The 54,516-nt window shown below is 64.4% G+C and carries 55 protein-coding genes and 4 pseudogenes (2 of these 59 running past the window's edge); 28 read left to right on the top strand and 31 right to left on the bottom strand.

Translation table 11 applies throughout. The features are described from left to right. On the bottom strand, nt 1-104 hold the start of the coding sequence (locus AB7G19_RS02675) for a hypothetical protein (RefSeq protein ID WP_354095961.1). 196 nt of this gene lie to the left of the window's left edge; the window shows 104 of its 300 coding nt (coding positions 1-104); it begins with the start codon at nt 102-104; its stop codon lies off the left edge, out of view. A 176-nt stretch (nt 105-280) separates the two neighbouring features. Between AB7G19_RS02675 and AB7G19_RS02670 the strand changes: the two genes are divergently transcribed. Continuing rightward, nucleotides 281-550, top strand: coding sequence for a hypothetical protein (locus tag AB7G19_RS02670; RefSeq protein WP_283017917.1), 270 nt, complete (start codon nt 281-283; stop codon nt 548-550). Nucleotides 551-768: 218 nt separating this feature from the next. Here the strand turns inward: AB7G19_RS02670 and AB7G19_RS02665 are convergent, their stop codons facing one another. Continuing rightward, nucleotides 769-1,284 carry a Spy/CpxP family protein refolding chaperone gene (locus tag AB7G19_RS02665; RefSeq protein WP_354095960.1) on the bottom strand — a complete coding sequence of 172 codons (516 nt, stop codon included), beginning with the start codon at nt 1,282-1,284 and terminating at the stop codon, nt 769-771. 342 nt (nt 1,285-1,626) lie between these two features. On the opposite strand from AB7G19_RS02665, the pseudogene AB7G19_RS02660 reads away from it, so the two are divergent. After that, nucleotides 1,627-1,968 (top strand): annotated as a pseudogene (locus tag AB7G19_RS02660) (EAL domain-containing protein); the annotation flags it as partial. Nucleotides 1,969-2,003: 35 nt separating this feature from the next. Here AB7G19_RS02660 and AB7G19_RS02655 read toward each other — a convergent pair. Next, nucleotides 2,004-2,327, bottom strand: a complete 324-nt coding sequence (locus AB7G19_RS02655; protein ID WP_049807642.1) for a hypothetical protein — start codon at nt 2,325-2,327, stop codon at nt 2,004-2,006. Nucleotides 2,328-2,697: 370 nt separating this feature from the next. Here AB7G19_RS02655 and AB7G19_RS02650 point away from each other — a divergent pair, with 370 nt between their 5' ends. The 3 genes from AB7G19_RS02650 (at nt 2,698) to AB7G19_RS02640 (ending at nt 3,647) form a co-directional block, all read left to right on the top strand. Beyond that, nucleotides 2,698-2,964, top strand: a complete 267-nt coding sequence (locus AB7G19_RS02650; protein ID WP_063986001.1) for a hypothetical protein — start codon at nt 2,698-2,700, stop codon at nt 2,962-2,964. Next, a complete protein-coding gene (locus tag AB7G19_RS02645; RefSeq protein WP_028149307.1) occupies nt 2,957-3,253 on the top strand; it encodes a hypothetical protein in 297 nt (98 codons plus the stop codon). The genes AB7G19_RS02650 and AB7G19_RS02645 overlap by 8 nt, the downstream gene beginning before the upstream one ends. A gap of 115 nt (nt 3,254-3,368) precedes the next feature. After that, nucleotides 3,369-3,647, top strand: coding sequence for a DUF1488 domain-containing protein (locus AB7G19_RS02640; protein ID WP_028149308.1), 279 nt, complete (start codon nt 3,369-3,371; stop codon nt 3,645-3,647). On the opposite strand, the gene rpsU is transcribed toward AB7G19_RS02640, so the two are convergent. After that, the gene (rpsU, locus tag AB7G19_RS02635) at nt 3,637-3,918 is read right to left on the bottom strand and encodes a 30S ribosomal protein S21 (RefSeq protein WP_063980487.1); all 282 of its coding nucleotides are present in this window, start codon (nt 3,916-3,918) and stop codon (nt 3,637-3,639) included. The two genes, AB7G19_RS02640 and rpsU, sit on opposite strands and share 11 nt — an antisense overlap. A gap of 186 nt (nt 3,919-4,104) precedes the next feature. Further along, on the bottom strand, nt 4,105-4,431 hold the full coding sequence (locus tag AB7G19_RS02630; protein ID WP_187387869.1) for a hypothetical protein: 327 nt from the start codon (nt 4,429-4,431) through the stop codon (nt 4,105-4,107). Here AB7G19_RS02630 and AB7G19_RS02625 point away from each other — a divergent pair. Then, the gene (locus AB7G19_RS02625) at nt 4,391-4,687 is read left to right on the top strand and encodes a transcriptional regulator (RefSeq protein ID WP_084794926.1); all 297 of its coding nucleotides are present in this window, start codon (nt 4,391-4,393) and stop codon (nt 4,685-4,687) included. The genes AB7G19_RS02630 and AB7G19_RS02625 overlap by 41 nt on opposite strands. Nucleotides 4,688-4,717: 30 nt before the next feature. Here the strand turns inward: AB7G19_RS02625 and AB7G19_RS02620 are convergent, their stop codons facing one another. Then, nucleotides 4,718-4,840 (bottom strand): hypothetical protein, encoded by a 123-nt coding sequence (locus tag AB7G19_RS02620; RefSeq protein WP_256376446.1) that lies wholly within the window; start codon nt 4,838-4,840, stop codon nt 4,718-4,720. A gap of 62 nt (nt 4,841-4,902) precedes the next feature. Between AB7G19_RS02620 and AB7G19_RS02615 the strand changes: the two genes are divergently transcribed. The 4 genes from AB7G19_RS02615 (at nt 4,903) to AB7G19_RS02600 (ending at nt 7,858) form a co-directional block, all read left to right on the top strand. Then, entirely contained in the window at nt 4,903-5,163 is a 261-nt protein-coding gene (locus AB7G19_RS02615; protein ID WP_187387868.1) for a hypothetical protein, read from the top strand. 83 nt (nt 5,164-5,246) lie between these two features. Further along, complete coding sequence (locus AB7G19_RS02610) at nt 5,247-5,384, top strand: hypothetical protein (protein ID WP_175627410.1); 138 nt, start codon at nt 5,247-5,249, stop codon at nt 5,382-5,384. Between the two features lie 123 nt (nt 5,385-5,507). Then, entirely contained in the window at nt 5,508-6,623 is a 1,116-nt protein-coding gene (locus AB7G19_RS02605; protein ID WP_063980485.1) for a lactonase family protein, read from the top strand. A 347-nt stretch (nt 6,624-6,970) separates the two neighbouring features. Beyond that, the gene (locus AB7G19_RS02600) at nt 6,971-7,858 is read left to right on the top strand and encodes an efflux RND transporter periplasmic adaptor subunit (protein ID WP_063980484.1); all 888 of its coding nucleotides are present in this window, start codon (nt 6,971-6,973) and stop codon (nt 7,856-7,858) included. Between the two features lie 260 nt (nt 7,859-8,118). Here AB7G19_RS02600 and AB7G19_RS02595 read toward each other — a convergent pair whose 3' ends face one another. Further along, entirely contained in the window at nt 8,119-8,970 is an 852-nt protein-coding gene (locus tag AB7G19_RS02595; protein WP_063980483.1) for a caspase family protein, read from the bottom strand. A 421-nt stretch (nt 8,971-9,391) separates the two neighbouring features. Between AB7G19_RS02595 and AB7G19_RS02590 the strand changes: the two genes are divergently transcribed. From AB7G19_RS02590 to AB7G19_RS02575, 4 genes are all read left to right on the top strand, one after another. After that, nucleotides 9,392-11,122 (top strand): hypothetical protein, encoded by a 1,731-nt coding sequence (locus tag AB7G19_RS02590; protein WP_063980482.1) that lies wholly within the window; start codon nt 9,392-9,394, stop codon nt 11,120-11,122. 218 nt (nt 11,123-11,340) lie between these two features. Then, the gene (locus AB7G19_RS02585) at nt 11,341-12,066 is read left to right on the top strand and encodes a thermonuclease family protein (protein WP_063980481.1); all 726 of its coding nucleotides are present in this window, start codon (nt 11,341-11,343) and stop codon (nt 12,064-12,066) included. A gap of 164 nt (nt 12,067-12,230) precedes the next feature. Continuing rightward, nucleotides 12,231-13,418, top strand: a complete 1,188-nt coding sequence (locus AB7G19_RS02580) for a pyridoxal-phosphate-dependent aminotransferase family protein (RefSeq protein ID WP_063980480.1) — start codon at nt 12,231-12,233, stop codon at nt 13,416-13,418. 260 nt (nt 13,419-13,678) lie between these two features. Continuing rightward, the gene (locus AB7G19_RS02575) at nt 13,679-14,638 is read left to right on the top strand and encodes an IS5 family transposase (protein WP_166348444.1); all 960 of its coding nucleotides are present in this window, start codon (nt 13,679-13,681) and stop codon (nt 14,636-14,638) included. 126 nt (nt 14,639-14,764) lie between these two features. On the opposite strand, the gene AB7G19_RS02570 is transcribed toward AB7G19_RS02575, so the two are convergent. From AB7G19_RS02570 to AB7G19_RS02560, 3 genes and pseudogenes are all read right to left on the bottom strand, one after another. Then, nucleotides 14,765-15,865, bottom strand: a complete 1,101-nt coding sequence (locus AB7G19_RS02570; RefSeq protein WP_283017915.1) for a hypothetical protein — start codon at nt 15,863-15,865, stop codon at nt 14,765-14,767. Then, nucleotides 15,865-16,122, bottom strand: a complete 258-nt coding sequence (locus tag AB7G19_RS02565; RefSeq protein ID WP_354132412.1) for a hypothetical protein — start codon at nt 16,120-16,122, stop codon at nt 15,865-15,867. The genes AB7G19_RS02570 and AB7G19_RS02565 overlap by 1 nt, the downstream gene beginning before the upstream one ends. A 173-nt stretch (nt 16,123-16,295) precedes the next feature. Then, nucleotides 16,296-17,075 (bottom strand): annotated as a pseudogene (locus AB7G19_RS02560) (MBOAT family O-acyltransferase); the annotation flags it as partial. A 456-nt stretch (nt 17,076-17,531) separates the two neighbouring features. On the opposite strand from AB7G19_RS02560, the gene AB7G19_RS02555 reads away from it, so the two are divergent. Further along, entirely contained in the window at nt 17,532-19,631 is a 2,100-nt protein-coding gene (locus AB7G19_RS02555; protein ID WP_441267687.1) for a S9 family peptidase, read from the top strand. 252 nt (nt 19,632-19,883) lie between these two features. On the opposite strand, the gene AB7G19_RS02550 is transcribed toward AB7G19_RS02555, so the two are convergent. The 6 genes from AB7G19_RS02550 to AB7G19_RS02525 form a co-directional block, all read right to left on the bottom strand. Beyond that, complete coding sequence (locus AB7G19_RS02550; RefSeq protein WP_063980475.1) at nt 19,884-20,975, bottom strand: SMP-30/gluconolactonase/LRE family protein; 1,092 nt, start codon at nt 20,973-20,975, stop codon at nt 19,884-19,886. A 74-nt stretch (nt 20,976-21,049) separates the two neighbouring features. After that, nucleotides 21,050-21,769, bottom strand: coding sequence for a ribonuclease activity regulator RraA (locus tag AB7G19_RS02545; RefSeq protein WP_063980474.1), 720 nt, complete (start codon nt 21,767-21,769; stop codon nt 21,050-21,052). A gap of 117 nt (nt 21,770-21,886) precedes the next feature. Then, nucleotides 21,887-23,626 (bottom strand): L-arabinonate dehydratase, encoded by a 1,740-nt coding sequence (araD, locus tag AB7G19_RS02540; RefSeq protein ID WP_063980473.1) that lies wholly within the window; start codon nt 23,624-23,626, stop codon nt 21,887-21,889. After that, nucleotides 23,623-24,486: an ABC transporter permease gene (locus AB7G19_RS02535; RefSeq protein ID WP_063980472.1), complete on the bottom strand. Its 864-nt coding sequence runs from the start codon at nt 24,484-24,486 to the stop codon at nt 23,623-23,625. Before AB7G19_RS02535 ends, araD begins: the two co-directional genes overlap by 4 nt. Nucleotides 24,487-24,497: 11 nt before the next feature. Continuing rightward, entirely contained in the window at nt 24,498-25,259 is a 762-nt protein-coding gene (locus tag AB7G19_RS02530; RefSeq protein ID WP_063980471.1) for an ABC transporter ATP-binding protein, read from the bottom strand. Further along, the gene (locus tag AB7G19_RS02525; protein ID WP_063980470.1) at nt 25,259-26,278 is read right to left on the bottom strand and encodes an ABC transporter substrate-binding protein; all 1,020 of its coding nucleotides are present in this window, start codon (nt 26,276-26,278) and stop codon (nt 25,259-25,261) included. The genes AB7G19_RS02530 and AB7G19_RS02525 overlap by 1 nt, the downstream gene beginning before the upstream one ends. 94 nt (nt 26,279-26,372) lie before the next feature. Here AB7G19_RS02525 and AB7G19_RS02520 point away from each other — a divergent pair, with 94 nt between their 5' ends. The 3 genes from AB7G19_RS02520 (at nt 26,373) to AB7G19_RS02510 (ending at nt 31,270) form a co-directional block, all read left to right on the top strand. Beyond that, a complete protein-coding gene (locus AB7G19_RS02520) occupies nt 26,373-27,083 on the top strand; it encodes a GntR family transcriptional regulator (RefSeq protein ID WP_063980469.1) in 711 nt (236 codons plus the stop codon). A gap of 205 nt (nt 27,084-27,288) precedes the next feature. Next, nucleotides 27,289-27,702: a response regulator gene (locus tag AB7G19_RS02515; RefSeq protein ID WP_063980468.1), complete on the top strand. Its 414-nt coding sequence runs from the start codon at nt 27,289-27,291 to the stop codon at nt 27,700-27,702. 67 nt (nt 27,703-27,769) lie between these two features. Further along, a complete protein-coding gene (locus tag AB7G19_RS02510; protein WP_063980467.1) occupies nt 27,770-31,270 on the top strand; it encodes a PAS domain S-box protein in 3,501 nt (1,166 codons plus the stop codon). Between the two features lie 155 nt (nt 31,271-31,425). Here AB7G19_RS02510 and AB7G19_RS02505 read toward each other — a convergent pair whose 3' ends face one another. Then, complete coding sequence (locus AB7G19_RS02505; protein WP_063980466.1) at nt 31,426-32,061, bottom strand: response regulator transcription factor; 636 nt, start codon at nt 32,059-32,061, stop codon at nt 31,426-31,428. 149 nt (nt 32,062-32,210) lie between these two features. Between AB7G19_RS02505 and AB7G19_RS02500 the strand changes: the two genes are divergently transcribed. After that, nucleotides 32,211-32,501: a hypothetical protein gene (locus tag AB7G19_RS02500; RefSeq protein ID WP_063980465.1), complete on the top strand. Its 291-nt coding sequence runs from the start codon at nt 32,211-32,213 to the stop codon at nt 32,499-32,501. A gap of 54 nt (nt 32,502-32,555) precedes the next feature. On the opposite strand, the gene AB7G19_RS02495 is transcribed toward AB7G19_RS02500, so the two are convergent. The 7 genes and pseudogenes from AB7G19_RS02495 to AB7G19_RS02465 form a co-directional block, all read right to left on the bottom strand. Continuing rightward, nucleotides 32,556-33,059: a response regulator gene (locus AB7G19_RS02495; protein WP_063980464.1), complete on the bottom strand. Its 504-nt coding sequence runs from the start codon at nt 33,057-33,059 to the stop codon at nt 32,556-32,558. Between the two features lie 155 nt (nt 33,060-33,214). Beyond that, complete coding sequence (locus AB7G19_RS02490) at nt 33,215-33,532, bottom strand: hypothetical protein (RefSeq protein ID WP_014490546.1); 318 nt, start codon at nt 33,530-33,532, stop codon at nt 33,215-33,217. Nucleotides 33,533-33,534: 2 nt separating this feature from the next. Next, a complete protein-coding gene (locus AB7G19_RS02485) occupies nt 33,535-34,416 on the bottom strand; it encodes a CheR family methyltransferase (RefSeq protein ID WP_071908599.1) in 882 nt (293 codons plus the stop codon). 59 nt (nt 34,417-34,475) lie between these two features. Then, nucleotides 34,476-34,862: a response regulator gene (locus tag AB7G19_RS02480; protein WP_018321619.1), complete on the bottom strand. Its 387-nt coding sequence runs from the start codon at nt 34,860-34,862 to the stop codon at nt 34,476-34,478. A 29-nt stretch (nt 34,863-34,891) separates the two neighbouring features. Then, entirely contained in the window at nt 34,892-35,368 is a 477-nt protein-coding gene (locus AB7G19_RS02475; protein WP_231143772.1) for a chemotaxis protein CheW, read from the bottom strand. Nucleotides 35,369-35,395: 27 nt separating this feature from the next. Then, the gene (locus AB7G19_RS02470) at nt 35,396-38,182 is read right to left on the bottom strand and encodes a hybrid sensor histidine kinase/response regulator (RefSeq protein ID WP_231143771.1); all 2,787 of its coding nucleotides are present in this window, start codon (nt 38,180-38,182) and stop codon (nt 35,396-35,398) included. 408 nt (nt 38,183-38,590) lie between these two features. After that, nucleotides 38,591-39,059, bottom strand: a pseudogene (locus AB7G19_RS02465) (response regulator). A gap of 434 nt (nt 39,060-39,493) precedes the next feature. Between AB7G19_RS02465 and AB7G19_RS02460 the strand changes: the two are divergent. The 4 genes from AB7G19_RS02460 (at nt 39,494) to AB7G19_RS02445 (ending at nt 42,043) form a co-directional block, all read left to right on the top strand. Next, entirely contained in the window at nt 39,494-40,204 is a 711-nt protein-coding gene (locus AB7G19_RS02460) for a Crp/Fnr family transcriptional regulator (RefSeq protein WP_063980461.1), read from the top strand. 191 nt (nt 40,205-40,395) lie between these two features. Further along, a complete protein-coding gene (locus AB7G19_RS02455) occupies nt 40,396-41,094 on the top strand; it encodes a Crp/Fnr family transcriptional regulator (protein ID WP_038943206.1) in 699 nt (232 codons plus the stop codon). A 152-nt stretch (nt 41,095-41,246) separates the two neighbouring features. Beyond that, nucleotides 41,247-41,624 (top strand): Hpt domain-containing protein, encoded by a 378-nt coding sequence (locus AB7G19_RS02450; RefSeq protein WP_063980460.1) that lies wholly within the window; start codon nt 41,247-41,249, stop codon nt 41,622-41,624. 170 nt (nt 41,625-41,794) lie between these two features. Beyond that, complete coding sequence (locus tag AB7G19_RS02445) at nt 41,795-42,043, top strand: hypothetical protein (RefSeq protein WP_063980459.1); 249 nt, start codon at nt 41,795-41,797, stop codon at nt 42,041-42,043. Between the two features lie 63 nt (nt 42,044-42,106). On the opposite strand, the gene AB7G19_RS02440 is transcribed toward AB7G19_RS02445, so the two are convergent. Further along, nucleotides 42,107-42,730, bottom strand: coding sequence for a helix-turn-helix domain-containing protein (locus tag AB7G19_RS02440; protein WP_063980458.1), 624 nt, complete (start codon nt 42,728-42,730; stop codon nt 42,107-42,109). A 339-nt stretch (nt 42,731-43,069) separates the two neighbouring features. Between AB7G19_RS02440 and AB7G19_RS02435 the strand changes: the two genes are divergently transcribed. Together AB7G19_RS02435 and AB7G19_RS02430 are read left to right on the top strand one after the other, a co-directional pair. Beyond that, nucleotides 43,070-44,233 (top strand): hypothetical protein, encoded by a 1,164-nt coding sequence (locus tag AB7G19_RS02435; protein WP_063980457.1) that lies wholly within the window; start codon nt 43,070-43,072, stop codon nt 44,231-44,233. Between the two features lie 821 nt (nt 44,234-45,054). Then, nucleotides 45,055-46,269 carry an EAL domain-containing response regulator gene (locus AB7G19_RS02430; protein WP_063980456.1) on the top strand — a complete coding sequence of 405 codons (1,215 nt, stop codon included), beginning with the start codon at nt 45,055-45,057 and terminating at the stop codon, nt 46,267-46,269. Between the two features lie 682 nt (nt 46,270-46,951). Here the strand turns inward: AB7G19_RS02430 and AB7G19_RS02425 are convergent. Further along, a complete protein-coding gene (locus AB7G19_RS02425; protein WP_063980455.1) occupies nt 46,952-47,812 on the bottom strand; it encodes a DMT family transporter in 861 nt (286 codons plus the stop codon). 161 nt (nt 47,813-47,973) lie between these two features. On the opposite strand from AB7G19_RS02425, the gene AB7G19_RS02420 reads away from it, so the two are divergent. After that, nucleotides 47,974-49,332, top strand: coding sequence for an aminotransferase-like domain-containing protein (locus tag AB7G19_RS02420; RefSeq protein WP_063986000.1), 1,359 nt, complete (start codon nt 47,974-47,976; stop codon nt 49,330-49,332). A 7-nt stretch (nt 49,333-49,339) separates the two neighbouring features. Here AB7G19_RS02420 and AB7G19_RS02415 read toward each other — a convergent pair whose 3' ends face one another. Both AB7G19_RS02415 and AB7G19_RS02410 read right to left on the bottom strand, forming a co-directional pair. After that, nucleotides 49,340-49,954 (bottom strand): GDYXXLXY domain-containing protein, encoded by a 615-nt coding sequence (locus tag AB7G19_RS02415; RefSeq protein ID WP_063980454.1) that lies wholly within the window; start codon nt 49,952-49,954, stop codon nt 49,340-49,342. After that, nucleotides 49,951-51,222, bottom strand: coding sequence for a DUF2157 domain-containing protein (locus AB7G19_RS02410; protein ID WP_063980453.1), 1,272 nt, complete (start codon nt 51,220-51,222; stop codon nt 49,951-49,953). The genes AB7G19_RS02415 and AB7G19_RS02410 overlap by 4 nt, the downstream gene beginning before the upstream one ends. Nucleotides 51,223-51,405: 183 nt before the next feature. Here AB7G19_RS02410 and AB7G19_RS02405 point away from each other — a divergent pair, with 183 nt between their 5' ends. Together AB7G19_RS02405 and AB7G19_RS02400 are read left to right on the top strand one after the other, a co-directional pair. Further along, nucleotides 51,406-51,603, top strand: a complete 198-nt coding sequence (locus AB7G19_RS02405) for a hypothetical protein (RefSeq protein WP_063980452.1) — start codon at nt 51,406-51,408, stop codon at nt 51,601-51,603. A 412-nt stretch (nt 51,604-52,015) separates the two neighbouring features. Continuing rightward, nucleotides 52,016-52,411 carry a VOC family protein gene (locus AB7G19_RS02400; protein WP_063980451.1) on the top strand — a complete coding sequence of 132 codons (396 nt, stop codon included), beginning with the start codon at nt 52,016-52,018 and terminating at the stop codon, nt 52,409-52,411. 17 nt (nt 52,412-52,428) lie between these two features. Here the strand turns inward: AB7G19_RS02400 and AB7G19_RS02395 are convergent. From AB7G19_RS02395 to AB7G19_RS02385, 3 genes and pseudogenes are all read right to left on the bottom strand, one after another. Further along, nucleotides 52,429-52,563: pseudogene (locus tag AB7G19_RS02395) on the bottom strand (IS5/IS1182 family transposase); the annotation flags it as partial. Between the two features lie 163 nt (nt 52,564-52,726). After that, entirely contained in the window at nt 52,727-53,683 is a 957-nt protein-coding gene (gene pip, locus AB7G19_RS02390; protein ID WP_063980450.1) for a prolyl aminopeptidase, read from the bottom strand. Nucleotides 53,684-53,805: 122 nt separating this feature from the next. Next, nucleotides 53,806-54,516: the 3' portion of a Bug family tripartite tricarboxylate transporter substrate binding protein gene (locus tag AB7G19_RS02385; RefSeq protein WP_063985999.1), read on the bottom strand. It continues 270 nt past the right edge of the window; the window shows 711 of its 981 coding nt (coding positions 271-981); the start codon falls outside the window, past its right edge; it ends in the stop codon at nt 53,806-53,808.

Below are 54,516 nucleotides of genomic sequence, written 5' to 3'. Positions count from 1 at the left end.
ATGGCAGGCGCTCTCAAATCTCGGGCGGCATGCGCCGTTTCTCCGCCTTCTGTCGAGAACGCACCCGCCTCGGAGAAGGCTTCGCTGCGTCGATAGCGCAGCATAGCTCCGAGAGCACGAAGGCTCGGGATTGTATCGTGCACTATGCAGCTTTTGCCAAAGTTCCGAATAGCAACCTCGTCCAAGATAGCTCCTCGCCATTGACGTGGATCAAGCGACGCGTTCGCCATCGGGGAAGTATCGACAGGCAAGGTACACACTGACCACAAGGAGGCTCATGATGAAGCGGATTGGCGGAATGCAGCTCGCATTCGTAGCAATCGGGCTGGCGTGTGGATTTGGCACGATTAATTGGTCGGAGAGCGACGGCCTGTCGCTTGTACAAGGCGCAGAAGCCAGGGTCGGACGACCGGCGACGCCGATGAGCGTCGCAGGCGTTGCGCGCAGACAGACGCGACGGGCAGTCGTAGGGGGGGCTGCGGTCGGCGCGGCGGCCGCCGGTACAGCCTGTGTGCGCGTACTGGTGAATGGTTCCTACGTGTGTCGTTGAGTCTGGACCTCAGCTTCGATGTCGCGGTCCCCAACAGGTGGCTGGTTGCGGCCCTAGTCACCTTGTGATCTTGGGAAACGGAATCGCAGCGGCGGTCGTTGGTCGCGCATGCTGCCTGGGGATGTCGGCCCTACCAAAGGGGACATCGCCCAGGCTTAAAGTTAGTTTGCCGCGCAGGTTCAGACCATCACGCGGCCGGTATGAATCAACACCCTGCTTCAGTCCTCGTCCTCGGCCTGCGCACGACGTCGTTCCACGACATCACTCATATCGTGAAGGACAAGGACCGCGAGGGCTCCCATGCGCTGCCTCTGTTCGGGACTGAGGGTCTTGTAGAGTGGCTGCCACGCCTCGGCGAGTTTATCCAAATCGGCTGATCGTTGAGCCAATGCCTCCGAGCGTCGTTGCAAGAAGGCGATGGGGTCACGATTGCGCATGGTTTCGACGGCATTTTGGTCGGCCCGTCTACCCACTGTTTCCGAGATTTTTGCAACACGGGCCTTCCGATCTTCCGCCCTGGCACGAATGGCGCTCTCGACAGGCGGCCAGAGTTTTTCCTGGTCAGGTGTAAGCTGCAACGCGGCCTTGGTCAGATCGATCCGCATGTCCATCAGTGTACTCCGGTCCACTGTGTTCAGCCGTTCTGGCGTCGCAGGGGACGGAGATTGCGCGTTGGCAATCGACGGTGCGGCAAGAAGGAGCGCAGCTGTTCCGATCACTACTGCTTTCATCATCGGGAACCTCCAAGGTGAGCGGCCCCCAGGCACCGCGCAGACAATGGTCGGCAGCGCGATGCCGCATTGATTCAAATCAAGGGAATTGGAGAAAGAATTGTGGCGCGCGGGCCGAGCGAGACCTGCGACATGTCCGTTCTTGCGCCGCCATTCTGACGAGCGGACGTCAACCCTTGATCGCAGCACAGCGCGACGCGGCGTTCGTCAGACCAGCAACAAATAGACCGCCCCGGGCGGCTTCCCCGGGGCCAGGTTGCTGGGGACCGAGATTGAACTAATAGCGCGCCGTGATCGGCGTCGTGTAGCAGCCGAAGCCGTAGTTGAAGCGCAGGGTGATCATGTCGATTCCGCGAGCTCGGCGTGCGCATCGCGCTCGACGATTTCGGCACCGGCTATTCGTCGCTGAGCTATCTGCACCGCTTCCCGTTCGACAAGATCAAGATCGACCGCAGCTTCATCAGCGACATCGGCCGGTCCGAGGATTCCTCTCCGATCGTGCAGGCGGTGGTGCACATGGCGGCCGCCCGCCACATGGCGACGACGGCCGAAGGCGTCGAGACCGAAGCCCAGCGCGAGGTGCTGCGGCAGCTCGGATGCAGCCAGATGCAGGGCTGGCTGTTCAGCCCCGCCGTGCCGGCGGCGAAGCTGAGGCAGCTGTTGTCGGCGCAGGCGGTGGCGGCTTAGCGCGGCCAGTCACCCCATCCCTCGCCGACGCCTCGCTACTTCTTCTTCGCCGGTCCGAAATCCGGTTGCCAGGCGGCTTCCTTGCGGCTCGGCGCCGCCGCGATCACCTTGGATTTTTCCTTCTTCGGCTTCTTGGTTTCGCGATTACCGCGTTGCTGACCCTTTGCCATGTCGCTCTCCGTTGGTTCGAGCTCGTCGAGCTCATCCGATTGCAGCAGCCGTCCACGAGGGGTGCAGACCCTGACGTCCATGTAGCCTTCGCGCAGCAGTTTTCGAGCGAGGCGCAGCGCGAACGTCGCCTTGCCGCGACCGAGATTGGAGCTGCCGTATTCGTTGGTCCCGCTGACCAGATACGGCACAATTGTTGCCCTAGCCATTGAAGATGGCGGCCGCGCCGACGAGAAGCAGAAGAAACCGCGGAACCATCACCGGCGGCACGATCCGATCCGCGAAGCGAACGCACGCCATCGAACGCTCCTGCGAAGCCTTCGGCGGGAGCACACGTGCCCCTCAGTCACCGGTCGAAGCCGTTGAGACGTGCGGTGATGGCAGCGACCCTACGCCCGCACCGAGCCAATAGCGAGGGTTAAAATGCTGCGGAAACAATGGCTGCTGTGACATCGTCGCTTGCCGGCCCGGCGACGATAGTACTGGCTATTGCCGCGGCGAGCGCGCATGGTCGTGACGGCCGGCACCGGTTGGGGCTTCACTTGCGAAAGGCAGGCGTGCATGACCATCCGCTCGCGGCGTGAAACCGTCACCTTCAGGCATCCGTTCCGCATCCGCGGCGTCGAGCGCATGTTGCCGGCCGGCGCCTATGAGGTCGTCACTGACGAGGAGGCGATCGAGGGCCTGACCTTCGCGGCCTATCGCCGCGTTGCCACGATGATCACCGTGCCCGCCGAAGGCCCCCGCGGAACCTTGGAGATGCTGTCGATCGGCTCGGTTGATCTTGCGAACGCGCAGGCCGCAGACGCGAGCGTGGCGAATGACTGACCGCACCGTCGATCTCGACAAGCACCGGGGCATGGCCGCGCAGAAGGCGACCGACCTGCGCCGCGCGCTGGCGGAGGTCGAGGCAAATGTCAGGGAACTGCGCGAGCGCGAGGCCGATCTCGAGAACCGTATGATGACGGTGCCCGCCACGTCCTGGCCGGAAGCGGCGGTGAAGGCGCGCCATCTGCTCAACCTCTATGCTGCGAGCCTGCCCGCCGAGGACACACGCCACCGCGCGCTGGTGGCGGCGCTGTTGGACGATTTCGTCCGGCTGTCGGGTGATGACTGAGACAAACGACGGCCGCCTGCAGTCTCGACGTGCGCCACGTTCCGGCCAGCCGGGAATCGGCGGCGATGATTTGAGGGGCATCGTGCCAAGCAGCAATCAGGTGACGGAGTAAGCCATGACATTGACCAGCGGCCGCTTTATCGGCCACGAATACGATCGGATGATCGTCCGGTTCTCGATGCATGACGGTGCCAGGGAGATTCCTTGCGCAATCTCGACCTCGGCGATGGACTACCTCGAGCCCAGCCCGCAGGTCAGGCCCGAGCAACGTGAGGCCCAGTTCACTCGCCTGCGGGATCGCATCGAAGCACGCGCGGCGAGCAAATATCGCGCGACGGAGTTCGAAGGCACGCCGCCCGGCATCGTGCTGCGAGGCATCGACTTCAGGCTATAGGGACCCGAGCCTTGACATCCGGCAGGGGCGGCTTGCGCTCAAAAGGCTTCTTCTTCGGCGGCGCGGGCAGCAATCCTTCGCGGATTGCCTGCTTCCGCGCGAGCTTGCGGGCGCGTCGAACGGCCTCGGACTTCTCGCGAGTCTTTCTCTCCGAGGGCTTTTCGTAGGAACGCCGCTGTTTCATTTCGCGGAAGACGCCCTCGCGTTGCATCTTCTTCTTGAGAACACGGAGTGCCTGCTCGATATTGTTGTCTCTGACGAGTACCTGCAATCGATCCTCCTCCTCGCTTGGGGCTGCAAATGCGACACGCCCTGCATGGCAGCCAATTGCGCAGGAGCTTCATTGCGAATTTTGAGGATAGCGCTGCGACATTCGTCGCCAGCTTCGGACAAGTCGATGCGCTTGTCACAGCGATGCAACTTCGCGCTGGCACGTGACCACTCCAGTGCAGCCCTGTCAATCGATAAAGCCTTGGCTGCACGTCGGCCGGATCGCGTGAAGCCTCTCGATCGAGGCGCCGGAGCTGCCTGGCTGAGCCAAATCGGCCTTGCCGTCCTTGCAGAAAATCGAACGAGACATATATCGGGGGCGTTCGATCAGCCGCTGTGCCTCGTTGAATGCGCCCGCGGGCACCTTTTCCAAAGACATCGACCGAGTTGAAAGCGTTCGCGCGATTGTCGCGCGCCAGCCCGTTCGATCCCCGGATCGAGCGGGTTTTGCCGGTTGCACAACGGAGTGAAGCATGAGCGCCAGGAAATCCGCCGAGCTGTCACCCGAAAGCATCGCGCGCTCCAATCGCAGGCGCCTCGCCGCCGAAGAGGGAGCACTTGCACTGGCAGACGTCGAAAGGCAGTCCATCGAGATTCGCAAGAACATGGCGCGGCTTCGAGAGGCGCGCGAAGCCAAGCAAGCGGCTGACGCAGCCCTTCAAGCGGCGTTGCCGGCACCCGCGGTCAAGAAGCGCTCGAGCAGAGCGGCGCGAAAGCCGTCTTCAACGCCGCCGACGGAGCAGCCATCGCTACCCGCGAACGGTTCATAGCCCCGGAGATCGGGCCTCAGGCGCGCGGGCTCACTTCGCCTGCTTTGCCGCCCGGATCTCGGCGAACTCGGCGTCGGGATGGGTGACGATGGTGGTGAACATGATGCCGCTGATGATGAGCGACCAAGCGGTGTTCCAATAGATCCAAAACACGTGCCAGCCTCCGGTTCGACCTCGTCCGCTTGCGGGATCAGCATAACGGCAAGGCGAGGCTGATGTTCCCGGCGCGAAATACAGCGCTATTTTTGTTTGGTCGGCGGCAGCGTGCGATCGGTTTGGCCGGTGTGGCGCTTTGCCACGACGTCCTCATCGTGCGGACCCTCGCGCGGGCGCGGCGGCGGCTTGGGCTGGCCTTTCTGGCCGCCATGCTTGCCGCCCATGTCGGGCTTGCCTTCGAGGTCATTTTCACGCGGCATATGGGTCAATGCACTCCCGCGGCATTGGTTCGCAATGCCGATGCGATGTTGTGCCTGTGAACGAGTTCATAGGATCGTCGCCGTTTGCAGTGCACGATCATGTGCGGGCCCCGGGGTTTCAAACAACGGATGGACTTGGCTTGATGCGGAAACGATTGGTCGCCTGGACCATTTTGACCTGCGCGCTGCTGGCGGTGGCCGTGTGGGGCCTGCTCGGGGCACCCAACACTGCGTCCGGCCCGCATCTGCCCTCCCGCAGCCAGACGGCCGCAGTGCGGTAGCCACCGCGCGACCGATACAATTTCGGCATCGATCGATCTTCAACCGGAACTTGGTAAGGCGGCACGGCTCCCGCTATCCTCCGGACAAAACGACAAGGCCGTAACGCTGTAAGGAGGAGCCCCATGCCGAGACCGACACGCCGCATCGCGCCACGCGCTGCGATCGCCACCACCCTCGCCTTCCTCACCCTCGTTTCTGGAGTCCGCCCCGGCATGGCCGAGACCTTCGCCTATGTCGGCAACGCCGACAGCAACGACATCAGCGTGTTCAAGCTGGCCGAGAGCGGCGAGATGACACCGGTGCAGACCGCCGCCTTCACCGGCGTCGACAAGCCCGGCTCGTCGACACCGCTCGCGATCACACCCGACCACCGCGTGCTGATTGCCGGCGTGCGCTCGCAACCATTCCTCGCGGTGAGCTTTGCGATCGATCCCAAGACGGGCCAGCTCAGCCCTCTCGGCAATGGTCCGCTTGCCGACAGCATGGCGAACATCGCCGTCGACAGCACTGGCAAATTCCTGTTCAGCGCCTCCTATGGCGGCAACAGGGTCGCGCTGAATCCGCTCAGCCCGAACGGCGTCGCCGGCGAGCCGAAGCAGGTGATTCCGACCGGGCTGAATGCGCACGCCTTCCTGCCCTCGCCCGACAACCGCTTCGTGTTCGCGACCAATCTCGGTTCGGATCAGGTGCTGACCTTCGCGTTCGATGCAGTCGCGGGCACGCTGGCGCCGAGCGATCCGCCGGTGACCAAGGTGCCGGAGAAATCGGGACCGCGGCACTTCGTGTTTCATCCCAACGGCAAGTTCGTCTATCTCGTCCATGAGCTGAACGGCGACGTCGCGGCGTTCAGCTATGAGGCCAAGAGCGGCGCATGGGACGAGATCCAGCGCACCACCGCGCTGCCGGAAGGCTTTACTGGCAAGCCCTGGGCCGCGGACATCCACATCACCCCGGACGGCCGCTTCCTCTACGCCTCCGAGCGCACCACCAACACGCTCGCCGGCTACAAGGTCGACGCAACAAGCGGCAAGCTGACCACGATCGGCAGCGTGCCGACGGAGAAGCAGCCGCGCGGCTTCCACATCGATCCGTCGGGGCGTTACCTCGCCGCAGTCGGCGAGCTCTCCGACAGCATGACGGTCTATGCGATCGACCAGAGCAGCGGCGCGCTCGCCAAGCTGAAATCCTATCCCACCGGCAAGAAGCCGAACTGGGTGGAGTTCTTGACGCTGCAGTGAGGCTACTTTCCTACCCTCCCCTGGAGGGGTCCGAGACGAGCGTAGCTCGCTCGTGGGTCGCTAGGCATTGAGCGAAGCGAAATGCGTAGCGGGGTGGGGTGACGGCCTCTCCGCCTCGCACACTGCCCGAGTGGAGAGATCACCCCACCCCGCTCGCGCTGCGCGCGATCGACCCTCCCCCTCCAGGGGAGGGTAAGAGACGGCGAACCTCTTCGTCCTTGCCACGACTAATCCAACAAGCGGCATCGCGCCGCCTGCGCTGCGGCATTCTCATCCGGCCGGCCCATGGTCCGCCGCGGTTGCTTCTGCTAACGATGAGGCCGTCAAGGCCCCAACCGGAATGACCGATGCGTTCATTGCCTGCGCGTTCCTTTCCTAAAAAACTCGTTGCTCTCGCCGGACTGGTTCTGCTGTCCGCCCAGCCCGCGCGCGCCGCCGATGACGACGCGCCCAAGGGGCCCGCGGTCACAGTGCTGAAGGTCGCAAAATCCTGCTTCTCCGACATCGTCGAGGCCACCGGCACGATCATCGCGCGCGAGGAGACCTCCGTGCGGCCGGAACGTCCCGGCCTGAAGGTCACGGACGTGCTGGCGGAAGCCGGCGACACCACCACGGCCGGCCAGGTGCTGGCGCGGCTGGCGCTGCCCGAAGGCGGCACGCTTCAGGTCACCGCCCCCGTGGCGGGCGTGATCGCGACGTCGACCGCGCAGATCGGCAACCTCGCCTCGGCCAAGGGCGAGGCGCTGTTCACGATCGTGGCGCGCAGCGAATATGATCTGGTCGGCCTGGTCGCGACCACCGATATTCGGAAGCTCGCGGTCGGCCAGCAGGCGACGGTGCGCATTGCCGGCGCGGGCGATCTCGACGGCAAGGTGCGCCGCATCGGACCGACCGTCGAGCCGAACATCCAGCAGGGAATGGTCTATATCGGCATCTCCTCGCAGAAGCGGCTGCTGCTGAACGCGAGCGGGCGCGCGCTGATCAAGACCGGGCAGAGCTGCAACGTCGCGGTGCCGCTGACCTCGGTGCAGTATTCCACCGCCGGCACCGTGGTGCAGGTGATCCGCCGCAACCGCGTCGAGACCAAGCGGGTTGAGATCGGGCTGATGTCGGGCGGCAATATCGAGGTTCGCGACGGCCTCAACGAAGGCGATATCGTCGTCGCCCGCGCCGGCGCGATCCTGCGCGAAGGCGATCCGGTGCGCCCGGTGATGGCCACGGAAGCCGCGAAGTAGGGCTCGCCTCAACCGTCATTGCGAGCGAAGCGAAGCAATCCAGAATCTTTCCGCGGAGAGACCCTGGATTGCTTCGCTTCGCTCGCAATGACGATGTGGGGGCAGTGGTGCGTTACACACGCAGACCGTAGGGTGGGCAAAGCGACTTGTCCGCCGTAGCTCGGCGAGCGAAGGCGGAAGCGTGCCCACGTCTTCTATTGAAATCTCGAAAAGATGGTGGGCACGGCGCTTTGCGCTTTTGCCCACCCTACAATTTGCGGCTAGCCGCCGGCTGCTTCGCCGAAATGGACGTCCTCGAGCAGCGAGGAGGAGATGGTCGGGACCTGGTCGCCTTCGGAGGCGCGGGAGATGGCGACGCGGGTCTTGTTGAAGACGCTTTCGGCGCTGCCCTGCGCATTGAGGTTGGTGAGGAACTCGCCGACCAGCACGCTGTACTCGCCCTTGCCGTCGTCGACGACCTTGCCGGGCGAAGCCGAGGAAAGGATCAACGCGTTGTCCGTCGCGCTGATCGGTGCAAGACCATGGCTGTAGGAGCGGAAGCGGCGCTCGTAGGGGTTACGGCGGGAGGCGTCGACGACGACGAGCTTGGCCTTGGCGCCCTGCTCCTTCATCATGTCGAGCACGCCGTCGATGGACACGCCCTGGCGGCGGACGTCGCTTTCCTTCCAGATCACCGCATCGACCGGCAGCATGTAGCTCTCGCGGCCGGCCTGCACGCCGTAGCCGCCGAAGAACAGCATGACGACGGTGTCGCGCTTGATCCGGGACTTCAGGCGGTTGACGGCGCGGACCATGTCGTCCTTGGTCGCGTCTTCCACCATATCGACGTCAAAGCCGTTCTTACGGAGCGACGAGGACAGCGCGCGGGCGTCGTTGATCGACTGCGTCAGCGGCGCGCTGGCGTCGGGATAATGTCCATTGCCGATGACGAGGGCGAGGCGGGACGACTGGCCGATCGAGCCGGTGACCTCGTCGGTCGCCACGGCCTTGGCGGCATCGATCGCGCGCATGTTGAGGGCAGCATGGGCGCCGATCACGAGCGACACCGTGCCGATGAGGGCTGCGGCCACCGCGATCGTGCGTCTGGAAAGCTCGAGCTGCCTTACATTCATCTCGGTTCGTTCCTGTGCCAAAGACCAGCCAAGCGCGCGCACAATGTTTGAGTAGCGCGATGGTGGCTTCAGGTTTGAGGGATTGGCCGGGGATGTGCCCCCGAACTGCGCGCAATTTGCGGCGCCGCACCAAACAAAGCCTTAACCGGATATCTCCTCCCCGGCAATAGATCGCCCAAAATTTGAGCTAAGTGACTGAAGATATTGGTTAATCCTCCGAGCAGAATTTGCACGTCTTTTCGTCGCGAGCCCCTTGTAACGGCCTTAATCATGCAGCTCCCGTGCCGGATTTTTCCGTGACCGCCATCACATTTGAATTTCCCGCGAATCCGGGTAGCTTTTTCAAAGACTTGCAGGGGGTGGCGCGCAGATGGGAGCGTGCCGGCCGGCCCCTGGCCAAGACCCCGCGACCAGGTATTTCATGAGCTTTCATTATTTTGCCGGCGCTGCCTGCCGGGCGCTGACGGCGCGAAAAGACGGCCCGTCGCTTTATGACGTCTGCGATCCCGTATTGTCGGGCCCAGCCAGCGGCGATCCGCATCTGGCCAAGTTCTACAAGACCGCGCTCGGCAATCCCGCATTGCGGATCCTGCTCGGTCGCGCCGGGCTGCCCGAGTTGCGCGACGAGGCGAAGCTGACCCGGCTTCGCACGGCACTGGTGCGGGCACGCGACGACGCCGAGCCCGACTGGGCGGCGATCGGCCAGCCCGTCGCCGATCTCGTCGACAGCATCGCGCTCGACCATCCAAAGCCGCCGCCGGCGATATTCACGGGCCTAGCGCCGCAACAAGCGCAGATCGACGGCGTGATCCGCGACTGCGCGCAGCATCTGCTCGGCTCGTACCGCAAGAACGGCTTCCTGCCGACCTATGCCGCCTTCAACCTGATCGGCGACCCCGATGTCCGCGGGCGCGAGCTGACCATGGCGCTGACGGGGCTGAACGCGCGCGGCTACAAGAACTCCTCGCTGCTGTTCAACCTCGCCCGCGTCTTCATCGCGCGTTCACAGGCAGCAGCTGTCGTCAATCCGCCCTGGAGCGGCATTGCCGAGCCGATGTGGGAGCCGGTGCAGATCCGACACCGCTCGGCCTATTACGACGCGTTCTTCATCGAGGCGCTGCTGAGCTATGTCGAGACCGGGCTCGCTTCGCCGGCCGACAAGATTGCAGCCGAGCGTGCGATCGCCGACATGGTCGATTTCTGCGTCAACATCAGCCGCGAAGAGGTCGAGGGTATCGACGGCACACGCTTCAACGTCATCACCGCGCTCGCGCCGGCGCCGCATCCGCGCTTCTCCCGCTTCTTCGCCCAGATCAAGCAGGACCTCGGCTTCGGCGTCTACGTGCCGGATTGCGACACCACGGCGTGCTCGATCTCGGCAGCGACGCAAGCCGGCTGCACCGATCCGATCATCGACCAGCCGCTGCTGGACTTCTATTCGGGCTATCAGGTGCTCGCCGGCGTCAACGAACCGCGCGTGACCGTGCCGCTCAACGACAACATCGACTACGAGGGCGGCGTCGCGACCTGGATCGATAACCTCAAAGGCGAGCGGCCCTACGGCAACGATCTCGATCCGACGCTCAATCTCGACATTCTCGAGGTCAGCTTTCGCAACCTCGCGCGCTGGAAGATTTTGGAGACGCCGGCGCGGCTGGCGACCGTGCATCGCATCATCGGCTTCCAGAAGCGGCTCGCCGCCAACGGCGCCTTCGCCAATCCGCGCTCGCACATCTATTATCTGCCCGAGCTCTACAGCGCCTATTTCGGCCGCTGCTATGCGGCCTTCCTCGCACTGCCGCTGGCAGCACAGGCCGCGATCGACCCCGACGGCGATTTCGATTTCATCCGCCATCGCGTGCTCTCCTACGTCAAGGGCGAGCTGATGGCCGCGGAGATGAACGTGTTCGACGCGGCGCTGGCGCTGATCGCGCTCGGCCATCTCGGCGCCGACCCGCGCGCCTTCGCGCCGGCGCTGAACGTGATCGTCGCGAGCCTCGGCGAAGGCGGTCGCCGCGGCCCGTTCCGCGCCTATGAATGGAACAAGATGAAGACGCCGACGCGGATTCTGGTCGGTGGTCCCGAGGTGACGTCGGCCTTCGTGCTGATGGGGCTGGCCGTGGCGAAGCGGGCGATGGCGGGGCGGGGGTAGGTCTCGTAGGGTGGGCAAAGGCGCGCTCTTCGCGCGCCGTGCCCACCATCCGCCACCGCGCTGGACATGGTGGGCACGCTTCGTTTTGCCCACCCTACGAGACCGTCGTGCAATGACGGGAAGTTGAAAGCTCAATCGTTGGGCAGGCGCTGGCCGGGCGGCCAAAAGCCGACCACAATTGCGACGTCTATCGAGATTTTCCTCACACGCGGACCGGCATGTTGCGAAAATTCCTGATTGCGCTGTCTTTGCTCGCCATCCCCTCGCTGGCCCAGGCCGCCGACATCACCGGCACCGCAAAGGTCCGCTCCGGCGATTCCGTCCTGATCGGGAACACGCGGGTCCGGCTTGGCGGCATCGACGCGCCCGCGGTCGACCAGCTCTGCCTCAATACAAAAACCGAACGCTGGACCTGCGGCATCGCGGCGCGCGACGAGCTCGCCAAATACACCGAAGGCAAGAGCTGGGTCTGCCACGCCCGCGCGATCGACCGGCGCGGCCGCACCGTGGCGCGCTGCGAGGTCGGCGGCGAGGACATCCAGAAATGGCTGGTGCGCAGCGGCTGGGCACTCGCCTACACCCGCGTCTCTCACGACTACGAACCCGATGAGGCCGCCGCGCGCGAGGCCAAAGCCGGCATGTGGCAGGGCGCCTTCATCGCGCCGTGGGACTGGCGCGTCCGCAACAAGAAAACCACGATCCTGGGCGCCACCAAGCCGCCCGAGGGCGCGCATGCGGTGCTGCTCGCCTCGGCCTCCGGGCCGGTCGCGCCCTCGCCGGACTGCACCATCAAGGGCAACGTCAACACCGCCGGCGAGTGCATCTATCACCAGCCGACCAGCCGCTGGTACACCCAGATCAAGATGAAGATCAGCAAGGGCACCCGCTGGTTCTGCTCGGTGGAAGAGGCCGAAGCCGCCGGCTGCCGCGAGACCAAGAGATGAGTGCATGGTCCTGAAAAGTGTGAGGCGGTTTTCCGACAAGACCATGCTCGAAACAAAAACCACCCCAGACCTGCGTTTTGCGTGCTTTTCTTGGGCTTCCACGGCGCGTAGAACGTGAGTCAGCGACCCACCAGCCTGTTCTCAAGCAACAAGGACCAACAGCAATGACCGTTCGCGCGGGCCGGGAATTTCTGGCCATCCCCGGGCCCACCACGATGCCCGACGAGGTGCTGCAGGCGATGCATCGTCCGGCGATCGACATCTACTCCAAAGAGATGCACGAGCTGACCGATACACTTCTCGCAGACATCTCGAAGCTGTTCGCGACCAAGGGCAAGTCCTACATCTACATCGCCAACGGCCATGGCGCCTGGGAAGCCGCGCTGAGCAACGTGCTGTCGCGCGGCGACAAGGTGCTGGTGCTGGAGAGCGGGCGCTTCGCGATCGGCTGGGGCAACGCCGCCGCCCTGATGGGCGCCGAGGTCGAGGTGCTCAAGGGCGACTGGCGCCGCGCGGTGCGGCCGCACGAGGTCGAAGAGCGCCTGCGCCGCGACAAGGAGCACACCATCAAGGCCGTCGTCGTCGTCCAGGTCGACACGGCATCGGGCGTGCAGAACGACATCGAGGCGATCGGCAAGGCGATCAAGGCCAGCGGCCATCCCGCGCTGTACATGGTGGACACTGTCGCCTCGCTCGGCTGCATGCCGTTCGAAATGGACAAATGGGGCATCGACGTCGCGATGTCCGGCTCGCAGAAGGGCCTGATGACGCCGCCCGGCCTCGGCTTCGTCGCGGCGAACGCGCGCGCACTCGAGGTGCAGAAGAAGGCCAACATGTCGACGCCCTATTGGAGCTGGAGCGAGCGCGAGGGCAGCGAGAATTATCGCAAATATGCCGGCACCGCGCCGGTGCATCTGTTGTTCGCGCTGCGCAAGGCGATCGACCTGCTGCACGAGGAAGGGCTCGAAAACGCGTTCCGCCGCCACAGCCTGCTCGGCGAAGCCGCGCGCCGCGCCGTCTCCGCCTGGTCGGAAGGCCAGGTGCTCGGCTTCAACGTCGCGGAGGCGAGCGAGCGCTCCAACACCGTGACCACGGTGACCATGAGCAATGGCCACGATCCGGCGCTGCTGCAGCGCTATTGCAAAGACAAGTGCGGCGTCGTGCTCGGCACCGGCATCGGCGATCTCTCCGGACAAGCCTTCCGCATCGCCCATATGGGCCACGTTAATGCGCCGATGCTGCTCGGCACGTTGGGGGTGGTCGAGATCGGGCTGAATGCGCTGAAGATCCCGCACGGCAAGGGCGGGCTGGAAGCCGCGGTCGCGTATCTCGGCGAGCAGGTGGCGGTCTAGACGCGCTTTCTTCCTTCTCCCCTTGTGGGAGAAGGTGGCGTAGGCGGCCTTCGGCCGCCGTTCTTAGGAACGCCGAAGCGAAGCTTCGGCTATGGCGCCGGATGAGGGGTTGTCTCGGCGAACTCAATTGCGAGATGGACTCGCGGATAGATACCCCTCACCCGTCTCGCCGCTACGCGGCGAGCCACCCTCTCCCACAGGGGGCCTGTTGCGTAATTCGTCAATTGTGATTCCCTAGGGCAAAGCCTTGGAGGGTAGCGATGGCGGTCAAGCGGACGGGACAGCCGAGCTTTGTGGAAGCGCTGATGCCGAAGGGGGCCGGCGCCAATGCGGCGCTGGATCGGCTGGCTGGCCTGGTCAAGTGGTACCGGTTCGAGAAGCTGATCGGCCATTTGCGGGATGAAGGGAGCCCCGGTCGACCAGGCTATCCGGTGCTGGTGCTGTTTCGTGCTGTGCTGTTGCAGTCGCTGTATGGTCTTTCGGAGCGCGAACTCGAGGAAGCGCTGGGCGACCGGTTGTCGTTCAAGCGCTTCGTCGGTTTGAGCCTTGAGGATGCGACGCCCGACCATACGGTCCTGAACCGCTTTCGGAACCAGCTTGTCGAACAAGGCCTGCTGGAGAAGCTGTTTGGTGAGCTGGATCGTCAGCTTGAGAATGCCGGCGTCATCCTCAAGCGCGGCACGATGCTGGATGCGACCTTGATCCAGGCGGTGTCGGCTCCTCCGAAGGAGGATCGCCCCTCAAACGATCCCGACGCCCGCTTCACCAAGCGGCAAGGCAAGAGCGGCACGACGTTCGGTTACAAGGCCCATGTCGGTGTCGACGAAGGATCCGGCTTGATCCGCACGGTACTGACCACACCGGCCAACATCAACGACACGACACCGGCGGACGCTTTGATCCGCGGCGATGAAGCTGCGGTGTGGGCCGATGCGGCTTACGACACCCATGCCCGACGGGCCCGGCTGAAGGCGGAGGGCAAGAAACCCCGCATTGCTCGTCGGCCCAACCGGCATCACCCGGAGTTGCCGCCGAGGCTCAAACGCTACAACCTCCTCATCGCGCGCCGCCGAGCCCAGGTCGAGACCACCTTCGCTACTCTCAAACGCCGCATGCGGCTGACCTGCATCCGCTACGTCGGTCTGATCAAGGCGACCGGGCAAGTTCTGCTCGCCTCAATCGCCTTCAACATGAGGCGGTGGGCCACGATCGCCGCGTGAGCTGCCCGCTGAGGGCAACAACTACAGATCTTCGCAGGCATTGCCAGGACCAAGGCCTTCTCTCCTGACGTCTTCAGCCTCAAAAGCCGATAACGCAACAGGCCCACAGGGGGAGAGGGGGAAAGGTCAGCGCTCCACGCGATAGGCCTCGACCTGAGCTTTCAGCGCATCCAGCGACGCGAGCGGCGCCTCAGGATCGACGCGATACTCTCCACGCGCCAGCCAATTCAGCACCTTCGCATCGACCGCCGGCGAATGGTGGATGACGTCGCTGTAGTTATCGAGATCGTGCGTCACCGCCCTGATCGCGCGGAAATCGTACAGACGCACATTCGGAAGCTGCGTCAGCCGCTCGGCGATGCGCGCGGTGAGGTCGGTGACGATCTTCAGCGTCGCAGGCGAGGCATCACGCATCGCCACGAACTGCAGGATCGAATAGGGCGGCAAGTAGATGTCGAAGGTCACGTCCGGATGACGCGTGATCAAGCCGACGGCGTCGCGTTCGAAATGCCGGAGCATGGCGTCGTAGCCATAGCCTTCGCCAAGGAAGCGGCTGCGCACGGGGCTCGTGATGTAAGCGAACGAGGCAAGCGTCTTCTTCGCATTGTAGTCACGCGCGACGTCGAAATCGCGCGGCAGCGCGTAGATGTCGTCGACGTCGGACAGCGCGAACTTGACGGGGAGAAACGGCGCCGCCTGGGTCAGCTTCTGCTGCAGCGGCGGGATCGACCGCAGCAGCACGAACAAGGATTCCTTCGCCATCGCGGCGCTGAACAGATAGGACGCGATGCCCTTCGTTGTCTGGCGATAGAGATCGACGGACAGAAAGGGATCGGCCTCGATATCCGCCGCATCGACAAAGATGAAATCGTCCATCGCCCAGATCACGCGCCGGGCGCCGCGCTCGATCGCCCGCTCCAGCACAAAGCCCTGCTGGCGCGAATTGGACCCGGTCATCGCCAGCTTGAGCGAGTGGACGCCGAGCGCGCGATCGATGTCGCTCTGGCGGAAACGGATCGCGAGCGAGGTGCCCATGAAGGCGGTGTCGAACGACTGGCTGCGGATCAGCCCGGCATTCTGCACGCGCGTGTCGTCGGAATAGAAGGCCAGTCGCGACGGGCGAAACAGTTGCAAGGGATCGACGAGATAGGTGAGTACCGCCGCGCCCAGCACGCAGGCGATGCTGGCGAGCAGAAGACGTCTCAGATGTATGAAATTGCCTCGCATCAGAACCGGAAATAGATGAATTCGCTGTGGCTCTGGATGCCGAGAATCCCGAGAGCGAGCACCAGCGCCGCGCCGTAAAGGAACAGCGGTCGCATCCGTCCTGCCGGCAGGGCCTCGCCGACCCTGCGATTGTCGTGATCGTATCCCATGATCGCTTGCGTGTTCGGCGACATCCACACCAGCGCGGCGTAGATCGACACCAGAACCAATGCGGCGATCTCCTCGCGGCCGAGGACGATATTCGACGGATCGGCCATCGCGTGGAGGACACGCAGCGCCCAAGTAACGCTCTCGGCGCGAAAAAAACCCAAGCCACGACGACGGCGAGGAACGTCAGCACGGCTCCGACGATGCGGACCGGACGCACGAGCAACGTCGGGACGTTGGGCACCAGCGCGTTGAAGGCATGATTGACGCAGAGATAAGCGCCATGCAGCGCGCCCCAGGCGACAAAAGTCCAGGCCGCGCCGTGCCAGAGCCCGCCGAGCAGCATCGTGATCATCAGATTGACGTAGCGCAGCACGCGGCCGCGGCGATTGCCGCCGAGCGAGATGTAGAGATAGTCGCGCAGGAACTGCGACAAGGTCATGTGCCAGCGGCGCCAGAACTCGACGATGCTGGTGGCCTTGTAGGGTGAGTTGAAATTCACGGGCAGGAAGATGCCGAACATCAGCGATATCCCGATCGCCATGTCGGAATAGCCGGAGAAGTCGAAATAGAGCTGGAACGTGTAGGCGAGCGCACCACACCAGGCCTGATCAAAGCTCGGCGAGCGCGCCTCGAAGGCGAGCGCCACCAGGGGCTGGATGCCATCGGCAAGGCAGGTCTTCTTGAACAGGCCGATCGCGAAGATGACGATTCCGCACAGGATCAGGTGTGCGTCCGGATACTTGGTCTCCTTCCGCTCGAATTGCGGGATCATGTCCTTGTGGTGGAGGATCGGCCCCGCGATCAGGTGCGGAAAGTAGGTCACGAACAGCGCGTAGTGCGGCAAGGCGTAACGCGCGACCTGGCCACGATACGCATCCACCAGGAACGCGATCTGGGTGAAGGTGTAGAAGGAGATGCCGACCGGCAGCAGGATGTGGACCGCAACATGCGTACCGGCCAGCGCATTGATGTTCTCGGCGACGAAGCCGGCATATTTGAAGATGCCGAGCACCAGGAGGTCGCCGACGACGCCGAGCGCGAGCGCCGCCTTTCGTTGCATTGGGGCGAGCTTCGCCGCGATCAGGAGATAGCCGACGCCGTAGTTGAAGGCGATCGAGACCAGCAGCAGGCCCACGAACTGCCAGCTGCCGAAGGCGTAGAAGGCGAGCGAGGCCAGCGCCAGCCAGATCACCGGCGCCAGATTGCTGCGCCGCCCGAGCCAGAAATAGCCGGCCAGCACGGCCGGCAGGAACAGCAGGATGAACGGGTAGGAATTGAACAGCATCAGGCTGGACCGGCGGCGGGGGGTATCGCCCCTAAAGCATACAAGGGGGCGATCAACAACCCGGCGACTTGGCGCAGTCCTTGGCGCAGCGGCGCTGGCAATTCGCGGAATCGGGACGATATAAGGTGGAATACGGCGAGCGATGCGGCGCGCCTTTCTTCTCCCTCTCCCCGTTCTTACGGGGAGAGGTAAAGAGGGAACGCAGCGCGAGTACGAGATGATGAGGACCGAGTGACACAAGCCAAGACACCTTCCCAGCCCCCCGTCGCCCCGCGCCGGCCGCATTCCTTCACGCGGCACGGGATCACCGTGGCCGACGACTATGCCTGGCTGAAGGACGAGAAATGGCAGGAGGTGCTGCGCGATCCCGCCGTGCTCGATCCCGACATCCGCAAATATCTCGATGAAGAGAACGGCTACACCGAGAGCCTGCTCGGCCACACCTCGTCGCTTCAGAAGACGCTGGTGCGCGAGATGCGCGGGCGGATCAAGGAGGACGATTCCAGCGTGCCCTCGCCCGACGGACCGTTCGCCTATTTCCGGAGGTTTCGCGAGGGTGGGCAGCACGAATTGTTCGGCCGCATGCCGCGCGACGGCGGCGAGGGCCAGATCGTGCTCGACGGCGACGCGCTCGCCAAAGACCACAAATACTTCAAGTTCGGCGGCAGCCGCCACTCGAACGATCACAAGCTGCAAGCCTGGAGCGCCGACACCAAGGGCTCGGAATATTTCTCCATCCGCGTCCGCGACTGGGCCACGGGCAAGGATCTTGACGATTTGGTCGAGGAGACCGACGGCGGCATCGTCTGGAGCAAGGACTGCAAGAGCTTCTTCTATGTGAAGCTCGACGACAACCATCGCCCGATGCAGGTGTGGCTGCACAGGCTCGGCACCAGGCAGGCCGACGACTCGCTCGTCTACGAGGAGCAGGATTCCGGCTGGTTCACCCATCTGCATGAGAGCACCAGCCGCCGCTTCTGCGTGATCGCGGGCGGCGATCACGAGACCTCGGAGCAGCGGCTGATCGATCTCGCCCACCCCGAAGCGCCGCCGCGCCTGGTCGCGGCGCGCGAGGACGGCGTGCAATATTCGCTGGCCGACCGCGGCGACGAGCTCTTCATCCTCACCAATGCCGATGACGCCATCGATTTCAAGATCGTCACCGCGCCGCTTGGCGCACCCGAGCGCAAGAACTGGCGCGACCTGATCCCGTATCGTCCCGGCGTCTACATCATCGACCTCGATCTCTATGCCGGCCATCTGGTGCGGCTGGAGCGCGCCAATGCGCTGCCGTCGGTCGTGATCCGCGATCTCGCGACCAGGGACGAGCACGCCATCGCCTTCGACGAGGCGGCCTATTCGCTCGACACGATGGGCTCCTACGAATTCGACACCACGAACTTGCGCTTCGCCTATTCGTCGATGACGACGCCGTCGGAAGTCTACGATTACGACATGGTCAAGCGCACGCGGACCTTGCGCAAGCGCCAGGAGATTCCGTCCGGTCACGATGCGGCCGACTATGTCACGACGCGCATCATGGCCAAGGCGCATGACGGCGCCGAGGTGCCGGTGTCGATCCTCTATCGCCTCGGGCTGAAGCTCGATGGCTCGGCGCCGCTGCTGCTCTACGGCTACGGCTCCTACGGCATGGCGATGCCGGCCTCCTTCAACGCCAACCGCCTCTCGCTGGTCGACCGCGGTTTTGTTTACGCCATCGCCCATATCCGCGGCGGCGCCGACAAGGGCTGGGGCTGGTATCTCGACGGCAAGCGCGAGAAAAAGACGAACAGCTTTGACGATTTTGCGGCCAGCGCGCGGGCGCTGATCGATGCGAAATACACCAGCGCAAAACGCATCGTCGGCCATGGCGGCTCGGCCGGCGGCATGCTGATGGGCGCCGTCGCGAACCGCGCCGGCGAATTGTTCGCAGGCATCGTCGCCGAAGTGCCGTTCGTCGACGTGCTCAACACCATGCTTGACGACACGCTGCCGCTGACGCCGCCGGAATGGCCCGAATGGGGCAACCCGATCGAGAGCGAAAAGGATTTTCGCACCATCCTGTCCTACTCCCCGTACGACAATGTCGCGGCGAAGGACTATCCGGCGATCCTCGCGATGGGCGGCTTGACCGATCCGCGCGTGACCTATTGGGAGCCGGCCAAATGGATCGCGCGCCTGCGCGCGACCATGAGCGGCGGCGGCCCGGTGTTGCTCCGCACCAACATGGGTGCCGGCCACGGCGGCGCATCGGGGCGGTTCGACCGGCTGGACGAAGTCGCGATCGTCTATGCGTTCGCGCTTTGGGCAGCGGGGATGCCGGAGGCGTGACCTTGTAGCCCGGATGGAGCGCAGCGAAATCCGGGATTCGTGCAGACGGCAAGACCGCCCCGGATTGCGCTGTGCTCCATCCGGGCTACGGGCCTCTCCCCGCACGCGGGGAGAGGCGAAGGAATTCGGCAGCTCTGTAGGGTGGGCAAAGGCGCATCGCGCCGTGCCCACCATTTTTCAGCAATTGCGACGAGAGCGGTGGGCACGCTTCGCTTTGCCCACCCTACGGCAGCTTAGCTGGTCAGCTCTGCCTCACACCGCCCCATGCGCCTCGACGTACAGCGCATACACCGAGTGGCTGCTCGCCATATAAAGCCGGTTGTTCTTCGGGCCGCCGAAGCAGAGGTTGGCGCAACGTTCGGGCAGCTTGATGAAGGCGAGCGGCTTGCCGTCCGCGTTGAACACCATCACGCCGTCGAGATCTTCCGACTTGCCCCTGAGCTGAAAGACCTTGCGGCCGCCGATGTCGGTGGGTTCGGATTGCAGCGCGCCGTTGGAGCCCCAGCCGCACCAGAGATTGCCGTCGCGATCGACGCGAAAACCATCGAGCGAGGCCTGGTCGGCGGCATCGATCAGCTTGGTCTTGCCGCTCAAGCTGCCGTCGTCGCCGACATTGTAGCTCCAGATGCTGCGGTTGGGCGTGCCCTTCCATTCGACGATGTAGAGCTTCTTCTCGTCCGGCGAGAAGGCGAGGCCGTTGGGATTGACGAGGTCGGTGAGGACGGCGCTGATCTTGCCGTCCTTGGCGATGCGATAGACGTTGGTGGTGGCCTGCTCGGACTTCTCCTTGTTGCCTTCCCACTCGCCGTTGATGCCGAACAAGGGATCGGTGAACCAGATGCTGTCGTCGGACTTCACCACGATGTCGTTCGGCGCGTTCAGCCGCTTGCCCTCGAACTTGTCGGCGAGAACCGTGATTTTGCCGTCCTTCTCGGTGCGGGTGATGCGGCGGGTGACGGAGTGCTCGCAAGTGACGAGGCGGCCCTGGCGGTCGCGCGCATTGCCGTTAGCGTAATTGGCGTTGGCGCGGAACACGCTGGTCTGCCCGGTCTTCTCGTCGAACTTCATGATCCGGTTGTTGGGAATGTCCGAGAACAGGAGATAACCGCCCTCGGGGAAATAAGCGGGGCCTTCGGCCCAGCGCATGCCAGTCGCGACCTGCTCGACCGTTGAGGAATAGAGCCGGTATTTTCCAAAGCTCGGATCGAGGATCTGGACGGCGGGATCGGGGTAGCGCTGGTTGGGCGTGAACGGAAACGACTGGGCACCGGCGGTGCGGGCGAGAAGTGCGGACGCCGCCGCCGCACCGGCGCCGGCCATGAGACTACGTCGCGTGAGATTCATAAGTATCCTCCCTGCTCGATAAAAGGCCGGCGCTTGATGCGCCGGCTCGTTTCTTGACGTGACTTAGCTTCGACCTAGCGGCCGTTCTTCTTCCGCCATTCCGCGAAGTCGGTGAGCGTCTGCGGATCGGTGGCGGGATAGAGCCCAAAAATGCCGCGGCCGTTGCCGACTTCCTCGGTGACGAAATCCTCGAACGCCGTCATCTCAAAGGTTTCGTTCGCGATCTCGTCGGCGAGATGCGCGGGGATCACGATGACGCCGTCGCTGTCGCCGAGAATGACGTCGCCCGGAAATACCGGCGCATCGCCACAACCGATCGGTACGTTGATCTCGATCGCCTGGTGCAGCGTGAGATTCGTCGGCGCCGAGGGGCGATGGTGATAGGCGGGGATGCCGAGCTTGGCGATCTCGGCGGAATCGCGAAAGCCGCCGTCGGTGACGACGCCGGCGACGCCGCGCTTCATCAATCGCGTCACCAGGATCGCACCGGCCGAGGCCGCGCGCGCGTCCTTGCGGCTGTCCATCACCAGCACGCTGCCGGGCGGACAATCCTCGATCGCCTTGCGCTGCGGGTGGGAGCGGTCCTTGAAGACGTCGATGGTGTTGAGATCCTCGCGCGCCGGCATGTAGCGCAGCGTGAAGGCCTCGCCGACCATGGTCGGCTGGTCGGCGCCGAGCGGGTGCACGTCCTGGATCATCTGGATGCGCAGCCCGCGCTTGAACAGCGCGGTGGCGACGGTGGCGGTGGAGACGGATTTGAGTTTTGTGCGGGTGGCTTCGGTGAGTTTTGTCATGTGTATCCTCTTGTCATTCCGGGGCGCCGCGCAGCGGCGAGCCCGGAATCCATCGGGCCGCACGCAACGCGGTGAAATGGGTTCCGGGTTCGCGCTACGCGTGCCCCGGAACGACGGTCAGTAAATCGACGGCTCGCCGATCGGCGCGCCGAAATCGGTCTCCAGGAAGTCGAAGTCGCAGCCGTCATTGGCCTGCTTGATGTGTTTGGTGAACATCCAGCCATAGCCGCGCTCGAAGCGGCGCTCGGGCTGCTTCCAGGCGGCGCGACGCTTTTCGAGCTCGGCTTCGGACACATCGAGGTTGATAGTGCGCGCGGCGACGTCGAGCGTGATGCGGTCGCCATTCCGCACCAGCGCCAGCGGGCCGCCGACATAGGATTCGGGCGCAACGTGCAAAATGCAGGCGCCATAGCTGGTGCCGCTCATGCGCGCGTCCGAGATCCGCACCATGTCGCGCACGCCCTGCTTCACGAGCTTGGTCGGGATCGGCAGCATGCCCCACTCCGGCATGCCCGGCCCGCCCTGCGGCCCTGCATTGCGCAGGATGAGGATGTGATCCTCGGTGACATCGAGGTTGGGATCGTCGACCGCCTTCTTCATCGACGGATAGTCGTCGAACACCAGCGCAGGCCCGGTGTGCTTGAGGAAGCGCGGCGCACAGGCACTCGGCTTGATGACGCAGCCATCGGGCGCGAGATTGCCCTTGAGCACGGCGAGCGCGCCTTCCTTGTAGATGGGGTTATCGACGCCGCGGATGACATCGGCATTGTGCACTTCGGCGCCTTCGATGTTTTCGCCGACCGTCTGGCCGGTGACGGTGATGCAGTCGAGATGCAGATGCGGCTTGATCTGGCTCATCAGCGCCGGCAGGCCGCCGGCATAGAAGAAGTCTTCCATCAGATAGGCATCGCCGCTCGGTCGGACGTTGGCGATCACGGGCACCTTGCGGCTCGCCTTCTCGAAATCGTCGAGGCCGATGTCGAGGCCGGCGCGGCGGGCCTGCGCGATCAGATGGATGATCGCGTTGGTCGAGCAGCCCATCGCCATGGCGACCGCAATCGCGTTCTCGAACGCCTTGCGGGTCTGGATCGTCTTCGGCGTCAAATCCTCCCACACCATCTCGACGATGCGCCGGCCGCATTCCGACGCCATGCGGATGTGGTTGGCGTCGGCGGCCGGAATCGAGGAGGCGCCGGGCAGCGTCATGCCGATCGCCTCGGCAATCGCGGTCATGGTCGAGGCGGTGCCCATGGTCATGCAGGTGCCGTAGCTCCGCGCGATGCCGGCTTCGATATCGAGCCAGTCCTTGTCGGAGATCTTGCCGGCGCGCCGCTCGTCCCAGTATTTCCAACCGTCGGAGCCCGAGCCGAGCGTCTTGCCCTTCCAATTGCCGCGCAGCATCGGACCCGCGGGCAGATAGATCGCGGGAATGTTCATCGAGGTCGCGCCCAAGAGCAGCGCCGGCGTGGTCTTGTCGCAGCCGCCCATCAGCACCACGCCGTCCACGGGATGGCTGCGCAACAGCTCCTCGGCATCCATCGCCAGAAGGTTGCGGTAGAGCATCGTGGTCGGCTTCAAGAGCGATTCCGACAGTGACAGCGCCGGCAGCTCCAGCGGGAGGCCGCCGGCCATCAGGATGCCGCGCTTGACGTCGTCGACGCGCGACTTGAAGTGCATGTGGCAGGGCTGCGCGTCCGACCAGGTGTTGAGGATCGCGATGATCGGGCGGTCCTTCCACTCCTCCGGGGCGTAGCCCATCTGCATCGTGCGGGAGCGGTGGCCGAACGAGCGGAGGTCGTCGGGCGCGAACCAGCGCGCGCTGCGGAGCTGGTCGGGCGTGATTTTCTTCTTGGTCATGATTGGGTGCCCCATTTCTGGACGGTATTCCGCTCGATGGCGCGGAAGATCAGGTTCTCGACAAAAAGCCCGATGATAATCACCGTCAAGAGGCCCGCGAACACTGCGGGTATGTCGAGGAGATTGCGGTTCTCGAAGATGAACCAGCCGAGCCCGCCCTGCCCCGAGGACACGCCGAACACCAGCTCGGCCGCGATCAGCGTGCGCCATGCAAAGGCCCAGCCGATCTTGAGGCCGGTGAGGATCGAGCCGAACGCCGCCGGGATCAGGATTTTCGCGACATAAGGCAGCCCGCGCAGGCCGTAATTGCGCCCGACCATGCGCAGCGTGTTGGACACGCTCTTGAAGCCGGAATGGGTGTTGAGCGCGACCGGCCACAGCACCGAATGGATTAGCACGAAGACGAGGCTGCCATTGCCGAGCCCGAACCAGATCAAGGCGAGCGGCAACAGCGCGATCGCCGGCAACGGGTTGAACATCGCCGTAACAGTCTCGAGGAAATCGGTGCCGATCCGCGTCGAGATGGCGAGCACGGTGAAGATCGCGGCGAGCACGATGCCGGCCGAATAGCCCATGAAAAGGACTTTCAGCGAAGCCCAGGCGCGCATCGGAATGGTGCCGTCTTTCACGCGGTCCCAAAGCGTCACGATGGTGTCGTGCAGCGTTGGAAACAGCAGCGGATTGTCGAGGGCGACGCCATAGGCTTCCCAGACCGCTGCCAGAAACAGGATGATGACGGTCTTGCGGACAAAACCGTCGTTCCACAACAGCTCCGGCACGCTCAGCTTGCGCTCGACCTCGCCCGCACCGCCGGTCGCGGCAACCGACGCGTCGCGCAGCAATATTCTCGCCTCGCCCATGACAGGCTCCCTCAATGCGCCACAGCTTCGGCCGCGAACAGGAGATCGTGGATCTCCTTCTCCAGCCGGCCGGCGCTGCCGTCTCCATTCGAGACCTTGTCGACGTCGACCACCTCGGCCTTGACCCGGCCGGGATGCGGCGACAGCAGCAGGATGCGGTTGCCGATGCGGATCGCTTCCGCGATCGAATGCGTCACGAACAGCACCGTGAATTTGGTCTCGCTCCAGAGCTGAAGCAGCTCGTCCTGGCAGGTGCGCCGTGTCAGCGCGTCGAGCGCGGCGAACGGCTCGTCCATCAGCAGGATATCGGGCTCCATCGCCATGCCGCGCGCAATCGCGACGCGCTGCTTCATGCCGCCGGACAGCGTGTGCGGATAGGCGTCGACGACGCGGGTGAGGCCGACCTTCTCGATATAGGCCCGTGCGCGGGCCTCGGCGTCCTTGCGCGACAGCTTTCGCGCGGTCAGCAGCGGGAACATCACGTTGGCAAGCACGCTCTTCCAGGGCAGCAGCTGGTCGAACTCCTGAAAGATCATCATGCGGTCCGCGCCCGGACCATGAATCTCGCGATCGTTGATGGTCATGCGGCCCTCGCTCGGCGTCATATAGCCGCCGACGGCCTTGAGCAGGGTCGACTTACCGCAGCCGGACGGCCCGAGCAGCACGAAGCGGTCGGACCTGTCGACCGTGAAGCTGACCCTTTCGGTGGCGGTAACGACGGCGCTGGAGGTCTTGTAGCGCAGCGTCACCCCGTTGACGTCGAGCAGCGCCATCAGTTGCCTTTCAGGTCGTGCGCGACGGGGAGGTAATAGTCGGTCCAGGCCTTGGGCTGCATCTTCAGTGTGCCGGTCTTGAACAGATGGGCTGCGAATTTCATCGTGCCCTGCGGCTCGAGATTCCATTCCATCATGCCGGGCTCCTTGAGGAGATCGAGCAGCTCTTCCACCGAGGTCTTGTCGCCGGTGATCTCCTTGTAGATCTCGACCGCCTGCTTGGTGTCGCTGCGGATCAGATCCTGCGCTTCCTTGGTGGCATCGCGCACCGCCTGGATGATCTTCGGATTGGCGTCGGCGAATTTCGTCGTGGTGAAGAACTGGGCCTGGCTCAGCGGGCCGCCCATTACGTCCGGCGAGTTCAGCACGACATGCGCGCCCGGCACGTTCTTCAGCTCGAGGAAGGTGAAAGGCGGGATCGAGAAGTGGGTGTGGACCTCGTGCTTCGAATTGGACAGCGCCGCATAGGCGTCGGGATGGCCAAGCTGCACGGTGTTGGCGTCCAGCTTCGACCATTGGTCGGCACCGAAGGCCTCGGCGGCCGCGATCTGAAGCACGATCGCCTGGGTCGAGACTTTTACGGTCGGCACCGCGATCTTGTCGCTCGGACCAAGATCCTTGATCGACTTGATGTTGGCATCGCGGCTGATCAGCGTCATCGGCTGCGCCGAGGTCGCGACGATGCCCTTCACGCCGCCGCGGGTGCGGTCCCACAGCAACAGAAGATTGCCGGTGCCGGTGTTGAGGATGTCGACGCCGCCGGCGAGCAGCGCATCGGTCTGCGCGCCGCCGCCGGAAAAGGTCACCCATTTGGTGGTGACGCCGGGTACGCCGAGCGAAGCTGCGTGCTTCTCGATCAGCTTCTGCTTTTCCATGATGTGGCTCGGCATGTAGAAAATGCCGGGCTGGCGCGACAGCGAGATCTCGGATTTCTGCTGCGCATGCGCCGCGGATACCGGCAGGACGGTTGCGGCGATCAGGGCGGCAGCCGCAAGCTTGCTACGAAGATGCTTGATCATTGTTGTGTGTTTCCTCCGGCCAGCGTCGAGCTGCGTTGACCCTGCTGATGCACTAATATATTAGTGCATCAAAGGCAAGCCCGCGGGACCCGACATGGAAGCAACCCATACCGCGCTGCGCGCGGCACGACCCGCCCGGCTCGATCGCGCCCGCCAGGCCGCGCCGCAGGTGTTCGAGCGGCTGCGCAATGCGATCATCGCCCTGGAACTGCCGCCGGGCGCCCCCCTGTCACGCGCCGAGCTCGCCGGCCAGTTCGGCGTCAGCTCGACACCGGTGCGCGATGCGCTGATGCGGCTGGAGGAGGAAGGGCTCGTCGACGTATTTCCGCAGCACGCGACCGTGGTCAGCCGAGTCGACGTCGGCCGCGCCGAGCAGGCCCATTTCCTGCGCCAGGCGCTGGAGCTCGAAATCGTCCGGATGCTCGCGGAACAACATGACCAGGCCCTGGTCATCCGTCTTGACCACGCGATCGCGCTCCAGCAGCAATTCGCCAAGGCCGGGGACTTCGAGAGCTTCATCGCCGCCGACAATGATTTTCACGCCCAGCTCTACGCCGCCGCCGGAAAGCAAGACCTGTGGACGCTGGTGCGCAGCCGCAGCGGGCATATCGACCGGCTGCGCCGGCTGCATCTGCCCTCGCCCGGCAAGGCCCAGAACATCGTCCGCCACCACAAGCTGATCACGCGCGCGATCGAGGCCGGAGAGGCCGATGCCGCGCAACAGCATCTGCGCAAGCACCTGTCGGGCACGCTCAGCGAGCTCGACAAGATCCGGAGCCACCATCCCGAATACCTGACCGATTAGGCCCGCGACACGATCCGGGCGTGCGTCAGGGACCGCATGTGCACGTAAGCATGCATATGACCGACCTCGCCGAAATCGCGCGAGGCGGACAAGGTGTCGGCCGCGAAGTGCTTGCAGGCCGGACGGAAACCGCGCAACAATTTCGCATTTGATGCTTTGATTTGGGGTCGCTGGAACGTCCCATCCGGCCCGGAGGGTTTCAGACGTGGCCAACATCCTGATTGTGGATGACGACCCGGCCGTGCAGATCACGATCCGGCTGATCCTGGAGAGGGCCGGCCATCACGTCACCGCCGCCGGCGACGGCCACACGGGGCTTGCGCTGTTCGAGGCGAGCCGGTTCGACCTCCTGTTCCTCGACATATTCATGCCCGGCATGGACGGACTGGAGACGATGCGCCACATCCGGGTGCTGCAGCCGACCCTTCCGATCATCGTCATTTCCGGCCGCGCCGTCGCGCCAGACGCCTATGCCGAGCCGGACTTTCTGAAGATGGCGACCAAGCTCGGCGCGGTCGCAAGTCTGCAGAAGCCGTTCCGGCCGGACGCCCTGCTCGCCGCTGTCGACGGCTGCCTCACATCCGCGCCGCTAGCCAATGCCGCCTCCGGCAGCCGATGACGGGGCGATCCATGTTGCAGCGTAGCAGGACATTCGGGACCGCTCGCGACGCAGCGCGAAGGCCGAAATGACCCTCGCGACCCGGCTGGCCATCGCAATGATCCTGCTGGTCGCGGCTGCGGTCGCCGCTGTCGGATGGCTGAGCCATTACAGCCTGGAGCAAGCCTTCCTGCCGCGCGTGCTCGACCGTATCGAGGGCCACTCACGGCTCCTGGCCTCGCAACTCGAAGCGCATGTGAACGGCGCCCGCGCCGACGTTGCGACGTTCCGCTCCCGTGCCGCCGCGCGCGGCATGATCGATGCCCATTTCAACGACGGGGTCGATCCGGTCGATCACCTCTCGGAGAAGACCTGGCGCGACCGCTTGCTGACGCGCCTCGTGGCCGACGTCGGCGCCAACCCGGCCTACGCAAAATTCCGTATCATCGGTGCCGACGGCGTCGAGTATCTGCGCGTCGACCGCTCCGGCCCGAACGGAGCGGTGCGAGCAGTTCCCGACGATGCCTTGCAGAACAAGGGCGAGCGCTCCTTCTTCCAGGCGGCGATCAAGCTGGCAGAAGACCAGGTCAGCGTCTCCCCGGTCGAACTGGACGTCGACGACGGCGTGGTTCAGATGCCCTATGTTCCGACCTTGCGCGTCGCGGCGCCCCTGTTTGGGTCCGATCACCGGCTGTTCGGCATCGTCGTCGTCAATGTCGACATGCGCCAGGTGTTCGACCGGATCAGGATATCGATCCGGAACGGTGAAGCGGTCTATGTGGTCGGCCGCAACGGCGATTATCTCGTGCATCCGGATCGCACCCGCGAGTTCGGTTCGCAACTGGGGACACCAACACGCTGGCAGGACGACTTCCCCTATTTCGCAGCCATCACCGGATCGACGCTGGGTGCGACCCAGGTCGTGCCGGGCAGTGACGGCAAGCCGAGCGGCACCGCGATCGCGCCCGCAATCCTGGCCGAGGACCAGTGGGTCGGTGTCATCCGCGTCGTGCCCAACGCCGTCTTCATGGCGCCGGCCGTCACCATCGAGAAATCGACCATCACGATCGGCCTCATCGCGGTGCTGGTCGCCGCCATACTGGCCGTGCTGCTGGCGCGGTCGTTGACCCGGCCGATCGGGCAGCTCACTGCGGCGGTCGAGTGGCTCGGTCGGGACAATTCCATCAGAATTCCAACCGACGCCCCCGGCGAGACCGGTGTGCTGGCGCGGGCATTTGCCCGTCTGATCGATGAAATGCGGGCGAAGACGGCAGCGCTGGAGCATGAGGTCGAAGAGCGGCGGCGCACCGAGGCCGCGCGCGACCAGCTTGCCGTCCGCGAACGCCTGTTCAGCGCGGCCGTCGAATCCTCCGACGATTCGATCGTGATGCAGACGCTCGACGGCATCGTCATCGGCTGGAATGCGGCGGCCGAGCGCCTCTACGGCTATACGGCCGAGGAAGCGGTCGGACAGCCGACCTTGATCCTCCTGCCACCCGATCGCCGCGAAGAGGGCAAGGACTATCTGCGGCGGATTGCGACGGGCGAGCGGATCGAGCACTTCGAAACGGTGCGCCTGCGCAAAGACGGCAGTCCGGTCGAAATCTCGGTGAGCCTGTCACCGATCAGGGACGATTCGGGCGAGATCATCGGCGCGTCCGGCACGGCGCGCCGCCTGACCGATGCGCGACGGACCGAGCGCGCGCTGCAACAGCAGATCGAGGAACGGCGGCAGCTGTTCGACGCCTCGGAAGATCTGATCATGATCATGGATTCGCGGGGCCATATCGTGCAGGTCAGCCCGAGCAGCCAAGCCGTGCTCGGCTACCCGCCGGACGAGATGATCGGCCGCAGCGGCGTCGATTTCATCCATCCCGCGCATCTCGAGCAATCCCGCGAGGAGATGCGCGCGCTGCGGCGCGGCGGGCACCCCAGGCTCGCCGACACCCGCTGCATCCACAAGGACGGACGCGAGGTCTGGCTGTCCTGGCTCGGCAACTGGTCAGATCAGGCCAAACGCTTCTTCTTCGTCGGACGCGACATGACCGAGGCGCGGCGCGCGGAAGAGTCCTTGCGCGAAAGCGAGCTGCTCGCGCGCAATATCGTTGAGACCGCGCTCGACGCCTTCGTCCAGACCGACGAGCGCAGCACCATCCTGAACTGGAGCTCGCGGGCCGAGGAGCTGTTCGGCTGGCGGCGCGACGAAGCGCTGGGCAGGAATGGGGTCGACCTCATCGTCGCCGAGAGCGAGCGGGAGCGGGTCAAGGCCGGCCTCGCGCGCTTCCTCGAGTCCCAGGACGGCCAGACGCTCAACCGCCGCCGCGAGCTCACGGTTCGCCGTCGCGACGGCAAAGAATTCAGGGCCGAGCTGAGCGTCACGGCGCTGAAACGCCGCGAAGGCATTCTGTTCAACGTGTTCTACCGCGACCTCACCGACAAGATCGCGTCCGAGGAGCGCATCCGCCACGCCGACAAGATGGAGGCTGTCGGCCAGCTCACCGGCGGCGTGGCGCACGACTTCAACAACATCCTCACCGTCATCACCGGGACGATCGAGATCCTGGCCGACGCGGTGGCGAAGGAGCCGGAGCTTGCGGCGATCACGAAGATGATCGACGAGGCCGCCGGGCGCGGCGCCGAGCTGACCCAGCACCTGCTCGCCTTCGCGCGCAAGCAGCCGCTGCAGCCACGCGAGGTCGACATCAACGCGCTGATCATCGACACCGCAAAGCTGTTACGCCCGACGCTGGGCGAGCAGATCCAGATCGAATCGGTGTTCGAGGACGAGAGCTGCGTCGCGATCGTCGACCCCAACCAGCTCACCACCGCGATCCTCAACCTCGCGCTCAATGCCCGTGACGCCATGCCCGGCGGCGGCAAGCTGATCGTGGAGACCGGCGCCGCCTATCTCGACGAGGTCTATGCCAGCGTCAACGACGTCAGGCCCGGACACTATGTGCTGATCGCCGTGAGCGACACCGGCACCGGCATTCCTGCGCACATGCTGGCCCGGGTGTTCGATCCGTTCTTCACCTCGAAGGGACCGGGCAAGGGCACCGGGCTCGGGCTTTCGATGGTCTACGGCTTCATCAAGCAGTCCACGGGCCACATCAAGATCTACAGCGAGGAAGGCCACGGTACCACGATCAAGATGTATCTGCCGCCCGGCAAGACGGCCGCGGCCGTGGGCGAAGGCGTGACGCCGTCGACGATCGAGGGCGGACACGAGACGATCCTCGTGGTCGAGGACGACCGGCTGGTGCGCGACTACGTGCTGGCGCAGCTGCATTCGCTCGGCTACGTCACCTTGCAGGCCGCGAACGCCGCGGAGGCGCTCGCGATCGTCGCCACCGGCAAGCCGTTCGACCTGCTGTTCACCGACGTCATCATGCCCGGCAAGTTGAACGGACGGCAGCTTGCCGACGAGGTGTCGAAGACGCGTCCGGACCTCAGGGTGGTCTACACCTCAGGCTATACGGAGAACGCGATCATCCATCACGGCCGGCTGGATTTAGGCGTGCTGCTGCTGGCGAAGCCGTATCGCAAATCCGATCTGGCGCGGATCATCCGCAAGGCGCTGAGCAGTTGAGGAACCGTGTCCCGGACAAGGCGCAGCGTGCAACGCTGCGGCGCAGAGCCGGGACCCAGAACTGTCAGCCGTGAAATTGGAGAGATATGGGCCCCGGCTCAGCAGCGCATCATTGCATGACGCGCTGCGTCCGGAGCACGAGAGGATGGCGAGCGTTACGATGCGCGCTGGGCCGCAGTCATCACGATGCGGATCAGATCGGCGGCGTTGCGCGCCCCGAGCTTCTTCATGATGTTGGCGCGATGGTCCTCGATGGTGCGCGGGCTGATGCCGAGCGTGCGGCCGGCTTCCTTGTTGGACGCACCGGAAGCGAACTGCTCGAGCACCTCGCGTTCGCGCCGCGTCAACGGCTCGCGTCCGGGGAAGTGCAGCGAAGAGAATTTCGGCGATACGCTCTCTGCCTGCCTGCGTGCATAGGCTCCGATCGCCTCGTCCAGCCGGCCGACGATCTCGCTACCGCGGAACGGCTTTTCGATGAAATCGAGCGCGCCGCTCTTGATGGCGCCCACCGCCATCGAGATGTCGCCCTGCCCGGAGATCATGAAGATCGGCGCCGGATAATCTTCGCCCTGCAGTTCGTTCAGAATGTCGAGGCCCGACTTTCCGGGAATGTGCACGTCGAGCAGGATCGCAGCCGGCGTACGGTTCCGCGCGACGGAGAGCAGCGCTGCGCCGTCCGCAAAACAGATCACCTCATAACCCGCCGCCTTCAACACCATCGACAAGGTGTCGCGAACCGCAGGGTCGTCGTCGACCACGAAGATTTCACCACGAGAGGTTTGCTCGGCCATGTGCCACATCCAGTTGGCATTACGGACTCGCGTCCGCGCCAACCGTTATGGCGTTCGGCGCGGATTCGGCCCACCCGTATTTGTACGGGACATAGACTTAACGCACAAGTAGCGGCATTGCGCCTAATTGCAGGAGACGGAGAATATCCATGCTAAATTTGGCCGATACGCCGCCGCTGGTCGCGACATCCGAGGCCGACAGCCAACGATTGATCGCCGCAGACCTTCGCTTGCTGATCGCACAGATCGAGACCAGTATGCGCCGGATCGCCGCAGCCATGGATCAAGAACACAGCAACGATCCGGAAGGTTCCGCCGACGTCTTCATACTCGACGACGTCACGCCGCGTTATGCCACCGCGAACGCCGCTCTCAACGCCTGCCGGGCAGGCCTCGGCCACGCCCTGCAATACCTGTCTGAATCCGGCAATCCGGCTTGAATTGCGACCGACGCGGCGCAGTGCCCGCGTCCGATCGCATGGCAGCTCCGCGCCTCAGGCGCGGTGCCGTTCCACGATCGCGTCGGTGGCGACGCCACCCCAGGTGTGGATCGCCGGCAGCCCCATTGCGGTCTTGCCGAGATTGGCGAGGCTGATGCGCAGCGCCGCGAGATCGAGCGGCTTCGGCAGGCCCTGGAGCTGAATCCCGACGGAACGGGCGAAGCTGCGGGCGGCGCTGCGGCGCTTGCCGTCCATACCGCTGATGACGATCACATGGCCTGCGAATTTCGCCGCCGCCATCTCGCGCAGCACGTCGATGCCGTCGCCATCCTCCAGCACGAGATCGAGCGTCACGCAGTCGAAGCGGGCGGCGCGGAGCTTCTCGATCGCCTCGGCGACGGACGGCGCCACCGTGACTTCATGGCCGGCCTGCTTTGCGGCGACCGTGATCAGGCTGCGCTGCGTGGCGTCGTCGTCGACCACCAGGAGCTGAAGCGCACGCCGCTCGGCGACGTCGGGCAGATTTGACGGGATGGGGGAGAGGGAACTTCGGGGCATTGCCGTATCCTGAGATTGAGACGGGCAATTGCTACACGGCTCGCGCTTAGGCCACGTAAAGCCGGTGCGGCGAATTCGTCCGGATGTTTTAGCAAATATGAACCAACGTCTCGGAAAGCGGCGACGGGGCGCGCGGGACGAGGCCTATTTGGCGATCACGCTGCCTCGTCACGGCCGCCGGCGGCGCCGCGCTTCTTGCGGTTCTTGCCGCGCAGGAACTGGATGTCCATTTCGGCGCCGTTGACGCGCACCAGCTCGCAACGGCGATAGGCGAGCCCGGTCGACGACAGCAGCAGGAAGAATTCCTTCAGGTTCAATCCCTGGATCGAGCCGTCCACCGTGAGGATGGCGTCGGTGTCGGAAATCGCATTGAGCTTGCAGTCGCGCCGCCACGTGCCATCGATCGCCATGATGCAGACATCATAGCCACGACTGAACGTGACGCGCTCCGCGCCCTTGCCATCCTCTGCCATGCCTATCGTCCTGCCAACACCGCCATGCGCGGCGGCGCGGCGCCGGCGAGAGCCGGTTTGGTTGCCGCTGCACGCGGATCGTTCGGCTTGTAGAGGCCGCGACGATCCGGGATCGGCCTGAACGTGTCGGTCAGTCCGACCACGGTTTCGGCTGCACCCAGCACCAGGAAGCCGTCTCCCTCGATCTGGCGGGCGAGGCGGTTGAAGATGTTGATCTTGGTGTCCTGGTCGAAATAGATCAGCACGTTGCGGCAGAAGATGACGTCGAAGGTGCCGAGCTGGGCAAAATCATGCAGCAGGTTGAGCTGCCGGTGCTGGATCATCGCGCGCAGCTCGGGATTGATCTGCCACGTCTCCCCGGTCTGCTTGAAATATTTCATCAGCATCTGGATCGGCAGGCCGCGCTGCACCTCGAACTGGCTGTAGATGCCGGCCTTGGCCTTCTCGAGCACCTCCTGCGACAGGTCGGTCGCGATGATCTCGACGCGCCAGCCGGTCAGGGCCGCGCCCATCTCCTTCAGGCACATCGCGAGCGAATAGGGCTCCTGCCCGGTCGAGCCGGCGGCGCACCAGATGCGCACGCTCCGTCGGCCGGCGCGCGCCTTGATGACCTCAGGCATGATGGTGTCGCGGAAATGATCGAACGGGACCTTGTCGCGGAAGAAGAAGGTCTCGTTGGTGGTCATGGCTTCGACCACGCTGGTGACGAGCGCGCTCGAGCCGCCCTGCAGCTTCTGCACGAGCTCGCCGATCCCGGAGAGCCCGGCCTTGCGGGCGAGCGGCAACAACCGGCTTTCGATCAGATATTGCTTGTCTGCGGACAGGTCGAGTCCGGAATGATCCCTCAGGAACTTACGCAGATACTCATACTCGGTCGGGGTCACGGATAGCCTCTCGGAAGCTGTACTGGGGACACTCTGGCTGAAACGCTCGGGCCAGATACTCAGACCATGGCTTGTCCGACCGGGATCAAGCCGACTTCAGCGAATTTGTCGGCGATGATGTCTTTATCGAAGGGCTTCATAATGTACTCGTTGGCGCCGCCGCTGAGCGCCTGGGCGATATGAGCCACGTTGTTCTCGGTGGTGCAGAACACCACCTTCGGCTGGTCGCCGCCGGGCAGGCGGCGCATGTGGCCCATGAACTCGAAGCCGTCCATCACGGGCATGTTCCAGTCGAGCAGCACCGCATCGGGCAGCTGCCGCTGGCAGATCTCCAGCGCCTTCGAGCCGTCCTCGGCCTCGGTGACTTCGAATTCCAGGCCTTCCAGGATCCGGCGCGCGATCTTTCGCACGACGCTGGAATCATCGACCACCAAACATGTCTTCATTTTGGTTCTCCGGCTTTGTTTCGGTTAGCTCAGGCAGCCATTTGTACTTCGGTTTTAAGCTCGAGGACGCGATCGACGTCGAGGACGACCATGAGCTGCCCGTCGAGGCGGTGGACGCCGCCGGCGAGCTTGGCCATGCGGGGATCGAGGTTGACGGGGTTTTCTTCCTTGTTGTCCTCGGCGAGCCGCAGCACCTCGCCGATCTGGTCGATCAGGAGGCCGTAGGATTCACCGCGCAGGTCGACGCCGACCGCCATCGGGGTCTTGCCGTCCTCGGGCTTGGGCAGGCCGAGCCGGGCACGCATGTCGACCACGGTGACGATGCGGCCGCGCAGGTTCAGCACGCCCGCGATCTCGCGCGAGGACAAGGGAACGCGGGTGACGCGCTCGGGCATGAACACGTCCTGCACGCGGGAGATCGGCAGGCCGAACAGCTGGCCGCCGATCATCGCGGTGACGTATTCGACCATGGCGCCTTCGCCGATCTGCGTCTTCTTGTTGCTCATAGCGGTATCTCCTGATCCCCAGTGCCGTTACGCCGCTGCCCGGCTCAGCTCGGAGGCGCCGGCGGCGCCCGCGGTCTGTTCCTTCAGCGCCGCGATCAGACCGGGACGGTCGAACTTGGCGACATAGTCGTGGAAGCCGGCCTGACGGCCGCGCTCGATCGCCGCCGGCGACACCAGCGCGGACAGGCCGATGATCGGCATCGCGCCCAGATTGGTGTCGGAGCGGATCACTTCGGCGAACTCGAACCCGTTCATGTCGGGCATCTCGATGTCGGTCAGGACCACGTCGAAGCTCTGCGCACGCAGCGCAGCCAGGCCCTCCTGCGCAGTCGGCGCGGTGCGGACGCGGTAGCCGGCCGCCTTCAGCACGGGTGCCAGCATGTTGCGGAAGAAGGCCGAGTCGTCGACCAGCAGCACCGACTGCGAGTGCTGCGACGGCTTCATCTCCTTGCGGGTGAACCAGTCGGCGAACGCCATCGGCAGGAAGTGGCCGACGTCGATCACCTCGGTGGCCTGGCCCTTGATCACGGCCGAACCGAGAATGCCGGAGGCGGAGCCGCCGACCTCGATGTTGAGCCGTTCCTCGACGATGTCGATGATCTCGTCGACGACGAGGCCCATGGAGCGGCCGTCATCCGCAAACACCAGAATCGGCTGGGCGCCCTGGCTCGCAATGGTGACGCTCTCCATGGCGACCAGCGGCATCAGCTGCTCGCGGTACTGCACCATGTAGCGGCCGTTGCTGAACTCGATCTTGTCGGCCGGGAGCTCTTCCAGGCGGGTGACGAGCCCGAGCGGGACCGCCTTGGGCTGGCTGGAGCCGGCGCGGAACACCAGCAGCGAGGTGGTCTGCTCGCCACTTCCGATGTGATGGGCGCCGTTCTCGTCGCCCATGTCATGGGCCGAGGAGCCGGCGGCGCCGAGCGCCTTGGCAATGCCGTTGGGATCGATGATCATGATAACAGCGCCATCGCCCAGAATGGTGTTGCCGGAGAACATGTCGATGTGACGCAGCTTCGTCGACATCGGCTTCACCACGATCTCTTCGGTGTGGAACACGCCGTCGACCACGATGCCGAAGGTCTGGCTGCCGACCTGGGTCACCACGATAAAACCGTTCTCGGGATCGCTGGCCGCGCCGTCGTCGATCTTGAGCAGCTTCTTGAGGTGGATCAGCGGCAAGAGCTTGTTGCGCAACCTGAGCACCGCGGTGTCCTTGATGCGCTCGATGCGGTGCTCGCTGTTGGCGCGGGCACGGACAAGCTCGACGACCGAGAGCTGCGGGATTGCAAAACGGTCGCCGGCGGCCTCGACGATCAGCGCCGAGACGATGGCCAAGGTCAGCGGGATCTTGATGGTGACGGAGGAACCCTCGCCGGCCACCGACTTGATGTCGATGGTGCCGCCGATCTGGTCGATATTGGTGCGCACCACGTCCATGCCGACGCCGCGGCCGGAGACCGAGGTGATCGCAGCTGCGGTCGAGAAGCCCGGCGCGAAGATGAACTTGTGGATCTGGGCTTCGCTCATCTTCTCGAGCTCGGCCTCGGTGACGAGACCGGAGGAGATCGCCTTGGCCTTGATCCTCTCGGTGTTGAGGCCGCGGCCGTTGTCGGCGATGCAGATGATGATGTGGCCGCCCTCGTGATAGGCGGACAGGCGGATGGTGCCCTGCTCGCCCTTGCCGGACGCGAGCCGCTCGGCGGGGGTCTCCAGGCCGTGGTCGGCGGAGTTGCGCACCATGTGGGTGAGCGGGTCCTTGATCAGGTCGAGCACCTGGCGGTCGAGCTCGGTGTCGGCGCCGTGCATCTCCAGCTCGATCTGCTTGCCGAGTTCGCTCGAGAGATCGCGGACGATGCGGGGCAGCTTCTGCCAGGCATTGCCGATCGGCTGCATGCGCGTCTTCATGACGCCTTCCTGCAGCTCGGCGGTGACGTTGGACAGGCGCTGCAACGGCACCTTGAACTCGGTGTCCTCGTTGCGGCGGGAGATCTCCAGCAGCTGGTTGCGGGTCAGGACCAGCTCGGAGACCATGGTCATCAGATGCTCCAGCGTATCCACGTTGACGCGGATCGACTGGTTGGCGATGCTGGCGCCTTCGCCTGCATTCTCGTCGGCCGTCGACTTCTTCGGCGCGGCCTTTTCCTTGGCGGGCTTCGCAGCTTCCTTGGCGGCGAGCGCCGGAGCTTCAGCAGCCGGCGCGGGCTCGGCCTTGGCGACAGGAGCCGGCGCTTCGATCGCGGTCTCGCGGAAGGCGCGCTCGAGCTCGTCGAGCGAGACTTCGCCCGGACGTAAGGGGCGCTCCAGGGTCTGGTCGATCAGCGTGCCCTCGGTCATTTCTTTTTCTTTCGACGGTGCAACCTTTGCTTCGACGGGAGTGGGAGCTTCCGGGACGAGCGGCGGTGCATCAGCAACAGCACCTGCGGCCATCGCGGCCATGCCCTGCTCGACCATCGCTTCCAGCTTGTCGATGAGATCGCGGTCGTTGCCTTCGGGCTCGGCTTCGGTCGCCTCGAGGCCGGCGAGGATCTCCTTGATGCGGTCGATCGAGGACAGGATCACCGTCACCGCGCCGGCCGTCACCGGCATGCCGTCGCGGAATTTGCTCATCAGGGTCTCGCCGGCATGCGCCAGCGCTTCAAGCCGCGGCAGTCCGAGGAAGCCGCACGTGCCCTTGATGGTGTGGACCAGGCGGAAGATGTTATCCAGGATCTTGGCGTTATTCGGCTCCTGCTCGAACTTCACCAACTGATTGTCGACGGTGTCCAGGCTCTCGCTGGTCTCCGTCAAAAACTCCCGCAACAGATCATCCATGAGCTACGCCTTACTGAGCCGGACTTCGACGCCTGGGCCGCACCTGGAGTTCGGCGGAGGTCCGCGCCTGGATCGTTAGACAACCCCTTTCACGGTCCCGTTAATTTCAGCCTCCGTGCTAATACGGATATTGAAGACAAGTTTGCGCTTCGAGGCCTGCGATAGCGTCTTGCGACAAAAGCGGCGCCGCATCTCACGCGACAGACGCGATAGGTAAACGCTCCGATAACAACACTGCGACGTATGCGAAAAATCCTGCTCGCGAAGGACGATATGCACGGGCCGCGCGAATTGAATCAAATCACGCGCAATCAGAATCGCTCACACCGCCGCCCGCTGCTCGCCTGCTCAATCCGCAACAGCTGCGCTTGCGGTAAACGGACGCTTATTTCGCGGCCGCCGCGATTGCTACCGCGCTAACCCAATTGCGGAGACAGCACGATGCTCCGCGAGACAATCCTCGATGGCCGCGAATAGCGCATCCGGTCTAAACGGCTTGCGAAGGCAACGCGCAGCGCCGAGCTCCGGCGCCATCCGGAGGAAGTCGGGTGCGGGCGCGTTCAAATTTGCGAAGGCGTAGCCGGACATCGCAATCAGCGGAATGGCCGGCGCGTGCTCGTGGAAGATCCGGATCGACTCGAACCTCGCGTGTGCGGCATGAAGATGTCGATCATCATCAGATCGACCTGTTCGTTCTCGAGAGCGCGGAGGCGGCTTCTCCTCCGTCGGCAATCGTCACCCGGAAATGATTCCGCTGCAGATAGATCTCGATGGCCATGCACACCATCGGGTCGTCGTCGACGAGAGTATGGTGCAGGTCTGCCGTCCCCGTTTGAGTTTCCCGTTTCGGCGATTCAAACGTCAAACCGTGGGGCACGCCGTTCTCCTCTGGCTGGTCGAAACATTGATGCAAGCGTCAACGGTCCTGTCGGGAAATCAGGGGCAAGGGGTGCGACAGTCGCGGCGTTGCGAAGCCGCGCGGACCAGTCCCGGATGGATAGAAAATGCGCGCTTGAGGGGAAGCCGCAGGTGTCGGTCGGGTCCGATGACGGCGCAGATGCGATCCTAGCGGCTCATGATGGCCCCCTTGCCGCTTTTTCCTGCCGCCCGGCGCAAGACGGACGCCCCTAATTAACGCGCGAATCAGCGTGCGTTTCTCAATTTCCGCCGCAAATGCCGCAGCCTGTCTGCCCCCCAACGGGTATATGGACGGCCACACAACCTTTACAATATGTTTTGGTCGCCGTGCAACTGAATGACGCACAGGGCGCGGCGGCCGATCGTCCTAATGAACGCGCCGGATTGACCTGCATGACCGCGAGCGGCCACCCGTCCAACCAGTTGCTGCAAATGCTCGGCGTGGCGGATTTCGATCTGCTGCGCCCCCATCTCGCGACAGTCGAAATGGTCAGGGAATCTGTCTTGGCCGAGGCAGGCGCCGCGCTGCGACATGTCTACTTCCCGCACGGCGGGTCCGTTTCGATCACGGTGGGTCTCTCCGAGGGACAGATGATCGAGGTCGCGATGCTGGGCCGCGACAGCGCCGTCGGCGCCGGCGCCGCGCTTGCCGACGGCATCGCTCCGACGGATGCCGCTGTGCTCTTCCCCGGGACTGCGTCCGTGCTCGAAATCGCGGCCTTCCGGGCGGTGGCGGCCGCAAGCGCGCAGTTTCGCGGCCTGATGATCCGCCACGAGCAGGCGCTGCTCGCGCATGCGCAGCAATCGGTGCTGTGCAATACGGTGCACCCGGTCGAAGCGCGGCTGGCGCGCTGGCTCCTGCGTGCCCGCGACCTGTCCGACAGCAAGTTCCTTCCGCTGACACAGGAGACGCTGGCGCAGATGATGGGCGTACGGCGCAACGCGATTTCCCTCGTCGCAAATGCGCTCCAGCGCGCCGGCATCATTCACTACACCCGCGGCCAGATCGAGATCGTCGACGAGCGCGCATTGGAGACGAGGTCCTGCGACTGCTATGCGGCGGTGAAGGGCTGCCACGCCCGCCTGCTGGGAGCCCCGCGATGAAGATAGCCCGGCGCAACCGGCCTGCTGCATGCCGGTGTGCACACAGTGCAGCGGGGGCGCCATCGCAACCGGACATCTTGTCCCAATTGCCAATATATCCCGACGAGAACATGATCAAACTTATCCGTACAGCGAGCAGCCCATTCGCTTCGAGTTCGGGGGCTGACGAGACGGAGGCAGTCTTGGAAACGATGGCGCGCCCATCCAACGGTTTCCTGTCCGCACTGTCGGCGGAGGATTACGAATTGATCCGCCCGCATTTGCGCATGATCGATCTGCCGCACGAAGCGATCCTGGTGGAGACCGGCGAGACGCTCAAGCGCGCCTACTTTCCCCACCGCGGCGTCATCTCGCTGGTGGTGAAACTCGCCAAGGGCGAGCATGTGCAGGTCGCCATGGTCGGCCGCGACAGCCTGCTCGGAACGCTCTCGACCATGGGCGATGCCTGCGCGCTGAACACGGCAATCGTGCTGGTCCCCGGTGCCGCCTCCGTGATGGACCTCGACCGGCTGCGCGACGCGGCCGACCAGAGCAGCACCTTGCGGACGCTGCTCACCCGTCACGGGCTGGCCGTCTACGCACAGGTCCAGCAGACCGCGGGCTGCAACGCCGCCCATCCGGTGGAGTCGCGGCTGTCGCGTTGCCTGCTGCACACCCATGACCTGTCGGGCGATTACCGGCTGCTGCTGACCCAGGAGGCGATGGCGCAGATGATCGGGGCGCGCCGCAACAGCGTGTCGCTGGTCGCCAATACGTTGCAGCACGCCAATTTCATCCACTACAGCCGCGGGCACATCCAGATCCTCAACCTGGACGGCCTGCGCCAGACGGCGTGCGAATGCTACGCCACCGTGAAGGCCCAGTACGACCGGCTGCTCGGCCCGCGCTGACCGGCGCCTTGGTAAACCGGCGGCTAACGCCGGCCTGCAAACACGGATCGTCCTGCTACCGGAACTGAAATTCGGATGCCCTAGACACGGGGCATGCCTCGCGCCGTACAGGCCGCGCGGCAGACGAACCGTGACCAGGACGGGCCAAAGCCATGTTTGAAGTGACCGCCGCGCCGATGCCAAAAGCGCTCGATGCTGCGCCCGCGCGCGAGCCGGGTGCGTACGAAGCGCTGGTGCGGGAGATCGGCGAGGACGGGGCCTGTGAAGTCCGTGACGTGTTCTGGAGCGAGACCTGCGCGCGTCTGCAGCTGTTCCGCACGCTCTCGCTCGCGCGGCACCTCGCCAGGATCACCCGCGAAGCGCATTCGCTGAAGAGCGCGGCCGGAACGTTCGGCTATGTCAGGCTTGCGGCGCTGGCGCTGCGGCTGGAGCAGACCGCGGAGACGCTTGGCGAGGCCGAATTCCACGGTCTCCTCGACCTGATGGATGCCGCCTACGCCGCCGCGCGCGCGCAGGAGCCGCAGGGCTAGAGCCATTTTCGTTTCGATGAATCGGAGCGGGGCTTGCGCAAACCGTATCCACTTCGCTCGAAAACGCTCTGACGAAAACCGCGCCAGGCCCGCCGTACTTCTACGGTTTGGGATTTTCACAGATGGCTAATCATAGGTGGCGATAGTCGCCGGAAACCAGGAGGGTTTCCATGTTCACCTATGAGACTGCGGATCAGAAAGAGGTCCGTCGCTTCCGCATCGCACAGTTCAACGGCAGGACGGCGACGGTGAAGGCTGGCGAGGCGACGGTGACTGGTTTCGTTCGCTCGGTGCTGGAGCAGGAATCGAGCATGCCGCCGCGCTGGACCATCACGATCATTCCGAGCGCGCCGAAGGAAGAGCCCAAGTCGCTGCGGCCGCCGTCGCGGGTACGCCCTTTCGCCGAGGATTATCTCTGAACCCATCGGGTCCCCAGGCCATTCTCAGGCTTGATCGCCCGCCTGGCGGCGCAGGACAGAACCTCAATCGATCGAATGCAGCAGCGCCGCACGGACGAGGTCCGCGGTGTTGCGCGCGCCGAGCTTGCGCATCGCCTCGGCGCGATGGCTCTCGAACGTGCGCGGGCTGATCTGCATCCGCAGCGCGCCCTGCTTGTTCGAGTAGCCCTCGCTGATCAGCCTCAGCACCTCGCGTTCGCGCTTGGTCAGCCGCTTCTGGCCCGACAGGCCCAGCAACTCGGTGCTCGGCACACGCTGCGCTTGCTGTGCGCGGGCGGCGTTCAATTCGGCGCCCTCGGTCCTGGACTGGATCGGCAGGGCATCCCTATGAGGGCCGGCAAGCTGCTTGACCACGCCGCAAACACGTTCGGTCTGCGCCAGCGCATTCTCCACCACGCGCTGCAAATAGGCCCGATCGGCCGTAACCGGCGCGAGCTGGTCGCTGTGGTGCTTGATCTCGCCCATGTAGAGCAGGAGCGCGGTCAGGGGGCCGTTGAGCTCGCGGGCGATGGCGCTGGCCATCTCGTCGGCGGCCTTGGCGCGGACCGCGTTCAGGCGGGCGAAATCGAGCTCTTCGGTCGGAGCAGAGCTGCTTTCGAACCATTCCGACGGCCGCGAATCGGTGGCCGTATCGTTCTGTGACCCCATGTGACTCGTTTAGCGGAACCGAGGCCGGTCTGTAGTTAACTTTTTGCTCCGTAAGACTACGGTAATTTTGGCAGTTTTGTGCTGAAATACCGGCGCAGGCACAATTTATGCTTGAGTACCCACGCAATCGACCACGCGTAGGTTGAGGTTTCGCCCAAAACTTGAGCAGGCGACGAAATGCCTCCTTAACCAACGCTCCCCAGCGGGCGCCCGCGCCTCCCGGTTTTTACGGATAAATTAACAATGACTTGCTTCTCTTGGTCACGATTGAGAGCGCGCAAATGCCTCCACGCATGAGGCCGGTAGGCCTGCGGGAAACGCTGCGGAAGATTGCGTGCCATGAACGAGATCGATCGGCTGTCCGAGTTCTTGCAGAGGCTGACGCCGCTCTCGCGCAGCTGTCTGCTCAGCGAGCTCGAGCGGCTCGAACTGTGCGGCATCGACATGCCGGGCTCGTCCGACATCCAGGCGAAGTTGCGCGCCGAGTTCCGCAAGGACGGATCGACCCAGGCACGCGCCACCAGTCCCTCGCGCTATTTCTTCGCGCCGCTCGAACTGCTCCTGATCGACGGCGCACCCGAGCATGCCAATGCGGGGCGGATTTCACGTAACACGCTCACGCCGATCTGGGAGTGGATCTGCCGCGACCTGCTGCCGACCATGGCGCGCGACTACATCAAGGCGATCAACGACCAGGTCACCGCCAACAACCCGAAGGAAGTGCTGAAAACCGCGTCGATCTTCCAGACCAAGGTCCTCAAGGTCCTCGAGAACACCCTCGCATCGGCGGAAAGCACCGAGTTCGCACGCGCCAAGCTCACGCAATACACGGCCTCGCGCACCGCCTTCGACGACGTGAGGAAAATGCAGCAGGTGCTGCGCGCCGGCGACGCGCTGCCGAAGTTCAACGAAAAGCTGCCTGAGAAGATCGCGAAATTCGACGACGGCCAGGTTGCCCAGATCACTGCGCAACTCGATGTCTTCAAGAAGTCCCACCCGGACGCGCTGCCCTTTGCGCTGGCGCTGGTGGCGAGGCGGCTGAAGACGTCCTGGGAGCTGGTGCGCCTTGCCACCAGGATCGCCGCGAGCAAGAGCGTGGCCGACGTCGCCGCCACGCCCTATGCCTGCGTCGTTCCCATGGTGCTCGACCGGCTCGACGACAAGCGGCTCGCCCTGCGGGTCGCGCTCAAGCACAACCGCGTGCTGGTCGCCCGCGACCTGCTCGCCGACATCTACGACACCGAATATGCGCTCAAGGTCCGCATCGACGGCATCGAGGGTTGCGAATGGGGTATCCGGCTCCAGCAATTGATGGATGCGATCGCGGCGCTGGTGTCCGCCGAGGTGAGCCGCTTCCCCTCCAATGTCGGCCACATTCTCGGCTCGCGCCGGCTGCGCAGCCACGACACGCTCGGTGGCAAGCTGTCCTATCTGGCCTGGAAGGGACGCGACGCCGTGCAGGACGGCGCGGCGGCGTTTCGCAAATTGATTGGGCAGACCTGATACTGCGGCGCGGCTACTCCGCCCGCGGCAGGCACAGGAAGCGATCGGTAAATCGTCCTGACAGAACGAATCTGAACCACCAATACATCAATCGCCGCGTCGTCATTGCTGTAATCCTCGACAGCCCACCACCGGCTGCGCACAGCAATAGCGCAGGTGCAGCAAGACACATGTGATGTGCTTCACATTTGCGCCGCCGCAGCCGGCCACGTTGTCGCAGAACTGTTACGCGTAAACCATGGAACATGCGCGCATCGCGTGAAAATGAACTCTCCCATCGCTGCCATCGTGTCGATCCTGCGATGCACCGCAAGAGCGACGGGAAGGAGGTTGCGATGAGATCGAACCGGCGGACATCGACGATGGCGGCATTGCACGCGCGCGCCAGCGCCGCGCGAAACGCGAGCGGTTCGTAGCGCGTTGAACGAGCTGAATGCGCAGCTCGACAAGCACGGATTCTACAAGGCGTTTCCCGTCCTGAGTCGCGGTCGCGAGCTGGTACTGCATGACCCGGCACGCCACGGCCACAAGCAATTGAGGCGTCCATTATTCAATTGGGCGAAGTGCGCGCGACCTCGTCCGATTACAGGACAGCGCGCGTGTCCGCAGCCAAGCCGCGTCTTGCAAAAATTGCGCGGGATTGCCGCACGCTCGCGCGCGACGCGCGGGCAGACGTAAAAACTTCTGGAAGAAGATCCAGACAATTTTAGACGTGATGCGGGCTTTAACGTTACCCAGATAATTCAACAATCGACTGAAGCTCTCCATATTTGAAACTGCTCCCATCGCTAACACCTGTCGCGGAACGGGAGTGGTTTGCGATGAACGATGAACTTGTTGAGCTCGCCGGACGGAGGCCTAAAACCTTCGGACGGCGAAAGGTAACGCCGCGCGCATGCGTCGCCGACGGCAAGCGCCATCTGCGCGCATTCCTCGCCGAGGTGCTGGAGGATCTTGGTTTCGTCACCAGCGAATGCGCCAGCGCGGACGAGCTGCAGACCGTGCTGACCCGCGAGTTGCCGGACCTGATCCTGCTCGGCATCGCCGCCGACGGCATCGAGCCCGGCACGTTTCTGGAGACACTGGTGCGCGAGGCCTTCGACGGCAAGGTTCTCGCCGTCGGCGCCCGCGAGTCCATCATCGTCAGGGCTGTGCAGCAGGTCGGCGAGGAGTATGGCCTCGCGATGCTGCCGCCACTGACCACGCCCTTTGCCGCCGAGACGCTGCGCGAGCGCGTCGCGATGCTGCTGCCGGACGAGCCGGCGCCGAGCCCGGCCGTGTATGTCGGCGAGGCGCTGCATGCCGGCTGGCTCGAGCTCTGGTACCAGCCCAAGATCGACGCGCGCACCTTGGTCCGCAGCGGCGCCGAGGCGCTGGTGCGGATGCGGCATCCGACCTGGGGCGTGGTGCCGCCCGCCTACTTCATCCCCGAAGAGCACGATCCGCATTTGCGCGAGCTCTCGGAGTTCGTGATCGAGCGCGCCTTGCAGGACTGGCACTATCTCCTGGAGCAGCAGAGCCCGGTCGATCTCTCGATCAACCTGCCGACGTCGTATCTGAAGGAGCCGCAGGCGGTGCGCGATCTCTGCCGCCGCATGCCGACGCATCCGGCCTTCGGCGGGCTGACGATCGAGATCGACAGCGAGGAGGCGATCCGCGATCTCGAATTCCTCGTCGAGGTCGCCCGCGAGGTGCGCCTGCACAATATCGGCCTGTCGATCGACAATCTTGGCGCCAACTGGCCGTCACTGATGGATCTGGACAAGATTCCCTTCATCAAGCTGAAGGCCGATCGGCACTTCGTCACCGGCAGCGGCAGCGATCGGCTGAAGCGCACGGTGTGCCGTCACATCGTCGAGCTCGCGCACGCCTACGGCGCGCGCACCGTGGCCGAAGGCGTCGAGAGCCGCGCCGACCTCGTCGCCGCCAACGAGCTCGGCTTCGACCTCGTGCAGGGTTTTCTGTTCGGCAAGCCGATGCCGCTGAAGAAGTTTGCCCGGAGTGCGCTGACGCGGACGGTGATGGGGCAGGCGTGAGGCACAGGCCTCACGCCAACCGCCGCGCGAAGAAGAAGACGCACACGACCACGAGCGCGATCGCTGCGATCACCCCCATGAAGGACAGAGCTTTCCTAGCGACAGACCCACGCGCCATTGACCAGCACGCGGGCGCACGTTGGTGCCGCGACAGCGGCGCCTACGGCCGCTCCACCGACTACGGCGCGGCGCGTCGTTCGCCGCGCGACGCCGGCGACACTCACTGGGGTCGCTGGTCGCCCTACGCGGGCCTGTGCGCTCTGAACCGAGAATGAAAGACCATCCTCCTCCGACCACTGCACCGAGCCCATGGCTGCGCAGGCAATAACGGCGCCGGCTAGCCAAAATTTGGTTCCGTGTCGCATGACGTGCTCCTTCCCTTGCTTTCTGCGGATTTCTGTCAGTCGCGTGAGGATGCCGATCACCGTCCCATCAGCGAAACGAGCAGACCAGCCAGGCGGATGCTGTCACTGTGATCGCGAAACAGGGCACGCGATGCACCGGGGAGATAACTCTCCCATCCAGTGCGGCACTGCGTGCAAGAACAGACGTTGATCTAGATCAACGTTGGCAGTCGCATAACGACCGCGCCAAGGTGTGGTCGCGAGCCAATGACCAGATGGAAGCGCGTTCGATCAAGGTCATCAACTTCAGACCCTGGTCGGGAACTGCGATCACCGCCTCAGGCATATCGCCGCGCGAAGAACACGCAGACGACGACGAGTGCGGTCGCGGCGATCATGCTCCATGCGACCGGCTCGTGCAGCAGGAAGCCGGCAAGCGCGAGGCCGAAGAACGGCTGGAGCTGCTGCAATTGACCGACGCGGGCAATGCCGCCGACCGCAAGGCCCCGGTACCAGAAGATGAAGCCGACGAACATGCTGAAGACGGAGACGTAGGCGAGCCCGATCCAGGCGGGCACGCCGACGCCGCTCCACGTCGACGGCCATGTCAGGATCGCGACCGACACCATCAGCGGCAGCGCGAGCAGCAGCGCCCAGGAGATCACCTGCCAGCCGCCGAGGCGGCGCGACAGCGCCGCGCCTTCGGCATAACCGAGCCCGCACAGCACGATGGCGGCGACCATCAGGAGATCGCCGGTGACTGATGCCGAGCCGTCGTTGGACAAAGCAAAGCCTGCCACCGTGGTGCTGCCGAGGACAGCGAACAGCCAGAACAGCGGCTGCGGTCGCTCGCCACCGCGCAGCACCGCGAAGATCGCCGTCGACAGCGGCAAGAGCCCGATGAAGACGATCGAATGCGCGGAGGTGATGTGCTGGAGCGCGAGCGCCGTCAGCAGGGGGAAGCCGACCACGACGCCGATGGAGACGATGGTGAGCGAGACGAGATCCTTCCGCTGCGGCCGCGCCTGGCGGAGCAGGAAGAGCACGGCCATACCGATCAGGGCCGCGATGACCGCGCGGGCGGACGTCAGGAACAGCGCGGAGAAACCACCGACCGCCACGCGCGTCGCCGGCAAGGAGCCGCTGAAGATGATGACGCCGAGAAGCCCGTTGCCCCAGCCACTGCCTGTAGATTGCATGTCCGTCTCGCTTTTTGGGTCACGATCATCGGCCGTCGCCGGTGGCGAAACCAGCAACAATCCAGTACAATCCGGCAGAACTGTATGGATATGGAAGGTAATACACCTTGGGCGGCGAGCTACAAACGAAGGGACGGGGCGGGACGCGGACCAGCGACGTGATGGGCGCGATCCGCGCCAAGGTCGCCGCCCGCGCGCTCAGTGCCGGCGACCGCCTGCCGTCGATCCGCAGCCTTGCCGCGACAATGGGTGTTTCGCCGTCCACCGTCGTCGAAGCCTATGATCGGCTGGCCGCCGATGGCCTGATCCGCGCCCGGCGCGGCTCGGGCTTCTATGTCTCATCGGCCGTCACCCCGCCGCTGGCGCTGACCGAAGTCGAGCCCCGCCGCGACCGGGAAGTTGATCCGTTCTGGGTTTCCCGACAATCGCTCGACACGGATGATGGCGTGCCAAAACCCGGCTGCGGCTGGCTGCCGCCGGAGTGGATGCCGGAGGCGGCGTTGCGCCGCGCCACCCGCGCGCTTGCCCGCACCGACGCGAGCGTTTTGACCAACTACGGCAGCACGAGCGGCTCCCCTGCCCTGCGCCGGCTGCTGCTCGCGCGCCTCGCCGAAGACGCGATCGAGGCCTCGATCAACCAGTTGATGCTGACCGGTTCAGGCACGCAGGCGACCGACCTGATCTGCCGCTTCCTGCTCCGTCCCGGCGACACCGTGCTGGTCGACGATCCCTGCTACTTCAATTTTCGCGCGCTGCTGCGAGCGCATCAGGCGAAGATCGTCAGCGTGCCCTACACGCCGTCGGGCCCCGATGTCGCGCGCTTCGAGCAGATCCTCGCGGCTGAGCGGCCGCGGCTCTACATCACCAATTCAGCGCTGCACAATCCGACCGGCGCGACGATCTCGCTTCAGACCGCGCACCGGCTTCTGACTGCGGCCACGACGCACGACCTCACCATCATCGAGGACGACATCTTCGGCGACTTCGAACCGGAGCGCTCGCCGCGCCTTGCCGCGCTCGACGGATTGAACCGCGTGATCCGCATCGGCAGCTTCTCCAAGACGCTGTCGGCCTCGGTGCGCTGCGGCTACATCGCAGGGCGAGCCGACTGGATCGAGCACCTCGTCGACCTCCAGGTCGCGACCAGTTTTGGCGGCCCGAGCCCGGTGGCGACCGAAATCATCGCAAGGGTCCTGGCCGGCGGCAGCTATCGCAAGCACATGGACGAGCTCAGGCAGAAGCTCACGCGCACGCGCCGCGACGTCGCGCGAAAACTTCAGGCGCTGGGCATCGAGCCCTGGCTGATGCCGCGCGGTGGCTTCTTCCTCTGGTGCCGCCTCGCGGGCGGACAGGATGCCACCGCCGTCGCGCGCGCCGCGCTCGAGGAGGATGTGGTGCTCGCACCGGGCAACGTCTTCAGCGTATCGCAGACGGCATCGGACTTCCTGCGCTTCAACGTGGCGCATATGAGCGATCCGCGAATGTGGGACGTGCTGCGGCGGGCGCTGAAGGCCAAATGATCAGCGCCTAGTATAACGGCTCCTCATAGACCGGCTCGCCGTCGAGCAGCAGCCGCTTGATGGCGGCGCGGCCTGAGGGGAGTACGGCGGCGACGACCCGGAGTTTCTGCTGGTTGCGGGCCTGCTCGAGCTTCTTGCCCTCGCCTTCGGGCACGAAATAGCTTTCGAGACCGTATTTGATCGCCAGTTTCTCGCAGAAGACGCGCGAGCCGGAGCCGCAGGTTCCGCCGTAAGAGGAGACGCGGCCGCGGATCAGCACTTCGGGAGCCGTGACCGTGACGGGCTCGGCATGCACCGAGACGGCCTCGTAGAGACCATTGGCATTCGGCGCGAGCTTGACGAACACGACGGGCTTGCGCTCGGCCGCCGGCTGTCCAGCGAGCGTGCCCGCCGGCAGTTGCGAGATGTCGTAGCGGAGCACGACATAGTCGCCGCGTAGCAGATCGCGGGGATCGACCGGCTGCGTCTGCAACGTCACCTCACGGCCTTCGCGCAGGATCTGCATGCGATCGGCGACCATCAGCACCAGCAGCACGCATTGAAGCAGGACGGCGACACCGAACAGCACGGCTTTCGGGATGCGTTGCCAGAGTTTTGTCACGGACGCGGTCAACTCCATCATCGCTGGGCCCTCGGCAGCGCGCGATTGAGCGCGGTGGCAAATACGACGGCAACAACACCGGCCGCGGCAAGGAAAGCCGAGCGGCGCAGCAGCGATCCCTTCACCGCCCAGGTGATGCCCGCGATCACGCCGGCAATCCCGAGCCAGCCGGCAACGATCCGCGGACGCACATCATCGAGCACACCGGAGACAACAAGGCACAGCATGGCGCAGAGCAGCGCGGCATAGGCGAACCAGGGCTCGCCGGCCGTGGATGCCGGCCAGATCGGCGCCGCGAGCAGGACGAGTCCGATCGAACATGCCGCAAGGATTTCACCTGCACGCCTGGTGACGCCGGCAGACGCAAGCGCGAGGATCACGCCCGCGGCCCCGCACAGGATCGCCCAAAGTGGCTGGGCCGGCACCGTGCTGTTCCGGAAGCGGATGATGTCGTCCACCGTTGTCACCTCCAGGCAAGCGACGGCCGCCAGCGAAAACGCTCCGTAGATCGATAAAACGGTCCCGAGACGCCGCGCCCTCGGCGACGGCACAGCGGCGATTGCGAGTCCGGCGCCGAACAGCAAGGCGGCGCCGTTCGCGAGCACGAACGACGGCTGGGCACCGTCGAGTTCGAAGCGGAGCGAAGTCGCGATCCACCACGGAAGCAGCGCGACCGCGACGAGATGGGCCGCCACACGGGAATTCCATGCAAGCGCGAGCGCGGCGGCGATCAGCCAGACCGCCACGAACGGAAGATGCAGGACATCATGCGCATCATAGTTGCGCATGCAGGTCCAGATGCAGGCCGCGACGAGGGCGACCGCAAGCGCGCCGCGCGATCCGGTCAGCAGTGCGGCGGCAAATGCTCCGATCGACCACAGCAGCATGCCGCCGGCGAAATCCTCGCCGAGATGATACATCTGGCCGACCAGCGCGATGCCCGCGCCGAAGATGATCGCACCGATGCTCGCACAGAGATCGGCGAGAACATTGCGGCCCGTCGCGGCAAACCACGCTCCGAGGCCGCCGGCGACGACCATGCCGGCGATCAGGATCGCGAACCGCAGCAGCCGCGCGATCTCGGTCCAGTGCGCCGCGACGAAGGCGAGGAAGGCGGCTGCGATCAAGAGGCCGCCGACGATGGCAACGACGACGGCGATGTTGATGCCGGGCGAGAGCGGCGGCAGCGCGCTGCGGATGGAGGTGGCCGCCGCCGGCGCGATCACGCCGTCGGCTTCCCATTGCGCAAGATCAGCCTCGAGGCGCTGCCGATAGGTTTTGTCGAACATCGTCGTGAAACACCTCGCTCCCTGCCGGTTGGCGGGATGCTGTTGGTCGGGCCGCGACGGTAGCAGGTTCAACCTGTCACCGCTCTGGTTGCGGGGGGACCGGGCGCGTGCCCCCGCGCGACAGCGGCTTCGCGTTCACGGTCGAACCGAGTGAGTAACCGGCCGTCATGATGATGACCCGTCATGCAGAAACTGACGAACTCGAGGCAGGACGAGATCGACCGCACTCAGTTCGGCTTCATGGGTCAGGCCGTCCAGGATCACGAGCTGTACTTTGGTCGACTGCAACGCAGTCCCGATGGTCTGCGCGTTCCCGAGCGCGGGAACTTCCATTTCGCGGGCCACGCCCAGCGTCGCCGCCTCGATATCCAGCGTGCGTAGAATATGACGTCCGGCGATACATTGGTCAGATCGTTCAAGCGTAACCGCGCGCGAATTTTGATTTCACGCAACAATTCATCGCACGTGCTTGGGAATTCGAGCATCGCAGCGCCCGACGAGAATACGGTGTTCATGACAACCCCGATGAGGCGTCCGACACTCCCGCTATTGCCGAACAAAGGGCTCGTCATCGTTGGCCTTCCCGGATGCCGATCGAAGGATCGTATCGCCGGAAGAAAACGGACAACCTCTCGAAGGGTGAGAGCCTCTTGTGCGGGAAGGCGCCCCTTCGGCACCTGCGCGAGGTTATAAGGTCGTCTTCAAAAGGACGCAAGCTGGTCGGGACGGCGGGCCGTGACGACTTTGAACCTTCCGTCCCCACGTATCGGCAGTCTACTGCAAAGGGATTCGCATGACGCCAACTCACGCACTGACGTCCATCCTTCCCTGCAACGACCTCGACGCCTCGGAGAAATTCTACGCCCGGCTCGGTTTTACGCGCGCGGACGGCGACAAGCCGGAGGACGGTGAGGACAGCTATCGCATCCTCTCCGATGGAAAGGGCGGCCATCTCCATCTCACCGATGCCGTCGAAGGCTGGCTGATCAGAGGCCGCAACCCGTTCGGTCTCTATCTCTACACCGAGGCCGTCGACGAACTCGCGCGAGAGTTTTCGGGCGAGTTGGCCAATGGACGGGGGCCGGAGGACACGCCGTGGGGAATGTACGAGTTTGCGCTGTCGGACCCGGACGAGACCCTGGTCAGGATCGGCTGGCCGTCACGGCTCCGTCAGAACAAGCAAGCTTGAGCGGCGGAGAGGAAGGCCTAGGACGTGGACTCATTAGCGCCAAGCCATAGCCTGATTGAAGCGAGTTGGACGAAGGCGAGATAGTTGGCGGCAAGCTTGTCATAACGCGTCGCCACACGACGGCATTGCTTGATCCTGTTGAAGAAGCGCTCAGTGCTGATGCACGCGGACAATCGACGTGTCGCAGACGCTCTTCTTACGTGGAGTAGCAAGCACCCAGCGTGTCGATGATGCGGCCCCAGAGACCAGCCCGTCACCAACGGACGATTCTCCTCTTCTGCGCCCGGATTTATTCCGACTTCGTCGTTGCCCTCTTTATGGTGCTGTCGCGAAGCGATCGGTGGCGCGCACCAGTTGATCGAGGATACCTGGCTCCGACCAAGCATGACCTGCACCCTCGACCAGATGGAATGCGGCATCAGGCCACGCCCTATGCAGCGCGTACGCATATCGGGCTGGACAGGGCATGTCGTAGCGGCCGTGAACAATGGCTCCCGGGATACCGCGGAGGCGGTGAGCGTTGCGCAGAAGTTGCCCATCCTCCAGCCAGCAATCGTGAACGAAATAGTGGTTCTCCAATCGCGCAAACGCGAGCGCAAATTGGTCGTCGCCAAACGATGTCGAGAATGCTGGATTAGGCAGCAGCGTGATCGTTTCGCCCTCCCAAATAGCCCAAGCCTTGGCTGCCTCGAGCTGGGTGGCTCGATCGTCGCCCGTCAGCCGGCTGCGATACGCCGCAATCATGTCGCCTCGCTCGCTCAGGGGTATCGGTGCCTGGAACTTTTCCCACTTCTCCGGAAAGATCTCTGAAACGCCGAACTGATAGTACCATTGCAGCTCCGCCTTGGTGACGGTGTAGACGCCACGGAGAACAAGCTCGCTGACGCGGTCGGGATGCGTTTCTGCATAGGCTAACGCGAGAGTCGATCCCCACGAGCCACCGAACACGAGCCATTTGTCGACGCCTGCAAGTGCACGCAAGCGCTCGATGTCCGATACCAAATGCCAAGTCGTATTCGCTTCGAGCCCCGCATACGGAGTTGATTGCCCACATCCTCGCTGATCGAAGAGCATGACATCATATCGATTGGGATCAAACAGACGCCTATGTTCAGGGGACAAACCTCCGCCCGGTCCGCCGTGCAGGAAGACCGCCGGCTTCGCGCCCGGCGTCCCCACCCGTTCGTAATAAACCCGGTAACCTTCTCCAACGTCGAGGGTACCAGCGCTATAGGGCTCGATGGGTGGGTACATCGACCTCAACTGACTCATACGGCCTCCGTTTGGCACCACGAGGTTCGATTAGCACGCCGCGATCATGGTGGTTTCGGTTATAGGAGCAAAGCGGACGAAGCCACCAGTCACATGACGCACCGGGTTTATGGGTACGCGGCCTAATTCGCCTTGATGCCGGCCTCGCTGATGAGCTTGCCCCATTTCGTGCTCTCGCTCTGAATGAAGCGGCCGAACTGCTCCGGCGAGGTCGGCGCGGGCTCTGCGCCGAGGGTCCGGATTTTCTCGGCCACCACCGGGTCTTTCAGGGCTTTTGTGAAAGCCTCGTTCAGCCTGCTGATGACGTCCGCGGGCGTGCCTGAGGGAGCAACGAGCCCGAACCAGCCTACGGATTCAAAGCCCGCAATACCGCTCTCGGCAAGGGTTGGCACATCGGGCAAGGATGGGAGGCGACGTACCGAGGAGACGCCGACGGCGTTGAGCTTGCCTTCGAGAATCAGTTGCCTCGATGCGGGGATATCCAGCACCGCGAAGGGGACGTGTCCCGCAAGGACATCAACCGCTGCCGGCGCCGTCCCGCGATACGGAACGAGCTCCATGCTGATCCCCGCCTTCTGCGTGAACAGCGCGGCCGTCAGATGCATCGCGGTCGAATTGCCGCCATGCCCGATCGACAGCGCGCCCGGCTTCGCCTTGGCGAGCGCGATCGTCTCTGCGGCATTGCGCGCGGGCACGTCCGCGGACGCGACCAGCACAAAGGGAATTTCCGCCAGCAGGGTGATCGGCGCGAGATCCTTTGGGTCGAACGGCATCGACGAATTGAGGTGCGGGTTCACCGTCAGTGCGCCCGCCGGCGCAACGCCGAGCGTGTA

This window comes from Bradyrhizobium sp. 215_C5_N1_1 (assembly GCF_052075935.1).
GTDB classification, from domain to species: Bacteria; Pseudomonadota; Alphaproteobacteria; order Rhizobiales; family Xanthobacteraceae; genus Bradyrhizobium; species Bradyrhizobium barranii.
Note: the sequence above shows the minus strand (reverse complement) of the source record. Positions and strands in the feature narration are given on the sequence as shown.

What these genes read in the sequence shown, in the direction of transcription:
- AB7G19_RS02670 (WP_283017917.1), top strand. Translation starts at nt 281, where the DNA reads ATGAAGCGGATTGGCGGAATGCAGCTCGCATTCGTAGCAATCGGGCTG.
- AB7G19_RS02665 (WP_354095960.1), bottom strand. Translation starts at nt 1,284, where the DNA reads ATGATGAAAGCAGTAGTGATCGGAACAGCTGCGCTCCTTCTTGCCGCA.
- AB7G19_RS02650 (WP_063986001.1), top strand. Translation starts at nt 2,698, where the DNA reads ATGACCATCCGCTCGCGGCGTGAAACCGTCACCTTCAGGCATCCGTTC.
- AB7G19_RS02645 (WP_028149307.1), top strand. Translation starts at nt 2,957, where the DNA reads ATGACTGACCGCACCGTCGATCTCGACAAGCACCGGGGCATGGCCGCG.
- AB7G19_RS02640 (WP_028149308.1), top strand. Translation starts at nt 3,369, where the DNA reads ATGACATTGACCAGCGGCCGCTTTATCGGCCACGAATACGATCGGATG.
- AB7G19_RS02625 (WP_084794926.1), top strand. Translation starts at nt 4,391, where the DNA reads ATGAGCGCCAGGAAATCCGCCGAGCTGTCACCCGAAAGCATCGCGCGC.
- AB7G19_RS02630 (WP_187387869.1), bottom strand. Translation starts at nt 4,431, where the DNA reads ATGCTTTCGGGTGACAGCTCGGCGGATTTCCTGGCGCTCATGCTTCAC.
- AB7G19_RS02615 (WP_187387868.1), top strand. Translation starts at nt 4,903, where the DNA reads ATGTTCCCGGCGCGAAATACAGCGCTATTTTTGTTTGGTCGGCGGCAG.
- AB7G19_RS02610 (WP_175627410.1), top strand. Translation starts at nt 5,247, where the DNA reads ATGCGGAAACGATTGGTCGCCTGGACCATTTTGACCTGCGCGCTGCTG.
- AB7G19_RS02605 (WP_063980485.1), top strand. Translation starts at nt 5,508, where the DNA reads ATGCCGAGACCGACACGCCGCATCGCGCCACGCGCTGCGATCGCCACC.
- AB7G19_RS02600 (WP_063980484.1), top strand. Translation starts at nt 6,971, where the DNA reads ATGCGTTCATTGCCTGCGCGTTCCTTTCCTAAAAAACTCGTTGCTCTC.
- AB7G19_RS02595 (WP_063980483.1), bottom strand. Translation starts at nt 8,970, where the DNA reads ATGAATGTAAGGCAGCTCGAGCTTTCCAGACGCACGATCGCGGTGGCC.
- AB7G19_RS02590 (WP_063980482.1), top strand. Translation starts at nt 9,392, where the DNA reads ATGAGCTTTCATTATTTTGCCGGCGCTGCCTGCCGGGCGCTGACGGCG.
- AB7G19_RS02585 (WP_063980481.1), top strand. Translation starts at nt 11,341, where the DNA reads ATGTTGCGAAAATTCCTGATTGCGCTGTCTTTGCTCGCCATCCCCTCG.
- AB7G19_RS02580 (WP_063980480.1), top strand. Translation starts at nt 12,231, where the DNA reads ATGACCGTTCGCGCGGGCCGGGAATTTCTGGCCATCCCCGGGCCCACC.
- AB7G19_RS02575 (WP_166348444.1), top strand. Translation starts at nt 13,679, where the DNA reads ATGGCGGTCAAGCGGACGGGACAGCCGAGCTTTGTGGAAGCGCTGATG.
- AB7G19_RS02570 (WP_283017915.1), bottom strand. Translation starts at nt 15,865, where the DNA reads ATGCGAGGCAATTTCATACATCTGAGACGTCTTCTGCTCGCCAGCATC.
- AB7G19_RS02565 (WP_354132412.1), bottom strand. Translation starts at nt 16,122, where the DNA reads ATGGCCGATCCGTCGAATATCGTCCTCGGCCGCGAGGAGATCGCCGCA.
- AB7G19_RS02550 (WP_063980475.1), bottom strand. Translation starts at nt 20,975, where the DNA reads ATGAATCTCACGCGACGTAGTCTCATGGCCGGCGCCGGTGCGGCGGCG.
- AB7G19_RS02545 (WP_063980474.1), bottom strand. Translation starts at nt 21,769, where the DNA reads ATGACAAAACTCACCGAAGCCACCCGCACAAAACTCAAATCCGTCTCC.
- araD (WP_063980473.1), bottom strand. Translation starts at nt 23,626, where the DNA reads ATGACCAAGAAGAAAATCACGCCCGACCAGCTCCGCAGCGCGCGCTGG.
- AB7G19_RS02535 (WP_063980472.1), bottom strand. Translation starts at nt 24,486, where the DNA reads ATGGGCGAGGCGAGAATATTGCTGCGCGACGCGTCGGTTGCCGCGACC.
- AB7G19_RS02530 (WP_063980471.1), bottom strand. Translation starts at nt 25,259, where the DNA reads ATGGCGCTGCTCGACGTCAACGGGGTGACGCTGCGCTACAAGACCTCC.
- AB7G19_RS02525 (WP_063980470.1), bottom strand. Translation starts at nt 26,278, where the DNA reads ATGATCAAGCATCTTCGTAGCAAGCTTGCGGCTGCCGCCCTGATCGCC.
- AB7G19_RS02520 (WP_063980469.1), top strand. Translation starts at nt 26,373, where the DNA reads ATGGAAGCAACCCATACCGCGCTGCGCGCGGCACGACCCGCCCGGCTC.
- AB7G19_RS02510 (WP_063980467.1), top strand. Translation starts at nt 27,770, where the DNA reads ATGACCCTCGCGACCCGGCTGGCCATCGCAATGATCCTGCTGGTCGCG.
- AB7G19_RS02505 (WP_063980466.1), bottom strand. Translation starts at nt 32,061, where the DNA reads ATGGCCGAGCAAACCTCTCGTGGTGAAATCTTCGTGGTCGACGACGAC.
- AB7G19_RS02500 (WP_063980465.1), top strand. Translation starts at nt 32,211, where the DNA reads ATGCTAAATTTGGCCGATACGCCGCCGCTGGTCGCGACATCCGAGGCC.
- AB7G19_RS02495 (WP_063980464.1), bottom strand. Translation starts at nt 33,059, where the DNA reads ATGCCCCGAAGTTCCCTCTCCCCCATCCCGTCAAATCTGCCCGACGTC.
- AB7G19_RS02490 (WP_014490546.1), bottom strand. Translation starts at nt 33,532, where the DNA reads ATGGCAGAGGATGGCAAGGGCGCGGAGCGCGTCACGTTCAGTCGTGGC.
- AB7G19_RS02480 (WP_018321619.1), bottom strand. Translation starts at nt 34,862, where the DNA reads ATGAAGACATGTTTGGTGGTCGATGATTCCAGCGTCGTGCGAAAGATC.
- AB7G19_RS02475 (WP_231143772.1), bottom strand. Translation starts at nt 35,368, where the DNA reads ATGAGCAACAAGAAGACGCAGATCGGCGAAGGCGCCATGGTCGAATAC.
- AB7G19_RS02470 (WP_231143771.1), bottom strand. Translation starts at nt 38,182, where the DNA reads ATGGATGATCTGTTGCGGGAGTTTTTGACGGAGACCAGCGAGAGCCTG.
- AB7G19_RS02460 (WP_063980461.1), top strand. Translation starts at nt 39,494, where the DNA reads ATGACCGCGAGCGGCCACCCGTCCAACCAGTTGCTGCAAATGCTCGGC.
- AB7G19_RS02455 (WP_038943206.1), top strand. Translation starts at nt 40,396, where the DNA reads ATGGCGCGCCCATCCAACGGTTTCCTGTCCGCACTGTCGGCGGAGGAT.
- AB7G19_RS02450 (WP_063980460.1), top strand. Translation starts at nt 41,247, where the DNA reads ATGTTTGAAGTGACCGCCGCGCCGATGCCAAAAGCGCTCGATGCTGCG.
- AB7G19_RS02445 (WP_063980459.1), top strand. Translation starts at nt 41,795, where the DNA reads ATGTTCACCTATGAGACTGCGGATCAGAAAGAGGTCCGTCGCTTCCGC.
- AB7G19_RS02440 (WP_063980458.1), bottom strand. Translation starts at nt 42,730, where the DNA reads ATGGGGTCACAGAACGATACGGCCACCGATTCGCGGCCGTCGGAATGG.
- AB7G19_RS02435 (WP_063980457.1), top strand. Translation starts at nt 43,070, where the DNA reads ATGAACGAGATCGATCGGCTGTCCGAGTTCTTGCAGAGGCTGACGCCG.
- AB7G19_RS02430 (WP_063980456.1), top strand. Translation starts at nt 45,055, where the DNA reads ATGAACGATGAACTTGTTGAGCTCGCCGGACGGAGGCCTAAAACCTTC.
- AB7G19_RS02425 (WP_063980455.1), bottom strand. Translation starts at nt 47,812, where the DNA reads ATGCAATCTACAGGCAGTGGCTGGGGCAACGGGCTTCTCGGCGTCATC.
- AB7G19_RS02420 (WP_063986000.1), top strand. Translation starts at nt 47,974, where the DNA reads ATGGGCGCGATCCGCGCCAAGGTCGCCGCCCGCGCGCTCAGTGCCGGC.
- AB7G19_RS02415 (WP_063980454.1), bottom strand. Translation starts at nt 49,954, where the DNA reads ATGATGGAGTTGACCGCGTCCGTGACAAAACTCTGGCAACGCATCCCG.
- AB7G19_RS02410 (WP_063980453.1), bottom strand. Translation starts at nt 51,222, where the DNA reads ATGTTCGACAAAACCTATCGGCAGCGCCTCGAGGCTGATCTTGCGCAA.
- AB7G19_RS02405 (WP_063980452.1), top strand. Translation starts at nt 51,406, where the DNA reads ATGCAGAAACTGACGAACTCGAGGCAGGACGAGATCGACCGCACTCAG.
- AB7G19_RS02400 (WP_063980451.1), top strand. Translation starts at nt 52,016, where the DNA reads ATGACGCCAACTCACGCACTGACGTCCATCCTTCCCTGCAACGACCTC.
- pip (WP_063980450.1), bottom strand. Translation starts at nt 53,683, where the DNA reads ATGAGTCAGTTGAGGTCGATGTACCCACCCATCGAGCCCTATAGCGCT.